The sequence below is a fragment of the Bradyrhizobium sp. 157 genome (assembly GCF_023073815.1).
In the GTDB taxonomy this organism is placed as follows: Bacteria; Pseudomonadota; Alphaproteobacteria; order Rhizobiales; family Xanthobacteraceae; genus Bradyrhizobium.
In genome coordinates, this window is record NZ_JADPKF010000074.1 from 1 (window position 1) to 55,188 (window position 55,188).

Here is a 55,188-nt window from a genome sequence, read left to right on the forward strand (position 1 = left end):
GCAAGGCAAGTCGCACGAACTCGCGTCGCTGATCCATTACTGACACCTCGTTCCACGGCATGGACGGCTCCCGAATCGGACCAATCCAGCCAATTTTGACGTGTCAGCTATGTCTCCGAACACCTGTCAGTGATCTGTCCGGGCTAAACACTTCGCGGGTGATGACGAGTGAGTGTGTGGACCCAACTACCTCCGCCCGAAAAGCTTCTCAATATCGCTCAGCTTCAATTCCACGTAGGTCGGCCGGCCGTGGTTGCACTGGCCGGAATTGGGCGTGTCTTCCATCTCGCGCAGAAGCGCGTTCATCTCTTCCGGCTTGAGGCGTCTCCCGGCGCGGACCGAGCCGTGGCAGGCCATGGTGGCGGCGACATGCATCAGGCGGCGCTCCAGCGGCAGTGCCTCGTCCCATTCGGCCATGTGCTCGGCGAGATCGCGCAACAGCGCCGCGGCGTTGGTCTTGCCGAGCAGCGACGGCGTCTCGCGCACCGCCACCGCGCCGGGACCGAAGGATTCGATCGCAAGGCCGAACGAGGCGAGTTCCTCGGCGCGCGCCAGCAGCTTCTCGACGGTGGCCTCATCGAGTTCGACGATCTCGGGGATCAGCAGAATCTGCCGCTGCACGCCGTTCTTCGCCAGCGACGCCTTCAGCTTCTCATAGACGATGCGCTCATGCGCGGCGTGCTGATCCACGACAATCAGCCCGTCGCGAGTTTGCGAGACGATATAGGTCTCGTGGATTTGCGTCCGCGCCGCGCCGAGCGGCCGGTCGAGCAGATCGGCAGAGGGCTGCGCCTCGAAGCGAACGTCGGCGGTTGGGGCGCCGACATCGAACGCGGCTTGCCCGGCTTCGGCGAGCGCCGTTGCCGCCGCGCCTTCGAACGAAGGCCTGACCGGATAGGCCGGCGAACTCCGCCAGTCCCAGTTGGTCGGGCGCGGCGCAAAGGACGGGCGGAATGCCGATAGCGCCGCGCCGTCGGTATTGGCAGCAGTGCGCCGGCCCTCGCGGGCCAGGCCGTCTTTGAGCGCATGCACGATCAGCGCGCGAACGAGCCCGGCGTTGCGGAAGCGTACCTCAGTCTTGGCCGGATGCACGTTGGCATCGACCTCCTGCGGCGCCAGCGTCACGAACAGCGCGACGACCGGATGGCGGTCACGTGGCAAATAGTCGGAATAGGCCGCGCGCACCGCGCCGAGGATAAGCTTGTCGCGGACCGGGCGGCCGTTGACGAACAGATATTGCCCGAGCGCATTGGCGCGGGTCAGCGAGGGAGCGCCGGCAAAGCCCTCGACCATGACGCCTTCGCGCTCGGAGCGCACCTCGATGGCGCAAGAGCGGAAATCATGACCTAAGATGTCGCCGAGCCGCGTGAGCCGGCCCGCAGCACCCGGCAGCGCTGCGGCCCAGATCACCGGCGCGCGTTCCTCGCCGGCCAAGGTGAAAGCGATGTCGGGCCGCGCCATCGCGAGGCGCCGCACCACTTCGCGGATCGCCTCGGCCTCGGTGCGGTCGGTCTTGAGGAATTTCAGCCGGGCGGGTGTTGCATAAAAGAGATCGCTGACCTCGACGCGGGTGCCTTGCGACAGCGCGGCCGGCATGATCTGCGATTTCAGACCGCCTTCGACTGACAACGACCAGGCATGCGGCTCACTCGTATGGCGCGTGGTGATACCGAGCTTCGCCACGGCGCCGATCGAGGGCAAAGCCTCGCCGCGAAAGCCCAGCGTGCGAATGCGTAACAGATCCTCATCGTCGAGCTTGGAGGTGGCGTGACGGTCGACGGCAAGCGCGAGATCGCCATGGGTCATCCCGCTGCCGTCATCGGTGATGCCGATCCGCCGCCTGCCGCCGCCATCGGTGAAAATGTCGACGCGGCTGGCGCCGGCATCGATGGCGTTTTCGACGAGCTCCTTGACCACGCTCGCGGGACGTTCGACCACTTCGCCGGCAGCGATGCGATTGACGACCTGTTCGGGGAGCTGGCGGACGGGCATGAGGTCTCAGATCGATTCGAGGCTGGTGCGTGATTTTAGGCGGCTAGCGCATCAAATGCATGCGTCAAAATATTTTTACGGAACTTTTCTGGAGCTGCCGAAGCGCCGCATATGCGGTCGGTCCGTGGCCAAGGATTCGCAAAATGACCTCGAAATCCCTGCACGATCACCACATCGCGCGGCTTGCATGGCGTACGCACCGTTCGCGGATAACGACTGATCCGGCGATGAACATGTTCGGTTGTGAACGGTGCCTGAAGAAGCCGAACTGTTCGTCGTCGACAAAACCTTGGAGAAATGGATGAAGCTAGTGAAAACCTCGGCGATCGCGGTTGCAATCTCGGCTCTGCTTGCCGGTCCGGTACTGGCGCAAGGCGCCTCATCCGACACGCAAATCCGCGGCGGAGCAAAGGGCACGACCCAGATGCAGGGCGGAGCTTCTGGTAGCGTCGACGAGGACACGCCGGCGGGCGCTGCTGGCCAGAAGACAGGCGCCAAGACGGGTATGAAAGGCACCGTCGGAGCGGGTGGTAGCGCAGCGCCCAAGGCCACGGGCGGGGCGGTGACCCCACCGGCGACTAGCCGCTAAGTGCCTGGAGGAAACCCGCCTCCTCCGTCGGGTTGCTCTCCAACAGAACTCCGGCCGTGCGGCGGCCGGAGTTTTTTTGTGCCTCGACCGGCGACCCGCGAACCGAAAGCTCAGCCCGGCGGCTCTATCTGACGAGAACGCGTGACGTTCTCTCGCGCAATCAAAGGGAGCTGTTATGTTCTATCGCAAGAATTTGCCGGGCTGGGAGCGGGCGGTGCGGACGATCGGGGGCGTTGTGATGGTCGCCGATGGGCTGTTGGGCGTGCCCGGCACGACGGCCGGCTACCTGATCGCGGCCACCGGCGCGGTCGCAATCGCGACCGGATTTTTCGGCTTTTGTCCGATGTGCGCCATGGTCGGCCGCAGGCTTCCCTCATCATGAGCGCATTGGTCCGAGCGGGGCGCTGCAACCCCTCGCTGATCGAGGCCGCCCGCGGCGGCGACACCGAGGCGCTGGTGTCGCTGATCGCAGCCGCTCAGCCGGATATTCGCCGCTATGCCGCACGTAATTGCCGCGCGGCCGATATCGACGACGCGGTTCAGGAAACGCTGTTGCTGCTGTACCGGCGGGTCGGCACGTTGCGCGCGGTGACGTCGTTTTCGGCGTGGCTCTTTGCGGTCGCGCGCCGCGCCTGCCTTCGTCTACTGCGCAGGGCGACGGGGACACCGGCGACGCCGGCCGACGATGCGGGGATACGCCTGGCGCATCTTGCGCCGGAAGACATTCGCATCGACCTTTCGCGCGCCATCCAGTCGCTGCCCAATCATTACCGCGAGGTGATCCTGCTGCGCGATATCGAGGAGTTGTCGATCGACGAGATCGCGGGTGTTCTTGGGCTGACACGCGAAAGCGTCAAGGCGCGCATCCACCGCGCGCGATTGATGATCCGGGAATATCTGATCCGCGATTGAGACGTCGTGATCAGCGGTTCAATCGTCAAAGCGCGCCGTGCGTTTCGCCTTGACGTCGCTGCGCCGCTTCTTGCCTTCGAGCCGCCGCTGCTTTGATCCGAAGGTCGGCTTGGTTGGCCGCCGGGGCGTCGGGCGGATCAAAGCCTCGCGCAACAATTCGAGCAGGCGGTCGATCGCGTCGGCCCGGTTACGCTCCTGGGTGCGGAAGCGCTGGGCGTGGATCACGATCACGCCCTCCTTGGTCATGCGCTGGCCGGCGAGCCGCACCAGCCGCGCGGCCGCATCCTCCGGCAGCGCGATCTTGCGTGTGTCGAAACGGAGCTGCGCTGCGGTCGCGAGCTTGTTGACATTCTGCCCGCCCGGGCCGGAGGCGCGGACGAAGCTGATCTCGATGTCGTTTTCGTCGATCGCGAGATCGCGGGAAACCCGCAGCATGGCGTTCACCGGGGGGCAAGTGAGAATCGGCAGCACCATAGCGGTTTTGAATAGAAGCTGCTCTCGCCGCGCGCTCGGTCGTTCCCTCCCCCGCAAGGGGGGAGGGAGCGCAGGGTGCCGTGTCGTGAGTGCGCAGTTAAACCGTGGAAGCTCAGTTCGCCTTCGGCGGCGCCACCACCGGCTGCGCGGCAGCCTGCGGGGCGCGGCCGACGATCACGGTGAGCAGGCCCTGGCCCCACAGCTTCTGCGCCGCCTTTTTGGCGTCGTCGAGCGTGACGGCGTCGACAAGGGCATTGCGCTTTTCGATGTAATCGATCGGCAGTTTGTCGATTTGGTATTGCAGCAGCGCCTGCGCCAGCTTCGAAGAGGTGTCGAGCGCCAGCATCTGCGAGCCTTTGAGGTACGACTTGGCCTCGTCCAGTTCCTTCTGGGTCGGGCCTTCCTCGGCAATGCGGCGGATTTCCTTTTCAATCGCGTCCACCGTCTCGCCGGCGCGGTCGGCACGGGTGCCGGTATTACCGATGAACAGCGCGGAGCGATCCATCCAGAGCAGGGATTCATAGACGGAATAGGCGAGGCCGCGCTTTTCACGCACCTCCTTGTAGAGCCGCGACGACGATCCGCCGCCGAGAATGTGGTTCACGACATAGGCAGCCATGAAATTCGGATCGTGGCGGCGAATGCCGGGGCCGCCGAACGTCACCACGGTCTGCGGCACGTCGAGCGGCACGAAGGCGCGTTGCGGCGGCTTGGTAGCCTCGACCTCGGCGATCGGCGCGAGGCTGGCCTTGGCCGGCAGTCCGCCGAACGTCTTGTCCAGGAGCTTGCCGAGCGTGTCGGCATCGACATCGCCGACCACGGCGATCCGCAAATTATCCTTCGCAATCACGCGGCGGACGTAATCCTTCATGTCGGCGACATCGATTTTCGACACGCTGTCCAGCGTGCCGTTGGCCTGTCGGCCATAGGGATGATCGCCAAAGGCCAGTTCCAGAAATTTGCGGCTCGCCAGCGAAGTCGGGTTAGTGGTGTCGCGGCGCAGCCCGGAGAGCACCTGCGCGCGAATGCGCTCGACATCGACAGCGTCGAAATGCGGCGAGGTCAGCGCCAGATGGAGCAGGCCGAAAGCCTCGTCCTTGTTGTCCTTGAGCATGCGGAGCGAGCCGCGGAAATAATCCCGGGTCGACGAGAAGCTCAGCTCGATGGCGCGGCGCTCGAGGCGCTCGTGGAAAGTTTTGGAATCGAGATCGCCGGAGCCTTCATCGAGCAGGCTGGCGACCATATTGCCGACGCCGGACTTGGCAGCCGGATCCTGGGCGGCGCCGCCGGCGAAGGCGTATTCCATCGCTATCAGCGGCACGGTGGCGTCCTGCACGAACCAGGCCTCGATGCCGCCAGGCGAGACCAGACGCTGGATCTTGGCTGCGGCATGCGACGGGCTCGCCGCCAGCAACAGCAGTACGGCGCCGGCGATCAGGCCGGATGCGAGGCGCTGCGCGGGAATCGAAAAACGGATCACGAGCGCTTCTCCTCGCGTTTTTGCGCGGTATCCTTGATCAGATAGCCGGTCACCGAGCGTTTCTTGTCGAGCCATTTCTGCGCGGCGTCACGGACCTGCTCGGCGGTGACGGCGCGAATCCGGTCCGGCCAGCTCCTGATATCGTCGATGGAAAGCCCCGTGGTCAGCGCGCCGCCATACCAGCGCGCCAGCGTGGCCTGGTTGTCCTGCGCGTAGATCGCTTCCGCAATCAACTGGGTCTTGACCCGCTCGAGATCCTCGGCGCGGGCCGGGTTTTGGATGACCTCCGCGATCACGCCGTCGATCACCTGCTCGATCTGCGAAAACTCCACGCCGGGTTTTGGCGAAACCGAGATCGAGAACTGCGAGGGATCCAGCGCGGTCCCCTGGTAACCGGCGCCGGCACTGATCGCGAGCTGACGGTCGATTACCAGTGCGCGATAGAGATAGGAGTTGGAGCCGCCGCCCATCAGTTGCGCGAGCACGTCGAGCGCCGGGCTTTCGCCGGCCGCAGCGGTCGCGGAAGAGGGGACGAGATAATAACGCCGCAGGCTGGTCTGCTCGACGCGCGGATCGGACAGCGTCACTGTGCGCGGCGCCGCCGGCACCGGCTCCTGTGGGCGGATTCGTTGCGCGGCAATGGCCGGCTGCGCCGGGATGCCGCCATAGGCTTTTTCCACCATCGGGCGGACTTCCTTGGCATCGACGTCGCCCGCGATCACCAGGATCGCGTTGTTCGGCGCGTAGAAGCGCTTGTAGAACGCCAGCGCATCCTCGCGGTCGAGCTTCTCGATTTCCTGGCGCCAGCCGATTACCGGCCGGCCATAGGGATGGTTGAGATACAGCGCCGCCATGATCTGTTCGGTGAGCCGGGCGTCCGGATTGTTGGCGACGCGCATGTTGAATTCCTCGAGCACGACATCGCGCTCGGGAAGTACGTTCTCATCCTTGAGGATGAGGCCGGTCATGCGGTCGGCCTCGAACTCCATCATTTTCGCCAACTGCTCGCGCGGCACGCGCTGGAAATAGCCGGTGTAGTCGAGCGAAGTGAAGGCGTTCTCGTTGCCGCCGATCCGCAGCACTGTCTGGGAGAATTCACCGGCGGGATGTTTGGCCGTCCCCTTGAACATCAGATGTTCGAGGAAGTGCGCCAGCCCCGATTTGCCCGGCGTCTCGTCGGCGGAGCCGACCTTGTACCAGATCATCTGCGTGACGACGGGCGTGCGGTGATCCGGGATCACGACGACTTGCAGGCCGTTGTCGAGGGTGAAGCTGGCCGGACGTTCCGACGTGACCGTGGTCTGGGCGAATGCGCTGCCGGCGGAGAAAGCAAACGTCGAGATGAGGGCTATCGCGAGAGAAACGGCAAGACGGTGTGAGGACATCATGACCTATCTGGCGCGCTCATTCCGCAAAACTGCTTACCGGTCCTGCGACAGGAATTCGCGCAAATGTTAGAAGTAATCCGACAAATCCGTTCGGGATCAAGATGCGGTATCGTACACCGCGCTCGCGCCGACAATCGTCACGAAGGCGAGAGATGAACTTAACTATTCGCCATACTTGCCGGCGGCTGGATTGTATTCCTTGTTGAGCGATTCCTTCGGTCCGGTGCCATAGGCATAGTTGGACGACGGCGTCTGGTAGCCGGGCGGAGGCTGGGTCAGCGAATCCCGCGTCGGCTCGCCCTTGAACGGGGCCGTCTCGGTCTTGCTGCCGCCGAACAGGCCACTGAAGCCGCCGCTATAGCCGAGCTGCGACGGGCTCAGGATCGGATTGGTGTTGGACGTACCCGGCTGCACCGGATCGTTATCCTTGCGCGCGGGCGCCGCGGTCTTGCCCGCCGCAAGTTCGGCCGGCGTCAGGATGCGAGCCGCTTCACGCGGGTCCTTGTTCTCTTTCTTTCGTGCGGCAATCGCCGCCTTGCGGCGCTGCTCGTCGGGATCCTTGGGCCAGTTCGGCGCCTTCGCATCGGCCGCGGTCGCGGCCGGCGGCGGCAAATCGAGTTTGGGTGGAACCACCAGCGGGGAGCGCTCGCGGTATTCGATGCCGCGATTTTCCATGTTGGTGCCGCCGAGGCCACGCATGATGCCTTCGATGATCTTTTCCTCGAAGGTCTTGTCGTCTTCGTCCTCGTCGTCAGCCGCGCGCACGGGGCCAGTGGCCATCACGAGGCCTATGCCAAGCGCGATGGCGGCGAACCGCAGCGCCCGGGTCAGCGAGCTGGTCTGCATCATCCAAAAGCGGGCTTCGGTCTCGCGCATCGCGCTGTTCCCATTCACATTTCTGCAACACGCGGGGGCCGGGCTTGAGGGGCCTAACGGCTCCAGACCGCAGGGGGTTCGTATCGGCCGGGATCAGGGCGCTTTTGCGGCGGGTACCCCGAAGAAGGAGTCATACAATAGGCCCGCTACCCCGGCAACAATGGCCACATCCGCAAGGTTAAACACGTACCAATTGAAGGTTTTTCCCCCGATCTCGATGTGGAACAGGGCAAAATCGACCACCGCGCCGTGCACGAATCGGTCGATGCCGTTGCCGGCCGCGCCACCGATGATAAGGCCGAGCGCCAGCGTCGCCAGAAGCGTGGTGGAGCGCGCCATCCAGATCCCCAGCACGATCACCGCAATCGCCTTGATCGCCATCAGCGCGAGCTGGGCGAACTGGTTATCGCTCTGGAACCAGCCAAAGCTGATCCCGAGATTCCAGGCCAGGACCAGGTCGAAGAACGGCGTGACCCTGACCGCGCCGCGATGGGCGAGGTCGAACACGTAGAGCAGCCAAAGCTTCGAGGCCTGATCAATCACCAGCGTCGCGACCGCCGCAATGGCGCCGGCGCGAAGGTGAGGGGTCACGAAGCGCTCCTTGCCGGACACTTATCTCGCCTTCTTTTTCTTCTTTTTCGGCCCGGTCGCAGACGACTTTCTTCCCGCCTTCTTTACCTTCTTCTTGGCTGCCTTCGTTGCCGAAGCAGCTTTCTTGGACCTGGCGGCTTTCCCGGCCTTGGCTTCGGTCTTCTTAGCCTTTGTTTTCTTGGTCTTTGCTTTGTTAGCCTTGGCTTTCTCGGCCTTGGTTTTCTTGGCGTTGGTCTGGTTGGCCTTGGCTTTCCTGGCTCTGGCCTTCTTGGGTTCGGGGACCGTCTTGGCTTTCGCCTCGCTCCTGGCTTGCTCAGCCTCCACAGCTTCCAACGTCTTCCTGGCTCCGACCTTCTTGGCCGTCGCGTCCGCCGTCACCTGTCCTGAATCGGCCGGCTCCGGCGCTTCCTCCGCTAGTCGCGGTTGTTCTACCTCGACCAACGCAAGAGGCTTGGCAGCCTGTTCAACTGCATCGGGCGGCTTATAGCCTTCGGCAAGCGCCTTCCATTCCCGCAAGGCCTGCGCGTCGCGCGGGGAGACGTCGGGATACTCGGCGTCTTCGCCGACGGTCGGGAGGATCTTCCATGACCGCGCGCATTTGGTGCCCACGGCCCTTTCGACCACGACAGCGACGCCGGGCACGTCGGCGAGCGTGAACGCGCTGGCCGGCGCATCGTCGTTGGTCACCATCGCGTTCGAGGTGATGCAGACCTCGGCGAGATCGATGTCGAGCAGCGTGTTGAAGATGTTCTTGTCCGACACATAGACCAGCGGCGAGGCTTCCAGTGACGAGCCGATACTCTTGGCCGCGCGTTCAACCTCGAGCGCGCCGGTGACGACACGGCGGACGTCGCGAATGGTTTCCCACTTCGCGGCGAGCGCGTCGTCGCGGAACTGGTCAAAACCTTCCGGGAACAGTGTCAGGTGCACCGAGGCTTCGGCGTCCGGCTTGTACATCCGCCACGCTTCTTCGGTCGTGAAGCTGAGCACCGGCGCCAGCCAGCGCAGGATCGCATCGCAGATGATGTCGATCGCGGTCAGCGCCGCCTTGCGCGCCACCGACGACGGCGGATCGCAATAGAGCGTGTCCTTGCGGATGTCGAAATAGAACGCCGACAATTCGCTGTTCATGAACGCCGCGAGCGTCGCGACCACCGTCTTGTAGTCGAACTCGGCATAGGCCTGGCGCACAATTGTCGCCCGTTTCGCCAGTTCGTGCAGCATCAAGCGTTCCAGCTCGGGCATGTCGCCATGGGCGACCGCGTCGGCCGGGTTGAAATGATGCAGCGTGCCGAGCATCCAGCGGATCGAGTTGCGCAGCTTGCGATAGGTTTCGATGGTGTTCTTCAGGATCTCCGGACCGATGCGCTGGTCGTCAGCATAGTCGGTGGCGCAGACCCACAGCCGCAGGATATCCGCGCCGGAATCCTTCATCACCTTTTGCGGCTCGACGGTGTTGCCGAGAGATTTCGACATCTTGCGGCCGTTCTCATCCAGCGTGAAGCCGTGGGTGAGCACGACGTCGTAGGGCGCGCGGCCACGGGTGCCCGCGCTTTCCAGCAGCGAGGAATGAAACCAGCCGCGATGCTGGTCGCTGCCTTCGAGATACATCACGGCATCCTCGCCGCCATCGACCTTGCGGACGATGTTGCCGAGATTGGGAAAATTCTGGCGGTCCTCCAGCACAAAGGCGTGCGTCGAGCCGGAGTCGAACCAGACGTCGAGGATGTCGTCGATCTTTTTCCAGTCTTCGCCGGCGCGTTCGCCCAAGAAGCGTTCACGTGCGCCGTCCATGTACCAGGCGTCGGCGCCTTCCTCCATGAAGGCTTCGACGATGCGCTGGTTGACGATTTCGTCCTGCAGGATTTCGGCCGAGCCGTCGCCCTTCTCGCGCACGAACACGGCGATCGGCACGCCCCAGGCGCGCTGGCGCGAGATCACCCAGTCGGGGCGGCTCTTTATCATGCCGTAGATGCGATTCTGTCCCGACGGCGGCACCCATTGCGTCTCGTCGATCGCAAGCAAGGCACGTCCGCGCAGCGTGTTGCCGCCATAGCGCTGCAAGGCCGCCAATCTGCCAATGTCGATGCCTGCTTCCGGCATCTCTTTGTCCATGGCGATAAACCATTGCGGCGTGTTGCGGAATATTACCGGCTTTTTGGAGCGCCACGAATGTGGGTACTGGTGCTTCAGTCGACCCCGCGCGAGCAGTCTGTCGGCCTCGATCAAAGCCTTGATGACAGCTTCGTTGGCGTCGCCCTTTTCGCCCTTGTCGTTGATCACGCGTTTGCCGGTGAAGCCAGGCGCCTGCACGGTAAATGCGCCGTTCTCATCAACGGTGTAAGGAATGGCGGTACTGATGCCGCGCGCGTTGAGTTCGCGCGCGTTCGCCATCCAGACATCAAAGTCCTCGCGGCCATGACCGGGAGCGGTATGGACAAAGCCAGTACCAGTATCGTCGGTTACGTGTTCGCCTGCCAGCATTGGCACGTCAAATCCGTAACCTCCCGCTAAGTGTTCCAGCGGATGACGGTAAACGTAAGCAGCTAGAGTTTCTGCAGAAACGTCGGCAACCCTTGAAAATGCTGTCACTCGAGCTTGGTTAAAGACGTCGGAAGCTAGCTTGTCGGCCAGAATCAATAAGTCATTAGTCTTGGCCCAATTGTCGGCAGGTGCGTCCGTGATGCGATAGAGGCCGTAGGCGATCTTGGGAGAAAAGCTGATCGCCCGGTTACCCGGAAGTGTCCACGGTGTCGTTGTCCAAATAACAACTGAAGTGTTAGGCGGCAGGAGCGGATGAAACGTTGGCTGCTTACCAGGATCGGCATCCTCCATTGGTACGTGGCTGACCGGAAACTTCACCCACACCATGTCCGAGGTGTAGTCCTCGTACTCGACCTCGGCTTCGGCGAGCGCGGTCTTCTCGACCACGCTCCACATCACGGGCTTGGAGCCGCGATAGAGCGTGCCGTTGGCGGCGAACTTCATCAATTCGCGCGCGATCTGCGCTTCGGCCGGATAGCTCATGGTGGCGTAGGGGTGGTCCCAATCGCCGATGATGCCGAGTCGCTTGAACTCCTCACGCTGTACGTTGAGCCAATGCGTCGCATAGGCGCGGCACTCCTTGCGGAACGCCACCATCGCGGTGGAGTCGCGGAAGTCCGGCTTCGGCTTGCCCTTGGAACGGTAGTTCTCTTCCTCGATCTTCCATTCGATCGGCAGGCCGTGACAATCCCAGCCCGGCACGTAGTTGGAATCGAAGCCGAGCATCTGCTGGCTCTTGGTGACGACGTCCTTGAGGATCTTATTCAGCGCGTGGCCGATATGGATGTTGCCGTTGGCGTAGGGCGGCCCGTCGTGCAGCACGAATTTAGCGCGGCCCGCCGCGCTCTCGCGCAGCTTTCCGTAGAGGTCGATCTCGTTCCAGTATTTGAGGATCTCCGGCTCGCGCTGCGGCAGGCCGGCGCGCATCGGGAATTCCGTCTGCGGCAGGAACAGGGTTTTCGAATAGTCTGGTACGTCGGACTTTTGCGGCTGTTGGGACATGAATGCTCTGGTTGGCTCGAAGACGGCGCTGAAAAGCGGATATCGCGGGGTGAACAGGGAAATCCCGGTCTTGCGCCGAGCCAAAGCTCAGGCGGAAGCCGGGCCGCTAATGCTGATGGTGCGCCGCGCAAACATGGGCTTTCCATAGCAGCCAACCGCGGAAACGCAAAGGGCGGCGGCATGCAGGACAGGTTTACCCCGGACGCGGCCGGGCAGGGTTGCCGGCCACGATCTGGCCCGCTGCGACATCCCGCGTGACTACGCTGCCGGCGCCGATCACCGCGCCGTCACCGATCGTGACACCGGGCAGGATGATGGCGCCGCCGCCGATCCACACGTCGCTGCCGATCCGCACCGGGCGGCCGAATTCGAGGCCGGTTCGCCGCGTCTCGGGGTCGCGCGGGTGATCGGCGGCGTAGATTTGTGTCGCGGGTCCGATCTGGGTGCGGTCACCGATCGTGACTTCGACCACGTCGAGGATGACGCAGTTGAAGTTGAGAAACACTTCGTCGCCGAGCCGGATATTGTAGCCATAGTCGCAAAAGAATGGTGGACGGATCACCGCACCAGTCCCGACGCGGCCGAAATGGGCCGATAACAGTGCATGCCGCTCGGACACTGGCGCAGCCAGCGCCGCATTGTAGCGTGCGAGCCAGGCCTTGTTGGCGGCGGCATCCGCCTGCAGTTCCGGATCGCCGGGGCGATAGAGCTCGCCGGCCAGCATTTTTTCTTTTTCGGTCTTGCTCAACTGATCACTCCGAGCCTCGGAAACGCATCGGGCGCGGCGGCCAGCCGCGCGCGGGCGCGCGCGCTGTCGTCGTCCATCTGCCGGATCAACGCGTCGATCGAGTCGAATTTAAGTTCGTCCCGGATGAAGCCGATGAAGGCGACATCAAGCACCGTGCCATAGAGGTCGCCCTTGAAGTCGAACAGGAACACTTCCAGCAGCGGTGCGCCGTTGTCGAAAGTCGGGCGGCGGCCGAAGCTTGCGACCGCGTCGAAGCGCTCATGATCCTTTCCTTGCCCGCGGCCGACCCGCACGGCGTAGATGCCATGCTTGAGGCTGCAATTCTTGTCGAGGCGGATGTTGGCGGTAGGGTATCCGAGGTCACGGCCGCGCTTCTCGCCATGGATCACCGCGCCGCTGACGAACCACGGCCCGCCCAGCATGGCGGTGGCTTCGTCGATCTGGCCCTCCGCCAGCGCCATGCGGATCGCGCTGGAGGACACTGGCCGCTCGTCGATATCGACATGGGCCTGGACGTCGACCTCTATGCCGAGCCGCGGCCCCTCGCTGACCAAAAGGCTCGGCGAGCCGGCCCGGCCCTTGCCGAAATGAAAGTCGTAGCCGACGGCAATGCCGCTGACGCCGAGCCGCCCGATCAGGTCATGGTGAATGAAATCTTGCGCCGAGGTTCCGGCGCGGGCCTTGTCGAAGGTCATCACGACCGCGCCGTCTAGCCCCGTTCCGGCCAAGAGCCGCAGCTTGTTGGTCTCGTCGGAGAGGCGGAACTGGGGGCTGTTTGGGCTAAAAAAGCTGCGCGGATGCGGCTCGAAGGTGACCGCAAGGGCCGGCTTGCCGTGGGCGCGACCCATCCGCAAGGCCGCGTCGATCACGGCCCGGTGGCCCAGATGGACGCCGTCGAAATTACCCATGGCGACCACCGCCCCGCGGGGGATGTCGGTGGCAGGGGTGGTGTCTCGGATAACGGTAAAACCAGTTGTCATTTCAGGAATTCGGTCTCGGTGAAGGCGGCCGGACGGTGACGCGGCGCTGGCGTCGAAGTCAAGCCGGGCGGGTCGGGTCAAAACGGATGCAATCCGGTGTCGTCCGGTTAACGGGCTGTTTAACGGCTGATGCTACAGGTGGGGGGAGGACTGCGGGTCGCGCAGGCCTGTCGGTATTTTGTGGCGTAATGCGTTGAGTGGGGGAAAAGATGGCGGTTGATTTGTCCATGCCGGTTCTGGTGGTTGATGACTACAGCACCATGATCCGCATCATCCGAAATCTTTTGAAGCAGCTCGGCTTCGACAACATCGACGATGCCAGCGACGGCTCGGCCGCGCTGAACAAGATGCGCGGCAAGAAGTACGGACTGGTGATCTCGGACTGGAACATGGAGCCGATGACCGGCTACGACCTGCTCAAGGAAGTCCGTGCCGACCCGAACCTCGCCACGACGCCCTTCATCATGATCACAGCGGAATCCAAGACCGAGAACGTGATCGCCGCCAAGAAGGCCGGCGTGAACAACTACATCGTCAAGCCGTTCAACGCGGCGACGCTGAAGACCAAGATCGAAGCGGTCTTTCCGGACATGGCGACGGCGTAAGGTCGTCCTTCACCATTCTGTAGATTTTTCGTCATGCCCGGGCTTGTCCCGGGCATCCACGTTTTTGAGGTCGCAGCATATGCTTTTCCTAACCTCGCCCCGCTCTTGCGGGGAGAGGTCGTCGCGCGTTTGCGCGGCGGGTGAGGGGACTCACCGCGTATTCTCGTCGTTCGAATTGGCGGAGGCTGCCCCTCACCCCAACCCTCTCCCCGCAAGAGCGGGGCGAGGGAGCGACAGAGTGCCGCCTGCTACCAGCGCAGCTCCCGCATCAAGGCGCGGGGCGGGTGACCGAACAGCTCTTTCACCGAGGCCGGGTCGAGCTGGTCGATGCCCTCGAATTCTTCGGAATGGATGCCGCGGGTCACGAACAGGCAGTCGATCCCGAAGCCGAGCGCGCCGGTGAGGTCGGTCCGAACCGAATCTCCTATCGCCAGCACGCGGTCGAGCGAGGTCGGCCGGCCGCGCCGCTCAGCGGCGAGCGCCATGGCGCGCTCGTAGATCGGCCGGTGCGGCTTGCCGTAGAAAACCACTTCGCCGCCGAGTTCGCGATAGAGTTCGGCAATGGCGCCCGCGCAATAGATCAGCCGGTCGCCGCGTTCGACCACGATGTCGGGGTTGGCGCAGACCAGCGGCAGCTTGCGCTCGCGCGCCTGCAGCAGCATCGCGCGATAGTCTTCCGCCGATTCGGTTTCGTCGTCGAACAGACCGGTGCAGATGATGTAGTCGGCCTGCTCCAGCGGTCCCAGCGCGGCATCGAGCCCGCGGTGAATCGAAGAATCACGTTCCGGACCGACCCAGAATATCTTCTTGCCGGGGTGATCGGCGACGAAGTGCCGGGTCAGGTCGCCGGAACTGACGATGGCGTCGTAGGTTTCGTCGGGGACGCCGAGCTTGCGTAATTGCCGCTGCACGGAATCGGCCGGCCGCGGCGCGTTGGTGATCAGGATGACGATGCCACCGCGCTTGCGATAGGTGTGCAGCGCCTCGCAGGCTTCGGGGAAGGACTCGAGCCCGTTATGCACCACGCCCCAGATATCGGAGAGGATGACCTCGACCCCGTCCACGAGGTCGCGTAGCCGCTCAACGAAGCGCAATGAGGTCATGATGTCGGAAGCCTGTTAGCCTGGTCCCGTGGCACGGCGCGCCAACGCGGCATTGCCGGTCGCGCGCATCGGGGGTTCTGCAGCCTGGCTGGCCATGGGGACGGAGTTGCTGGGGCCATTGGGGCTGCCGGATTCCTTGTTCGGTGTCGTCCCGCCGGTAGCAGATGCCCCCTCGGGCCGCAACGGCCGCGGCGGTGCAAACAGAAAACCCTGTCCAAACCGAACGTCGTAGTCGAGCAAGTCCACCACCGCGCGTTCGCCCTCGATCTTCTCGGCGATCAGGTCGATGCCGAAACGGCCGAGCAGGTCGGAAAGATCGGAAGGGTGGATGTCCGAGGTCGAGCTCTGCTTGGGGTCGAGCAACAATGCCGCGGGTACCTTGATAAAACGGACGCCGCGATCGGCGAGGTCGCGCGGCTCGATCCGCAAGTCGGTGACATGGTCGATCGAGAAGCGGTAACCACGCTGCGAGAGCGCGGCGAGATTTTCGATTTCGGTCGGGCGCAGGTGGCGGAACGTCGCCTGCTTGAATTCGAGCACGAAGGAGGGCGCCAGCGCCCGATTGGCCTCGAGGAAGTCGAGGCATTGCGCGAAATTGGCGGCATTGCCGAGCGTCGCCGCCGAGACGTTGCAGAACACGCCGACATCCTTGTTGCGCACCATCAGGCGGCGCAGCACCTGGACACAGCGCAGCATCACCATATGATCGATTTTGCCGATCAGCCCGCCGGCTTCGGCAGTGGCGATAAAATCATCAGCGGCGAGGATCTGATCCCTATCGTCGCGCAGCCGCGTCACCGCCTCGTAGAAGCGCACCTTGCGCTGCGGCAGCGTCACCATCGGCTGCAGGTAGATGTCGAGCCGGTTCTCCTCGACGGCGTTCTTCACCGCGGCAAGCAGTTGCGGCTGGTTGCGCGGGGGGGAAGCGGCTTCCGCGGCAATTGCCGGTTTTGCGGCGGCAGCCGGTAGGGGCCTGGCAATGGCGGGCGCCGCTTGCTCCGCTGCAATCGCCGGCTCATTCTGCGGTTCGGGATCCGGGCGTCCCGCCGGGACGGAGGCCGCGGCCGCCCCCGAAGCCAGCAAATCCTCATGGCCGGCCACCGAGACGGCAAGTTGTTTGACCAGGACACCGAGCTCGTTGATTTCGCCGACCACCGCCTGGATGCGATCGGAGCTTGCGGAGTTCGCCGAAACCACCCGGCTCTCGACGGCGGCGAGCCGGCGGCCGAATTCGGCGACTTGGCGAGCAAGGTCGGCGGTGCCGCGGGAAAGGTCGGCGATCTGGCCGCCGACGTCGGAGCGGTCGCGCAGCCGCATCGACATGGCGTTGTAGAGGATCAGGAAGGTCAGCGCGGTGAGCGCCACGAGCGCGGATTCGGTGCCGCTGAAGCCCGCCACCGCATGCAGGACGAGGCCGAGGGAGGCTGCAACCAGCACCATGCAGATGGCGATGAAAATCGTCGAAATGCGAATCATGTCGCGCGCTACGCCTTCAGGTCCGAACCGTCTTCACCCGGGAAAACACGGAAGTCTCAGGCACGTTCCAGTTTGCGCTCCCCCAAGCGCCACAACCTTAGCATCAATGTTGATTCGCAAAGCTAGTGTTCTTTGGACACGGCCGGAGCTGTGCGGATGCCGGCAATTGCGTGTCCCGGACGCGGCGCAGCGTGCAACGCTGCGTCGCAGAGCCGGGATCCATGTCGGGCATCCAAAGTGCGGCAAAATGGGTCCCGGCTCAAGGCCGGGACACGAGAGTGGCGACTGCGGCTACGCCGTCGCTCGGATCACCTTGGCGACCTTTTCGATAATCTCGCCGATCTGGTTTTCGGTGATGATCAAAGGCGGGGTCAGCGCCAGCGTATCGCCGGCCACCCGCAGCATCAGATCGTTGTCGTGAAAGGCGCTGTTGAGCCCGGCAAAGCCGCGCTTGCCCGGCGCATCCGCAACCGGTGCGAGATCGATGCCGGCTGTCAGGCCGATGGTGCGGATATCCACGACGCCCGGCTCGCTGCGCAGCGACATTACCGCGTCGGCGAATTTCGGCTCGAGCTCACGCGCGCGCTCGAACAGCTTCTCGTCACGGTAGATGTCGAGCGTCGCAAGAGCCGCGGCGCAGGCCAGCGGGTGCGCGGAATAGGTGTAGCCATGGGTCAGTTCCACGGCATATTCCGGGCCGCTCATGAAGGCATCATGGACGGTGTCGCGCACCAGCACGCCGCCCATCGGTGCCGCGCCATTGGTGACGCCCTTGGCGAAGGTCAGCATGTCGGGCGTGACGCCATAGCGTTCGGCGGCAAAGGCGAAGCCGAGCCGGCCATAGCCGGTGATGACCTCGTCGAAGATCAGCAAGATGCCGTGCTTCTGGGTGATCTCGCGCAGCCGCTTGAGATAGCCCTTCGGCGCCGGCAGCACGCCGGTCGATCCGGCCATCGGCTCGACGATCACCGCGGCGATGGTGTTGGCGCCATGCAGGTTGACGAGCCGCTCGAGTTCGTCGGCGAAATGCGCGCCGTATTCCGGCTCGCCTTTGCTGAAGGCCTGCTTCTCGCGGTCATAGGTCGCCGGCAGATGGTCGACGCCGGTCAGCAACGAGCCGAATAGCTTTCGGTTGCCGACGATGCCGCCGACGGAGGTGCCGCCGAAGCCGACGCCGTGATAGCCGCGCTCGCGGCCGATCAGGCGGATGCGGCTGCCCTGGCCGTTGATCTGGTGATAGGCGAGCGCAATCTTTAGCGCGGTGTCGGCCGCCTCCGAGCCGGAATTGCAGAAGAACACATGGTCGAGCCCGTCGGGTGCCAACTCGGCGATGCGGCTCGCAAGTTCGAAGGCCTGCGGGATACCGAACTGGAACGGCGGCGCGTAGTCCAGCGCCTCGGCCTGCTTGGCGATCGCCGATGAAATTTCGGTGCGGCCGTGTCCGGCATTGGTGCACCACATGCCCGAGGCACCGTCGATGATCTTGCGGCCATCGACGGTGAAATAGTGCATGTCCTTCGCGCCGGCGAGCAGCCGCGGGTTCTTCTTGAACGCCCGGTTCGCGGTGAACGGCATCCAGTGCGCGGCGAGATCGTTCGGAACGTTGACGGGGGTGGGGCGGGGGCTCTTGTCGAGCATGGAAGGCCTCTTCTGAGTTTGTGAGCGGCTGGCTGCAAACCTATCAGTTTCGTCGCGGCACGGGAACGCCAACACGACGCGATATTTTCGGACAGTTCAGAGGTCGGCCGCGGCGATCCAGAATACTTCGCCCTCGGAATCCTCGGTGTCGAGCCAGAGCAGCGGCAGTTGCGGATAGGCGGCTTCGAGTTGCGGACGGCAGCGGCCGATCTCGCATAATAGCCCGCCCTGCGGCGTCAAGTGCGCGGCCGCCTCGTCGAGGATGCGCCTGACAATGTCGAGACCGTCGAAGCCGCCATCGAAGGCGAGTTTCGGTTCGGCACGGCATTCGCGCGGCAGGCCGGCCATGCCTTTCGCATCGACATAGGGCGGATTGGAAATGATGAGGTCGTAGCGTTTATCCCCCAGCGGGTTGAACAGATCGCCGCGGTACAGCGTGAGCCTGTCCTGAAGCCCATAATCGCCGACATTGCGCGCGGCGACTTCGAGCGCATCCTTTGAGATATCGACCGCATCCACCGCGGCATTCGGAAAATTCCGGCTGGCCAGGATGGCAAGACAGCCCGAGCCGGTGCAGAGATCGAGCACGCTTTCCACCGTGTCAGGGTCCGAGATCAGCGAGCCGGCCTCGTCATCGCCGTCGCGGCCGAAGTGCTGGTCCAGCAATTCGCCGATGAAGGAGCGCGGCACGATGGTGCGCTCGTCGACGTAAAACGGCAGGCCGCGCATGTAGATTTTGTTGACGAGATAGGCGGCGGGCTTTCGCGTGGTGACGCGGCGCGCGATCAGATCGAGGATCTTCTTGCCTTCGGCGGCGGTGACGCGCGACGTCGCGAACGTCTCGAACTGATCGGGGTGCAGGTGCAGCGCTTCGCAGACCAGGAACGCGGCTTCGGCAAGCGGATCGGTGGTGCCGTGTGCAAATACCAGCTTGGCTTCGACGAAGCGGCTGACGGCATAGCGGGCGAAATCGAGCAGGGTCAGCAATTCTCCCGCGCCGACCCTGGGAAATATCGATGCGGTCTGGCCGCGCTTCGCCGCCGGCTTCGTGCGCTTGGCCATCAGGACTTGGTCCAGCGCGCGGCTGCGGCGTCGTCATGATCGCGCGCCTCGATCCAGCTTGCGCCTTTTTCGCTTTCCTCGCGCTTCCAGAACGGCGCGTTGGTCTTCAGATAATCCATCAGGAATTCCGCCGCTTCAAAGGCCGCCTGGCGATGCGGCGAGGCGGTTACCACGAGCACGATGTTTTCGCCAGGTGCGATGCGGCCGAACCGGTGAATGATGGTGAGGCCCTGCAAAGGCCAACGCGACAGCGCCTCGTCGGCGTGGCGCCCGATCTCCGCCTCGGCCATGCCGGGATAATGCTCGAGCGTCAGGGCTGCGATCGGTTCGCCGTTCTCGCTGCCGCGGCAGATGCCGCTGAACGTGACGACGGCGCCGATATCGGTACGGCCTTTGGTGAGCGCCGCGATCTCCTGCGCAGCGTCGAAATCCGCTTCCTGGATGCGAATGGTCGCGGTGATGGACATAGTAGGTCAGCCGCCGGTCATCGGCGGGAAGAAAGCAATCTCGCGTGCGCCAGCGATCACGGCATCCGGCTTGACATGGGCTTGGTCGATCGCGGCGCGGATCACCTTCGGTTTTTCGAAGGCATGGGCGTAAGTCTCGCCACGGCTGGAAAGCCAGCCGATCAGATCGCTCACCGTGCGCACGTCAGCCGGCGGCTCGACGGTTTCTTCCGCCACGCCGACCCGCTCACGCACCCAGGCGAAATACTTGACCCTCATCCCTCATCCTCCTTGATGAGGTGGTGGATTCCGGCGCGGAAATAATCCCAGCCGGTGTAGATCGTGAAGAGCGCCGACATCCACAACAGGACAATCCCGATCAGGGTGGTCGCAGCCAGGAGCTGCTCGCCCGCCTCGCCCGCGATCAGAAAGCCGATCGCGACCAACTGGATCGTGGTCTTCCATTTGGCCAGCTTGGTCACGGGTACGCTGACCCGCAACGCCGCGAGATATTCCCGCAAGCCCGAGACCAGGATCTCGCGGCACAGGATCACGATGGCGGCCCATAGCGTCCAGCCGTGGATGCTGCTATCGGCTGCCAGCATCAAGAGGCACGACGCTACCAGGAGCTTGTCGGCGATCGGGTCGAGCATCCGGCCAAAGGCGGACTGCTGGTCCCAAATTCGCGCATAGTAGCCATCGAGGTAATCCGTCACGGCGGCGGCGATGAAGACCGCCAGCGCTACCCAGCGCAGCCAGAGCGGGCCGTCCTGGATGGATTGGGCGAAAACGCAGCCAACCACCACCGGAATGGCGGCAATACGAGCGTAGGTTAGGATATTCGGCAGGGACAGGGTCTTGGCCTGCCCCCTGGTTGTCGCGATGTTCATCCGTCTTACCAATACCGCTGGAGCGTGAAGGTCAACCGTGCGGACTTAGATGATCTGTCGCAGGCGACGCCCAAATGACCAAATGACATACCATCCGGCTCGAAGTCCCCTTAACCCGGCTGGGCATGGAAAAATTCAAAAATCTTGCGAGCGCTTTCGGCGCTAACGCCCGGAACCTTGCCGAGATCCGCGAGCGATGCCCGCTCGATCTCCTTCAGCGTTCCGAAGTGATGCAGCAAGGCACGTTTGCGTGACGGGCCGATGCCCGGGATCTCCTGCAAGCCCGCTTCCCTGATGTCTTTTTTCCGCAGCTTGCGGTGCGAGCCGATCACGAAGCGATGCGCCTCGTCGCGCAGCCGCTGGATGAAATACAGCACGGGATCGCGTGGTTCGAGCTTGATGGCTTCGCGGTTCGGCATGAACAAGGTCTCGCGCCCGGCATCGCGGTCCGGGCCTTTTGCCACGGCCATGAGAGAGACCTGGGTTAGCCCCATACCGTCGAAAATCTCCCTGACGGCGTTGAGCTGCCCCCGGCCGCCGTCGATGATGACGAGGTCGGGCCATTGCGGAAACGAGTCATCGTCAGGCTTGGCTTTGGCCGCGTCGCCCTCCGGCGGCTTCAACAGCCGCTTGAAGCGCCGCTCCAGCACTTCGCGCATCATCGCGTAGTCGTCGCCGGGCGTCAGTCCCTCGGACTTGATGTTGAACTTGCGATACTGGTTCTTGATGAAACCATCCGGCCCCGCCACGATCATCGCGCCGACCGCGTTGGTGCCCTGAATGTGGCTATTGTCGTAAACCTCGACACGCTTCGGCACCTGCGGCAGTCCTAGCGTGCTCGCCATCGCTTCCAAGAGCCGGCTCTGCGTCGCGGTATCGGCGAGCTTGCGGCCGAGCGCCTCGCGCGCATTGGTCAGCGCATGCGTCACCAGTTCCTTTTTCTCGCCGCGCTTCGGCACCGAGATTTCGACCTTGTAGCCGGCCTTGACGCACAGGGCGTCGGCCAGCAGCGCGCATTCCTCGATGTCATGCGACAGCAGGATGAGTTTCGGCGGCGGCTTGTCGTCATAGAATTGCGCGAGGAACGAGGCCAGGACTTCCTCAGGCGTGAACGACTTCTCCGCGCGCGGGAAATAGGCGCGGTTGCCCCAGTTCTGGCCGGTGCGGAAGAAGAACACTTCGACGCAGTAATAGCCGCCTTCCTGATGGATGGCGAACACGTCGGCCTCTTCCACGGTGCGCGGGTTAATGCCCTGCTGCGACTGGATCGCCGACAGCGCGGCGAGACGATCGCGATAAAGCGCCGCCGTCTCGAATTCGAGCTCGTTCGATGCTTTCTCCATCTCGGCGGCGAGCAGTTCCTTCACGGCGTGGCTGCGGCCGGACAGGAAGTCGGTCGCCTCGCGCACCAACTCGCTGTAGCCGGGAAAGTCGATCTCACGCGTGCAGGGGCCCGAGCAGCGACGGATCTGGTACAGCAGGCACGGCCGCGTGCGGCTTTCGAAAAAACCGTCGGTGCAGGAGCGGATCAGGAACGCGCGCTGCAGCGCCGTGATGGTGCGGTTGACCGCGCCGGCGGATGCGAACGGCCCGAAATACCGCCCGGGCCTGGTTTGGGCACCGCGATGCTTGAGGATCTGCGGCGCCCAATGATCGCCGGTGATCAGGATATAGGGAAACGACTTGTCGTCGCGTAGCTGCACGTTGAAGCGCGGCCGTAGCTGCTTGATCAGGTTGGCTTCCAGCAGCAGCGCTTCGGTCTCGGTCGTGGTGGAGACGATCTCGACCGTGACGGTCGCGGCGATCATGCGCAGGATGCGCGCCGGCAGCGGCGCGTTGGCGCGGGCGTAGGAAGCAAGCCGCTTGCGAACATTTTTCGCCTTGCCGACGTAGAGCACGTCGCTGGCGGCATTGAGCATGCGGTAGACGCCGGGCGAGGTCGGCGCCAGGCGGACCGCATTTTCGATGGCCGTGTGGCCGATCGCCAGCGGGCCTTCGGCAATCGCCTCCGCAGGTTCCTCAGGGGCTTCCGGCAGGCGAGCCTCGTCATCCTCCTCGGCGGCGGATGTCGCGGGATCGACGTCGGCGGCGGTCAGGTCCTGTGGCGGCAAATCCGGCTGGGAACCCTGCCGCGCCTTGCGCGGAGGCTTCGGATGGTCGGTAGAATCGTGATCCATGGGCCTAAATTAAGCGCTGCAGCACGGCATCGCCAGCGCTCGCGGCGCGCTCTCCCCCAGGAGGCGCCGGTAACGCTTCCTTAAGACTGATGGGCGGGCGGGTAACCCGGCTTAACAAGCCTTTAACTTAAAACTCTCGATAAATCTGAGCGAAAAGATGGGGTTCCGTAACCAGGCCGGTCTCTCGCCGGGATTGGCTACGGCAGTTGCGTGGAGTTGCGTGATGAGCAGGGGTGTATCGGGCGCGCTGGCGCTGATCGCTGCAGGCTGGACCTTGTCGGCGCAGGCAGCAGACCTCTACGGATCGCGCGCACCCAATACCGTCAACCAGTCGCTGCTCCGTCCCGATAGCTGGGCCGGTCCCTATCTCGGCGCCAACCTCGGCTACGCCTGGGGATCGGTTGCAAACAACCCGACCAAGCCGTCCGGTTTCGTCGGCGGCGTTCAGGCCGGCTACAATTGGCAGAACGGACCGTGGGTGTTCGGTCTCGAAGGCGACATCCAGGCGACCGGCGCCGAAGAAACCTTCGCCCCATGGAAATTTTCCAATCCCTGGTTCGGCACGGTTCGCGGCCGCGCCGGCTACGCGCTCAACAACGTCCTGTTCTTCGGCACGGGTGGTCTTGCCTTCGGCGAGCTGCGCGCCACCACCTTTGGCCTGACGGAATCCCATACCAATGCAGGCTGGACGCTCGGCGCCGGCGCCGAGGTGGGCCTGGCACCGAACTGGAGCGCCAAGATCGAATATCTCTATGTCGATCTGGCCAACAGCAACTTCGTTATTACGGGCGCGTCGAACGGTTACCGGTTCGGCCTGATACGGGCCGGCGTGAACTGGCGCTTCTAAGAAAAAAGAAACTATCGGCTACCACCTCCCGGCGGCAGTAAGTCGCCGGGATTTTTTTGTCTTCAACTGGGCGCCCGGTTCGAACTGCGATACGATTGTATCATGCAGACGGGACGGCCGAGTCTGACTGCGTTGGGTGCTGCCCGCCTGCGTGCGGCGCATCAGGTACTGGACAACGCCTCGATCCTGGTCGATCCGCTCGCATTGCGCATTCTCGGAGACGATATTGAAATATCGCTCGACCATGCGCGGGCCCACACGTCCGGGCCGCGACTGCGGTGGTTCATTGCCGCGCGGTCGCGGATCGCCGAGGACGCCCTGAATACTGCGGTGGAGGCCGGAACGGCGCAGCTCGTAGTGCTCGGCGCCGGTCTCGAGACGCTGGCTTATCGGACGACGGTAGCGCATCGTTTGCGGATTTTTGAGGTCGATCATCCGGCGATGCAGGCGAGCAAGCGCCAGATGCTGGCCACTGCAGCGATTGCCGTGCCGGATTCCCTGGCCTACGTCGCGGCGGATTTCGAGCGTGATAGGCTGTCGGAAAAGCTCGAAGCTGCAGGCTTCGATGCCGGCAAGCGCAGCTTTTTCAGTTGGCTCGGCGTCGTGCCGTATCTGACCGAACCGGCAATTTTCTCGACGCTCGGCTATATTGCGCAACTGCGAGGCGGCGCCGAGGTGGTGTTCGACTATGTCAACCCGTTGGCTTCGATCGCACCCGCCGGACGCGCGGCGCATCAGGCGCTGACTGAGCGCGTGGCAGCGATGGGGGAGCGAATCCAGAGCTATTTCGATACCGCGCTGCTGGGCGAAAAAATGCGCGCGGCAGGGTTTCGGCAGACGCGAGATATCGGCCCAGCCGAACTCGCAAACCTTTTCTTTCCGGATGCCGAACGATCGGCGCCGGCGCGCGGCGGCCATATCATGCATGCGTCAACGTTGAGCGGCAAAGCCGCTCCAGTCGAGCATCGCAGGCAATAAAGTCCGTTTTCAAACGCGAGCGTCAGCTCACGAAGAAATCACCAGGTTGACCGCCTTGGGGCCTTTGCCCTTCTTGTCGGGTTCAACCTCGAACGTAATGCGCTGCCCTTCAGTCAAATCCTTCAATCCGGCCCGCTCGACAGCGGTGATGTGCACGAACACATCGCGGCCGCCATCATCGGGCTTGATGAAGCCGTAGCCGCGTTCTCCATTGAAGAACTTGACTGTTCCAGTCATGGCCATCGGGAAACTCCTCCCCCGTATTGCTCCGCCGCCACGCGCACCTCGCGTATCGGCCGACCGGACATTCGCTGCCGGAAGCTTGGCCACCTGAGCCGATCGGGTTCACGCCGCCGACCGACCCGGATCTTATTTGGCCTTGATCACTCCGCCGCAACCATTCGCGGAAGCGGAACGTAAAGCCAGTCCCAACGGACTGAGCATAATACGGTTTCGCGTAAACTGACTACGGCGATTCGCACTTTTCACCGGCCCGCGCCGCCCCTTAGGGCTTGGGCGTCTCCAGTTTGAAGCGGCCGGCCCCGCCCTGGCCCAGCGGTTTTTCGAGCTCGGGCAGAATTGCCTTCAACTCACCCGCCAGCGTCCACGGCGGATTGACGATCAGAAGCCCGGTGGAGGTGAGGGGGCCGCCCGGCGCCTGCGGCGCAACGCTGAATTCGAGCCTTAAGCATTTCCCGGCTGGCTTACTGGCAGCGGCTGCCTCAGCGACCAGGCGCGCCAGGGTGTCGGCAGCGCGCCGGCTCTTCACCGGATACCAGATCAGGTAGCTGCCGGTCGGCCATTTGGCGTAGGCCTCGGCAAATCCGCTGGCCAGCCGCTCGAATTCGTCCTTTTGCTCGAACGCGGGATCGATCAGCACCAGACCGCGCCGCTCGTTGGGCGGCACGAAGGCCGGCAACGCCGTCCAGCCGTCGAGATCGACCACTCGCGCCTGACTGTCGCGGCGCAGCGCGTCGATCAGTTGCCTGCGGGCATTGGGCTCGATTTCACAGGCTGTGAGGCGGTCCTGCGGCCGCAGCAGCGAGCGGGCGATCAGGGGCGATCCGGGATAGGCCTCCAGCTTGCCGGGGGCGTTGAATGCCCTGACGATATCGAGATAGGGGCTCACCAGCGGCAGCGCGGTTTCCGAGAACCGTGCCTGCATCACCCGCGCAATGCCGGTCAGCCATTCGCCGCCGCGGCGCGCCTCCTCAGCCGTAAGATCATAGCGCCCGGCGCCGGCATGGGTGTCGATGACGCGAAACGGGGCCTGCTTTTCCTGCAGATAGGTCAGCATCCGCACCAGCACGATGTGCTTGATGACATCAGCAAAGCCGCCGGCGTGAAAGGCGTGTCGGTAGTTCATGGCAGTCGGCCGATCAATTGGAGCAGACGAAAGTGTCTTCTACTCGTCAGGGCCGGCCTTGTCGTCCTTCGCGAAACGCTTCGGAGGACCATGGCTGAAAACCCGGCGAAGCCTTTGGCGAAGACGGGTCCTGCTCGCAAACGCCTCACGATCAGGGCCGAAACGGCCAAAGACGCCTTGGTGCAGATAGGTCCCGGCCATCCACGCGTCTTGCAGATGACGATAAAGCCGTGGATGACCGGGAACGCAGACAACTTCGAGCAGTCTGCGCAAAGCGGACCGCCATGTCCTGGCATGACGGTGAGCGGATCTTAGCTGCCCCGTACCGGCGGCATCACCACCTCGTCACGCCGGCAGGCGCGGCGGTCGATTTCCTCGCAGGCGCGGAATTGCATGTCCTTGCTCAGGCAGATCCGCACCTCGCTCAGGCGCCGGCTGGAGCAGGTCACCGACATCGCCGAACTGCTCAAGCCCGGGTTGATCTTGATGAAGGCCTGTTCGAGATCGCTGGGGGCGATGGTCTTCTCTTCGGACAATTGCAGGAATTCCTCCGGGATCTTCACCGCCGCGCGCGCTTTCCGGATGCTCTCGAAATAGGCTCGCGCGCCAAGACCCGAACAGGTGCCGTGCTTGTCCCATTCGTTGAAGATCAGGCCGGGCGCCGGCATCAGGTCCAGCATCGAGGTCATGATGTTGCGATCGAGCCGCGGCGAGGGCCGTTGGCAGTATTCGGGAAATCCGCGCTCATATTGAGGCCACAGGCCGTGAACCACGAAGGAATAGGGGCGGCTGCACTGGGCCTGTGAACGCCCGCTATTGCCGCGCTCAGCCGCTGCCTCGCAGAAGGAGGGCGACCAGGAAAGAGCCAGGACATAAAAATCGAATTCGCCCGGCGCGTTCTGGCGGCGGTCCTGTGCGGCCGCCGTCCCGGCCAAGGCGGCAACAAGCGCCAGTGAAATCAAAACCCGCGAAATAATGATGGACCGGTGCATCGAACGCCCCCTCTACTAGACTACCGGGAGCGTAGCAGGGAGCCGGAACATTTCAAGAACAAAATTAGCTGATTCCGCAAACTAGCCGGAAGCGGGTCTGTTTAACCGTCGGAAATGGGGAATCAGGGCCGCGCGGCTCGGCAGCCCGGGCTATAGGCCCAGTTGCGGTCAAGCCCGGTCACGCACCATTCGACGCCTTGGCCGAATCCTGCAAAGCCGCCATCCTCGATAATCGAGTAGTGCACGGTGCGCATCTTCCCGTCGCTCAGCATCACGTCACCGCTGCAGTAGCGGCGCGGAATGTTGTCGGACTGCCAGGGCCGAAATGCGGTTTCATGGATCCGACCAAAGCCGGTGATCACCAGCGCCGAATTCCAGAACTTGCCCTCCTTCTCCCGGAATTGATAGGCGATGGTCGACAGCGCCCGCTCGCACTCGGCGACGCGGCCGTCATACTTCGGGCCTGACAGCCAGAAATTCAATTCCAGGGGATTCGCGGCCTGGGCGGCATGGCTGGAGACCAGCAGAGCGAGCGCCGCCGCCATAGGGCCAAGTGCTCTGGGGCCAAGTGTTCTGGGGCCAAGTGCTCTGGGGCCGAGAGCTCTCAAGGATGTGAACAAATTGCGCATGGGAATCCGCCGGTAAGTCAACGCATGGGACGGTGCCGCGAAGCCCTGACAAGGTCAAGTGCAACGCGGCAACACCTGACAGCCAAGTCCGCCTCGTGCCGCAACCATTCTTTTCACGGCCACCGGCGCACACTATGGTGAGCTTCGAGCGAAATGGAGCCTGCGATGCGAAGAATTGTGGCCACGTGCCTGATTGCCATGGGCGGATTGCTGGCGGGGGCGCCGGCCCAGGCGCAGTGGTGGGATATCGACACCGTGCCACCGTTCAAGGGCAATGACACCGGTGGCATCATCGCCTATCCGCTCGCTAGGCAGGCCGACGCCCGCCAGCTCGCCGTCGATCACTGCGCCCGCTACGGCAAGGTGGTGAAATTCCTCGGTGTGCAGCCCAATTACGGCGGCTACGTTTCGTTTGCCTGCCGCTGGGTGCCCTATGGCGCCGCTGAGCGGCCGCTGCGGACGCTTTACTGAGCGCTGCCGCTACCTGTTTTCCGGCTGGACATGTTTTCGCCACGCGGAGCGTGTGTTCACTTCGCACGAAGACGAATGCCATGGAAGAATTCAGCGGGGGCCTGCTTATGAGACGACTGCTTCTTGTGTCTTGCTCGGCCGTTGGTGTGCTTGCTCTGTTGTCGGCAAGCAGCGCCGTCGCCGTGGAGTTGCCGGTGCGCAAGGCCGGCCTGTGGGAGATGAAGGTGCTGAGTACAGGCGCGCCGGTGCCTGAGATGACTATGCAGCAATGCACCGACGAGACCACCGACAAGGACATGAGCACTGCAATGTCGCCGATGGCCAAAGAGATGTGCTCGAAGCAGGACATCCAGAAGACGGCGGCGGGGTATGTCACCGATTCCGTCTGCGGCATCGCCGGCATGACGATCAAGTCGCATGCCGAGATCACCGGCGACTTCAATTCCGCCTATACCGTGAAGTCGACCTCGCGCAGCGAGGGGGGCCCGGCCGGCGGGGGGCGCGACAACACCACGACGATCGAGGCCAAATGGCTTGGCGCTTGCAAGAGCGATCAGAAGCCCGGTGACACCATAATGCCCGGCGGCATGAAAATGAACATCAAGGACATGGAAAAGCTGAAGTCCATCATGCCGAAGAAGTAAGCGAGCTACTTCGCCCAACTACACCGGCACCCTTACCGCCGCGCGCAGGCCGCCCATCGGGCTGTCGCCGAGCGTGATGTCGCCGCCGTGCGAGCGGGCGATGTCGCGGGCGATGGCGAGGCCGAGGCCCGTGCCGCCTTCGTCCTGGTTACGGGCATCGTCGAGCCGCAGGAACGGCTTGAATACTTCCTCGCGCATGTTGACCGGAATGCCCGGCCCGTCGTCGTCGACCGTCACCGTCAGATAGCGATGATCGCGGTGGCCTGTGATGGCGACCGTCTTGGCGTACCGCGCCGCATTGGAGACGAGGTTGGCGATGCAGCGCTTGAACGAGGCCGGCTTCACCGTCACGACCGGCAGGCCGTGGAACGTCACGGTTGCGGTATGGCCGTGGCGTTCGGCGTCGCTGCGCAATTCCTCCAGCGCCATCGCCATGTCGGTCGGCTGCGCGATCTCGCCGCTGTCGCCGCGCGCAAAGGAGAGATAGGCTTCCAGCATGCCGGCCATTTCGTCGACGTCCTTGCGCATGCCGTCGACTTCGGGGCTGTCGCCGATCAGTGCAAGTTCGAGCTTGAAGCGGGTCAGGATGGTGCGCAGGTCGTGGCTGACGCCGGCCAGCATCGCGGTGCGCTGCTCGATCGAGCGTTCGACGCGGGCCTTCATCTCCAGAAATGCCTGTGCCGCTTGCCGCACCTCCCGCGCGCCGCGCGGACGGAAATTCGGCACCTCGCGGCCCTTGCCGAAACTTTCGGCGGCGTCCGCCAGCCGCAGGATCGGCCTGATCTGGTTGCGCAGGAACAGCACCGCGACGATCAGCAGGATGGAGGAGGTGCCGAGCATCCAGAAGATAAAAATCTCCGAATTGGAGGCATAGGCGGCGCTGCGCTGTGCGAACACGCGCATCACGGCATCGTCGAGCTGGATTCGGATTTCAACCAGATTGGACTTGCCGACGGTGTCGATCCAGAACGGGCGGCGGATCTGGCGCCCGATCTGCGCCGACAGGGTCTGGTCGAGCAGTGAGAAGAACGGTTTCGGCCCGGGCTGCGGCATATCGCCGACGGGAAGAAAATCGACGACCAATTGCAGCCGCTGTCCGATGTGGCGCAATTGCGCGCGGTCCTTGTCCTGCGGAAAAGCCTTGTAGACATCGATCAGGCTGGCGATGTCCTGCACAACGGCTGCCGACAGGCGTCGCGTCACCGTGTTCCAGTGCCGCTCCATGAACACGAACGCCACGACCGTTTGCAGGATCACCATCGGAACGATCATGATCAGGAGCGCGCGGGCGTAGAGGCCGGTCGGCATCCAGCTCTTGAACGCGTTGCCCATCCAGCCATTGGCCCTGGAGACGCGTTGCGACGCGTTACGGATGAACGTCAGGCCGGTGTCGAGCGTGCTCATGAGCTGGCTCAGGGCGACGCAACCAGGCGATAGCCGATGCCGCGCGCCGCCTGCAGGAACAGCGGATTGGCGGGATCGCGCTCGATCTTGCGCCGCAGGCGGTTGATCTGCACGTCGACCGCGCGCTCGTTCACCGTGCCGCCGCCGGTCAGCGCCGCGCGCGGCACCGTTTCGCCGGGACTGGCGGCCAGAATGCGCAGCATTTCGCGTTCGCGGTCGGTCAGGTGAATGATGTCCTCGCCCTGGCGCAGTTCGCCACGATCGAGATGGAAAACGTAAGGGCCGAACGCGATCTGCTCCAGCGCCTCCACCGGCGGCGGCGCGGAGCGCTTGAGGATATTGCCGATCCTCAAGATCAGTTCGCGCGGCTCGAACGGCTTAGCAACGTAATCATCGGCGCCGATCTGCAGGCCCTCGATCCGCGCCTCGGCCTCGTGGCGCGCCGTCAGCATGATGATCGGCACCGAGGAGGAGGTGCGAATGAACCGCGCCAGGTCGAACCCGGTTTCGCCGGGCATCATGACGTCGAGGATCAGGAGGTCGAAATGCAGGCCGAGCAGTTTGGCGCGCGCGTCGTCCGCGCTCGAGGCGGTCGTGACGCGATAACCCTCGCCGGTCAGAAACCGCGACAACAGATCGCGGATACGGCGGTCGTCGTCGACCAAGAGCAGATGCGGGGCGTCATCAGCCAGTTGCCGCGGCGCGCGCGTGGTGGCTGCAGCGATAGTTGCTCCTTGCGGCACGATCACTCCCTTGGCTTCTTGCTGCCGATCCCGAAGATCGCCTCTAACACCTTGTCGGGGTCGTCGCGATCGATCATCGCGCGCAGGAACGCGCTGATCGCGGCGACGCCTTCGGGATTGATGTCCCGGAGCGCGCGGGTGATGCGATCGGTCTGCAGCCCTGCGAGCTTTGCCACCAACGCTTCGCCCTTCGGGGTGGCGTAAAGAAGGCGCTGCCGGCGGTCGTTATTGCCGGTCTTCTGGATGATGTAGCCCTCGTCGAGCAGCTGCTTGAGCACCCGGCCAAGCGACTGCTTGGTGATCCGCAACACGTCCAGGAGGTCGGCGACCTTGAGGCCGGGGTAGCGGTAGACGAAATGCATCACGCGGTGATGGGCGCGGCCGAACCCGAAGGCCTCAAGCTCTTGGTCGGCGTCGCCGACGAAGTCGCGGTAGGCGAAGAACAGCAGTTCGATAATGTCCCAGCGCATCTCACCGGTCCGCGGGGCAGGGCTGGCGGTCCCCTGCGAATCGGGAGCCGTGGTACTCTTTGAGAAATTTACGTCAGTCATGTTGACATATCTTGGGTTCAATGTTACAAAACTGCCGGCCACAACGAAACTTTAGGTCGTTTCGAACCTGGTGACGTGTCAGGCAGCCGGAAAAAGCCAGCGATGGCGGCAACGGCCGCAAATGGATTACCGTGCGATTGTCGAGCGGCATTTCGGCAAACATACTGGACTTCGGCATCCCGCAAAAGCATGTCCTCGACCGACATGACGGCGACGGAAGCCGGCCGCCAGGCCGGTAATGGTGAAGTCCAGACCTATCGAGCCGGCCAATAGCGGGAAGCAAGGGAATGAGTTTGAAATTCGAAATCCGGCCTACGGCGAATCCAACTCCCGAAAAGGAGCGCGCGGCCAAGCTCGTGGACCCGGGCTTCGGCCGGATTTTTACCGATCACATGGCCATCGTCCGCTACAATCAGGCGAACGGCTGGCATGACGCGCGGGTCGAATCCCGAGCGAATTTTCCGCTCGATCCGGCCACGGCCGTCCTGCACTACGCGCAGGAGATTTTCGAAGGCCTCAAGGCCTATAAGCGCGACAACGGCGTGAACCTGTTCCGCCCCGACGCCAACGCGAGGCGCTTTAACAGTTCGGCGGAGCGCATGGCCATGACGCCGCTACCCGAGGCGATCTTCATCGAAGCGGTCGAGCAGCTCGTGCGTATCGACAGCGCCTGGATACCTGGCGGCGAGGGCAGTCTCTATTTGCGGCCCTTCATGATCGCGAGCGAGATATTCCTCGGCGTGAAGCCATCGGCGGAATACATCTTCGCGGTCATTGCCTCGCCGGTTGGCTCGTATTTCAAGGGGGGACCTGCGCCGGTGTCGATCTGGGTGTCGGAGAACTACACGCGCGCCGCGATCGGCGGCACCGGCGCCGTCAAATGCGGCGGCAATTACGCCGCGAGCCTGCGCGCGCAGGCCGAGGCCATCGAGCACGGCTGCGATCAGGTGGTTTTCCTCGACGCGATCGAGCGCCGCTACATCGAGGAACTCGGCGGCATGAACGTCTTCTTCGTGTTTGACGACGGCTCGCTGCTGACACCGCCGCTCGGCACGATCCTCCCGGGCATCACCCGCGATTCAATCATCGCGCTCGCGAAGGATTCCGGCACGCCCGTGCGCGAGGAACTCTACACGATCGACCAGTGGCGCGCCGATGCTGCCAGCGGCAAGCTGAAAGAGGCGTTCGCCTGCGGCACCGCGGCCGTCATCTCGCCGATCGGCAAGGTGTGTTCGGCGAGCGGCGATTTTCAGATCAGCGGCGGCGTCGCCGGGCCTGTTGCCATGGGGCTGCGCAAGAAGCTGGTCGACATTCAGTATGGTCGCGCGGCCGACCCGCACGACTGGATCAGAAAGATCCTGTGACCGGCGGCGGAATTACGCCGCCGCTTAAGCGATAGATCACTTTAAGCGCTCGGTAGCGCGCGTCTCGCTGAGTTGCGCCAGGCTGACGCTTGGCTCATTAAAACAGCGCCAATCCGGGAGGAGACCATGGGAGTTTCGTTCGACAAGATCGACGGTGTCATCTGGTACGATGGCAGGCTGGTGCCATGGGCTGACGCGAATGTTCACATCCTGACCCATGGCCTGCACTATGCGAGCTGCGTGTTCGAGGGGGAGCGCGCCTATGGCGGCAAGGTTTTCAAGAGCACCGAGCATTCCGAGCGGCTGAAGAATTCGGCCAATATTCTCGACTTCGAGATTCCGTACTCAGTCGCCGAAATCGACGCGGCCAAGCAACTGGTCATCGACAAGAACAACCTGCCCGACGCCTATCTGCGCCCGATCGCCTGGCGCGGTTCGGAGATGATGGGCGTGTCAGCCCCGACCAACACCATCCATCTCGCCATCGCCGCCTGGGACTGGCCGAGCTATTTCGATCCGGCCGAGAAGCTAAAGGGCATCCGGATGTGCATGGCCGAATACCGGCGGCCCGATCCGGCGACGATCCCGGCGATGGCCAAGGCGTCCGGTCTGTACATGATCTGCACCATCAGTAAGCACAAGGCGGAGCGCGCCGGCTATGCGGACGCCATGATGCTGGACTGGCAGGGCCGGGTGGCCGAATGCACCGGCGCCAACGTCTTCTTCGTCAAGGACGGCAAGATCCACACGCCGATCGCTGACTGCTTCCTCGCCGGCATCACCCGCGCCACCGCGATCGACCTGGCGAGTCGCCGCGGCCTTGAGGTGATCGAGCGCCGCATCATGCCGGAGGAGCTCGACGGCTTCACCGAGTGCTTCATCACCGGCACCGCTGCCGAAGTGACGCCGGTTTCCGAGATCGGCCAATGGAAGTTCACGCCCGGCAAGATCTCCGAGCAGTTGATGGCAGATTACTCCGCCGAAGTGCAGCCGAAGGGCACCGCCGCGGCGGCGGCGTGAGGTAGGCGCTCCCGTGCAATTGAAAAGCGTCATCGCGCATTAGTCTGGCAGCGGAGCAAGTGGCACCCCTCTCCCTAACCCGCGAGCGAGCTTCGCTCGTCTCGGACCCCGCAAGGGGGGAGGGAACCCCTCCGCCGGTGCGTCCCTAACCAGTGTTAAGCAGTAGCCGTCATGCAATGTGAAGTGAGCACAGTGGTAAGGCTCCCTCCCCCTTGCGGGGGAGGGCTGGGGAGAGGGGTAAGCCGCGCACTCGAATGAAGAGACCAAACCACTGCGTTCCGCGGTGTGCAATTGCAGGAGCCGTGAACGCGCTGGCGGCTCAGCGCGACCAACTCCCCGGATTGCGGATAGCCCTTGCCTGGTGAAGTGATGACGATGACCTCGGCCCACTCAAAATTTTCCAAAAGCGTCGTTCTGGTCCTCGCCCTGGCGGTCTTCGCATTTCTCGGTATCCCCAAAACGGACGTCAGCGCCCAGGATCGCTCCCCGGTGATCGACCTTAGCTCCGGCAACGCGGAGATGAATGCCGCGATCGCAAAGGGGCGGGCCACGCTGCCGACGTTCTGGGCCTCTTACGACGCGCCGAAGTCGTCGGAGGCCGGTCATTCTCTCAAGGTGCGCTTTCCGACAACGAAGAACAATGGCGAGCACATCTGGATGGCCGATGTGAAGAAGATCGGGGACGGACGCTATTCGGGGAGGTTCGGTAATGCGCCGCGCGATTTGCCGGGCAAGCGGGCAGGGGACGTGGCCGAGTTCAAGGAAGCCGACATCTCGGACTGGATGTTCATGCGCAACGGCAAGATCGTCGGCGGCGAGACCATCCGGCCGCTATTGAAATCATTGCCGAAGGCCGACGCCGATGCGCTTCGCGCGAGGCTGGAAACTCCCTAAGGGAAGCTCATGCAGCCCGGGTTGCCCTGCCGCGGCTCGGCTGGTACCTAGCCGCCATGGCTGAAAAATCCAAAAAACCCCAGAAACTGAAGGCGCGGCTGCCGCGCGGGCTGGAAGATCGTGGCCCGGCTGCGATTGCCGCCACGCGCCAGATGGTCGAGAAAATCCGCGAGGTCTACGAGCGCTACGGTTTTGAGCCGGTGGAAACGCCGGCAATGGAGTTCACCGACGCGCTCGGCAAATTCCTGCCCGACCAGGACCGGCCGAACGAGGGCGTGTTCTCGTTCCAGGACGACGACGAGCAGTGGATCTCGCTGCGCTATGATCTGACCGCGCCGCTGGCACGCTATGTCGCGGAGAATTTCGACGCGCTGCCGAAGCCGTATCGCAGCTATCGCGCGGGCTACGTCTATCGCAACGAGAAGCCCGGTCCCGGCCGCTTCCGCCAGTTCATGCAGTTCGATGCAGATACCGTCGGCTCCGCCTCGCCGGCGGCGGACGCCGAGATGTGCATGATGGCTGCGGACACAATGGAAGCGCTGGGCATTCCGCGCGGCTCCTATGTGGTGAAGGTGAATAATCGCAAGGTGCTCGATGGTGTGAGAGACGCGCTTGGCATCGCCGATGACGGACAATGGCTGACGGTGATGCGCGCGATCGACAAGCTTGATCGGCTCGGCATTTCCGGCGTGCAGCAATTGTTGGGCGAGGGTCGCAAGGACGAGTCGGGTGACTTTACCAAAGGCGCCGGGCTGAAGCCTGATGACATCGCATTAGTCGTAGGTGCGATCGAACAAGGCGCACAAATCGATGCGAGGCTGCGCGATAGCAAGATCGGACAGGAAGGCCGCGACGAGCTCGATGCGATCAGCAAATTGGTGACGGCGTCGGGCTATGGGGCGGATCGTATCGTGATCGATCCTTCTGTTGTGCGCGGCCTCGAATATTACACGGGCCCGGTCTACGAGGCCGAACTCCTGCTCGACACGAAGGACGAAAAGGGCCGCCCCGTACGCTTCGGCTCGGTTGGCGGCGGTGGCCGCTACGATGGTCTCGTCTCGCGTTTCCGCGGAGAGCCGGTGCCGGCGACGGGTTTCTCCATAGGCGTGTCGCGGTTGCAGGCGGCGCTGACGATGCTGGGCAAGCTCGACACAAGGCCCGAGTTTGGCCCGGTTGTGGTCACGGTGTTTGATCGCGATCGTGTCGCCGACTACCAGAAGATGGTCGCCGAGCTTCGCAATGCGAACATCCGCGCCGAGCTCTATCTCGGCAATCCAAAAAACATGGGTAACCAGCTCAAATATGCCGACCGTCGCAACTCGCCTTGCGTGATCATCCAGGGGTCGGACGAAAAGGAGCGCGGCGAAATCCAGATCAAAGATCTGATCGAGGGCGCGAAGGCCGCCGCCGCCATCGCTTCCAATCAGGAATGGCGCGAGACCCGCCCGGCGCAGTTTTCCTGCGCTGAGAGCGAGATCGTTGCAAAAGTGCGCGAAGTGCTGTCGCGCCATGACGTGAAGTGGGGATAGCTGATTTCGTCATACGCGGGCTTGACCCGCGTATCCATGTTTAAAATGATGGATTGCCGGGAGCAGACAAAGTTACGTAGTCTGCGTGGGCAGACTACTATGCCCGGCAATAATGGATTCGCGAGTAAGCAAAAACAAAGGGAGCACTACCAATGCCTGAGATTACTGTGAGCATGGCTGCCGGTCGCACCGACGAGCAGAAGGCCGGCATGATGCGCGACATCACCCAGGCGCTGGTCAAAAACCTCGGCGTCGATGCCGATGCGGTCGTGATCCAGATCAACGAAGCGCCATTGGCCCACAAAATGAAGGGCGGCAAGACGTTTGTGGAGCGCGCCGCGGCGGCTGCTGCAGCAAAGAAGTAACTCTCCATCACCGTCATTCCGGGCGATGCGAAGCATCGACCCGGAATCTCGAGATTCCTCTATGTGCAATTGCGCATCTGAGGTCTGGTGCTAACGCACCATCCCGGAATGACAGCAATTATCGACAGCCAATATGGACGCACGCGACTTCATCAAGGTCGGCATGATCGCCGAGCGGACCCTCGTGGTGCCGCCCGAGCGCACCGTCGGGCATTTCGTGCCCGATATGCCGATGGTCTATGCGACGCCGATGATGATCCTGGAAATGGAGATGGCGGCGAGCGATGCCATCAGGGGCTATCTTCAGCCGGGCTGGATCACGGTCGGCACCGAAGTCGACATCCGCCATCTCGGCGCATCGCTGGTCGGCGCGACGGTGCGCGTCACGGGCAAGGTCGTGGCCGTCGAGCGCCGCGTGATCCGCTTCGAAGTCGAAGCTTTCGAGGGCGAGCGCAAGATCGGCGACGGTCGCCATGCCCGCGGGCTCGTCAATGTCGAGACGTTTACAAAACGGCTTGCGGGGAAGTAGCGGCTTGTTCGGAGCCGTAGGGTGGGCAAAGCGTAGCGTGCCCACCATTTGGCATTGTGCTCGCGGTGGTGGGCACGCTTCCGCCTTCGCTCGTTGAGCTACGGCGGACAAGTCGCTTTGCCCACCCTACGCTTCTACTATTTCACTATTTCGCCAATTCCTTCGAGCGCTTCGTTGCCGCGGCGATCGCGCGGATCATCAGCGGCTGCAGGCCGTCCTTGGCCATCAGCACCTCCAGCGCCGCCGCCGTGGTCCCGCCGGGCGAGGTGACGTTCTGGCGCAGCGTGGCCGCAGCAACGCCCGAGCGGTGCAGCAATTCGCCGGAGCCCGCGACGGTTTCGCGCGCGAGCTTTGTCGCAAGCTCCGCCGGCAGGCCTGCCTCGACGCCGGCGCGCGCGAGTTCTTCGGCGAGCAGGAACACGTAGGCCGGGCCGGAGCCGGATACGGCGGTCACCGCATCCATCAGGCTTTCGTCCTCGACCCATTCGACCGAGCCGGTGGCGCGCAGCAGCGCATCGGCCGTGGCGCGTTGCGCGGCGCTGACATTCTTTGCAGGCACTGCAACGGTGATGCCGCGGCCGATCGCGGCCGGCGTGTTCGGCATTGCGCGAACCACCATGCCGCCGCAGACTTCTTCAAGTGCCGCAATCGTCGTGCCCGCCATGATCGAGGCGACGAGCGTGTTCGCTCCGACCAAGGACTTCAGCGCCGGCCCCGCTTCGCGGAACGTCTGCGGCTTCACCGCCATCACCAGCGTATCGACCGTGCCGGCGTCCTTCGGATTGAGGCGGATGCCTTTGGCGACGAGCGCCTTGATCTCGTCGGACGGGTGAGGCTCGATGACAATCACGCGGTTCGCATCGAGGCCGCCGGCCAACCAGCCGGTCAGCATCGCGCCACCCATTTTTCCGGCGCCGGCGAGCGCGATGGTGCCGCGCAGGTTTTGAAGTGCGTTGGTGGTACTCATAGGCGTCACCACAAGTGCAAGGGTCGTCCCCGCGAACGCGGGGGCTCATAACCACAGGCGGTTTTAGTGAAGCGCGAGAAGTGTCACAAGCACAAAGCCGTCATTGCCGGGCTTGACCCGGCAATCCATCGGACTTGAGAGAGGCGCCTTCGTTGATGGATGCCCGGGTGAAGCCCGGGCATGACGGCGGGAGAACCTTACGCCTCGCCCTCGGTGTCGAACATCGCCGCGCTCATGGCTTCCGCGGCGCTCTTTCCCGCCCAGACCACGAACTGGAACGCGGGGTAATAGCGCTCGCAGGCGTGGATGGCGCCGGCCAGCATGACCTCGCATTGCGCGGTCGAGGCGCTCAGCCCGCCCGGCAGCACCAGCGCTTGCCGGTACATGATCATGCCGGTGTGGGTCCAGATGTCGAAATGGCCGACCCATAATTGTTCATTGATCGCCGCGATCAGCCGCTGCACTTCCGCGCGGCGTGCGGGGGGAATCTTCATATCGAAGGCGGAGGCCAGGTGCAGTGCCTCGATCTCCGCCATCCAGGTGAAGGAGAGCTGGTAGTCGGTCCAGTTCCCCTTGGAGGCGATCGTGACTTCGTCTTCGCCGGAGCGCTCGAACGCCCAGTTGTTATCTGCGGCAATATCCTCGACCACCGCGAGCGGGTTGTTCCGGGAATCAAAATTGCTTTCGAGGAGGGACATGCCGTCTCGACCCTGTTTCTTGAATTCTTCTGATACGCACGCGGAGCACGGCGCGCGTTGAACTGATGCGCCGCCGCCGGCTGCAATCCCCCGATCGCGGATCATCCCGGGGCCTGCCGAGCTCAAGTGATGTGATTTGCGGAATCCGCGCAACTGACCCCTGAGTCCGTCCACAGGCCAAAGCGGCGTCGTCCACAGTTGAACGCGGTCAAAAGGATTAATTTGAGAACAAACCGGAATCGGATTCGAACGCCGCGGAGTCCGGTGCGCCGGAGGAAATTGGGCAGATCTGCCACAATGGTTAATTTGTGGTTAATTTCTCGGGAAGACATCATGCCGTGTCGCTACTGGCACCCACGGGCCGGGAAAGGGCCGGCGGGGGACGCTTTGGTGCTATCGCTCGCGCGGAGCCAGCGGACACGCCTCGATCGCTGTTCCGAGCTGCGCGCCTTCGATCTCGACGCACGGTCGCGAAGCATCCACCCGCAGACCATACCGTTCCAGCAATGTCTCGCGGATCGGCTTGCCGCGCGTATGCAATTCCCATGTGCCGCCCGGCAGTGGATTGTTCAGCGCGGTGCGAATGCGGCGGTCGAACTCGCCGTCAGGTATGATGGGCATGGCAATGTCGGCGATCTGATAGAACCGCGACTGCGGCGGCAGCAGCGGTGCGACATAGGCCAGCGGTTTGTCGAGAAGAAAATAGAGCGCCGGCTGCTCAAGCGGCTTCGAGATCGCCGGGTTGTACGGATTGGACCAGGGGCGGCGGAACCAGTCCCCCGGTTGCGACCACAACGCCACGCACAACGCCGTCGCGACCATCGCTGAGTTCGCAGCCACCGCGGAGGTCCGGCCCGACTGTGCTCCCGGCATTGCGGCCATGCAGCGCGCTATCAGCAGGACGATCAGCGGCGCGCATAACAGCTCCAGCACGATGGCGTAACGCTGAATCGCGAACAGCGCGAGCCATGTCGCATAGGAGACGGCGAAGAACAGCAGGAATTGGACATCGCGTCGGCTGAAAATCGTAGCGCGGGCGATGAGTGAGCGGCCGATGCCGAGCACGATCAACACCATCGCCACCGCAAATCGCGCATCGCGGAACGGATATTCCGAGCTCCTGTTGTCGCCGACCAGCCAGTAGAAGGGATAGGCCAGGGCATCGAGGAGGCCCCGGGGCATGAACTGCCAGTCCATGATGTTCATCGGGACCAGTTCTTTTGACTGGAACACGGCATTGAAGAGCGGGAAAATCGGATTGCCCATCTCGCGCCAGAGCATCAGCCCCCAGGCGCCGCCGGTCGCGAGTGCGCCGATCAGCCCGCCAACTCCGAGACAGAGCGTTGCCAGCAGCGGCCGGGCCGCAACCAGCACGGCGGCAGCCGCGCCGAGCGCATAGACGACGTTGGTCAACTTCAAGCCGACGGCCGCGCCGATCAGCAGCCCGGCGAGGACGTAGCGCCCGTGATGCGATCCATTTGCCGACAGTATCAGGATGCAGCCTGCAATAATCGGAAGCGCGGTGAGAATATCGGAGAAGCTCGTGCCCACTTCCGAAAGTGTCATCGGCCCGACGGCGGCAATCAGGATCGCTGCGCCGATCGCGCTGGCTGTTGCCGCTTCCCGCAGCAGAACACGGACGAGAAAATAGATCAGCAGCAGATTGAGGCCGTGCACCGCGCCGATGATCATCAGGCCGTAGGGTGGCGGCAGCAGATGGCGCAGATAGTAAACCGGGAAATAGACGGTCGGGTTGAAGTAGGCCTGAAAGCCGGCCGGCAAGGCATCGGTGCCGTAGCGGCCGTTGATGACGGCCCAGACGTTGTACTCGTGGTAATTTTGCCAATCCCAGTTGACGTCCTCGCCGGCAAACCAGGTGTAGATCGCGCCGGCCAGCAATGAGCCGAGCGCGATGGCCATCGGCACCAGAACATTGATCTGAAGGATTGGCGTTTGCCAGTGCCAGGCCCGATCTGCGGGCCTTGCAGCATCCGTGCCGGCAACGTCAGCGGCGTGTGTCACGCTTGTTCCATTTGCGTCGCCCGGGCGATCTGGAGTTGGGCACGTGAGATACCTCTAGGAGGCCGGCTTTAAGGATTCGTGAATGTTTCGCCATCATCGGTACCTCCCGAATCGTTCGCAAATCGCGCGTTAACGCCCATTCGCTAGCGTCGCGGGGTCTTTCTCGTAGGATGAGTTCATGACCTCGCCGTTCGATGCCGCTTCGCTCCGCTCGCCATCGGGTTCGGCCGCGCGGGCAGAATTAGCGCCGATGCCGCTAATTCTGATCGGCGTTGTCTTTGCGATCGCCGTCGGGCTCAGGCAGATCATTCCCCTGAACACCGATGTGAGCTGGCTGCTCGTTATCGGCGAACGCATGCTGGACGGGCAGCAGCTCTACCGCGACATCATCGAGATCAACCCGCCGATGGCGCCCTTCGCCTATCTGCCCGGCGTGGCGCTGGCGCGTATTGTCGGCGTCGATGCGCGGCATGTGGTCGATGCCCAGCTTCTCTTGCTTGCGGCTGCATCGCTGTTTGCCGTGTGGCGCCTCCTGCGGCTCTCGCCAGCGATGGCTCCATGCATGTCGGGAGCGTTTGCAGTGTGGGCGGCAGCCGTCGTGACGATCCTGCCGATGCACGTCTTTGCTCAGCGCGAGCACATCGCACTGCTGACCTTTCTTCCGGCGCTCGCCGTCTACGCGCTGCGCAGCAACCGCGAGCAGCTGCCGCTGTGGGCGATCCTGATCGCGGGCGTGGGTGCCGGCATTACGCTGGCGTTCAAGCCGTTCTTCACCGTGCCGGCGTTCCTGTGCATCCTGTTTGCCGCTATCCGTTCGCGCTCCTGGCGCGTGCTGTTTGCGCCGGAAAACATCATCGCCGGTGTCATCGTGACGACGGTCAGTCTCGGAACCTACATCTTCTATTCGGAATACTTCACCGTCACCTATCCGCTGGTTCGCGACACCTATTTGTCGTGGTCGATGCCGGCTTCGGTGATTTTCCTGAACGACGCAACCCTGGTCTTTGCGGTCGCGATGGTGTCAGTGTTGCTGGCACGGCAGAAGACGAAGCCCGATCCGGCCTTGCTGGTGGCGATGCTCGCCTCAATCGGATTTGCCGCTTCGTTCTTCCTGCAGCGGCGCGGCTGGGCCTACCATTCCTATCCAATGGTCGCGGCTGCTTTACTCGCGATGGGGTACGCGCTGACGGGTGCGGCCGATGCCGCATCGCGCTCGCGCCTTCGTGACGTGATTTCAGCGTCCGTGCTGGCGGCGACCTTCATCGTCGGCATGCTCTGGTTCTATGCCAACGTGTATGTCGGGCCGGTCAAGCAAGCGGTCGAGGGTCTCAAGCCGCGTCCGCGGATACTGGTGCTGAGTGGAGAGGCCGCCATCGGCCATCCGCTGGTGCGCGATATCAATGGCGTCTGGGTTTCCCGTCAGGAGAATCTCTGGATCCGCGAGTTCGTGCGGCTGACGCGCGAAAGGACAACCGTCGATGCGGCCGCCGATGCCAAGCTCAACGATTATCTAGCGCTGGAACGCAAATGGTTGATCGAGGATTTCAAAAAACTACCGCCCGACATCGTCCTGGTCGACAATCTGCGCAATGAGTGGGGCGCCTGGGCGCGCGCCGACGTCGAAGTGTCGCAGTTACTCAAGCCGTACTCGCTGGTGCGGACGGTCGAGGGCATCGACATCCTGCGCCGAAACGATTGACCGTTCTGGCGCCGGTTACTTCTGCGATACGCCGATGATGAAGGTGTATGGCACGCGCGAGTAATCGTCGCGAATCGCGAGGTTCACTTTTCCAAACGCGCGGCGAAGCACCCGGTCGTAACCATCGCGGTCGCGGACGAATTCGCCGCGGTCCTTGTCGAGCAGCCATTTGGCGACGCGAGACTGCCCTTCGCGATAGCAGCCGTCCAGCGTGAACAGGACGCCGTCTTCCTTGAGGACGTCGCGGATGTCGGCAAGCGTGGCCTGCAGACCATCGTCGCCGATGTGATGCAGCACGCCGTTCATCATAACGACATCGGCGCCGGCGAATTTGCGGGCGGCTGCGGCGTCGAAATGGCGGCAATGAAACGTGCCGAGATGGCCGAACGACCGCCTCGCATAGGCGATATAGGCCTCGTCGATATCGAAGCCGGTATATTCAATATCTTCGGGCAGATGGCGCAGGATATGGCCGGGCCCACATCCGATGTCGATGATCCGCATTCCCGGCCGCAACGTCAGGTAATCGGCGATCGCCTTGATGCGGGCGCCAAAGAATCCGCCAGCGTTCTGGTAGGCCTGGTAAAGCGCGGGATGGTTCAGAATGGCCTTCATCAGGATGCCTCGTCGTAGGCGTGGCTGCGCGGCTTCGGCCCCGATTGGGCCAGCAAGGTCTTGAACGTCGCTTTTTCGACGTGATCCTCGCCGTCGCTCGCATGGTGCGGCAGCCGCCCACGACGGTGGATATGCGAGATCACGAACAGCGGGCGGTTCTTGGACTGGATATAGATGCGTCCGACATATTCCCCGATCAGCCCGAGCACGAGGAGCTGGACTGACGAAATCATCACGACCAGTAGCGTCAAACTGGTCCAGCCAGGCACGGTGCCCGACAGGATCCAGCTGATGACGGCGCCGATGCCGACAAAGGTGAGAACGGTTGTCAGGAGTGCACCGACATAGGTCGCGATCCGCAACGGCACCATCGAAAAGCTGATCAGCGCGTCGGCGGCAAAGCCGATCATTTTCGCCAGCGGGTATTTGGTTGAGCCGGCGAAGCGGGGATTGCGGTCGTACTCGTAGGCGACCTGCTTGTAGCCGAGCCATGCCACCATCCCTCGGATGAAGCGGTCATGCTCCGGCATCTGCACGAGCTGGTCGGAGATGCGGCGGGTCATCAGCCGGAAGTCGCCGGTATCCACGGGGATGTGGACACGGGTGATCCTGGCGAGCAGGCGATAGAAGGCTTCTGCCGATTTCTTCTTGAAACGGGTTTCGCCGGCGCGGCTGCGCCGCAGGCCGTAGACGACATCGGCGCCTTCGCGCGCCATCATCTCGTACATCGGCGTCAGCAATTCCGGCGGATCCTGCAGGTCGGCATCGATCACCAGCACCAGATCGCCGCGCACGGTGGAAAGCCCGGCCGTCAGCGCCAGTTGGTGTCCGTGATTACGGGAAAGCCGGACCGCGACGACATTGCGGTCTTCCGCCGAGAGCTGGTTGATCAGCTTCCAGGTGTGGTCGGTCGAGCCGTCATCGACCAGGATCAGCTCGAACCGCTGGCCGCACAGCGCGCGCGCGGCTGAAGTCATCTGGTGGTGAAATTCGCGCAAGCCGTCTTCTTCGTTGTAGCAAGGTACAACGATGGACAGAAACATCTTGCCGGGGCGCGGCGTCCCGTCCTGAATTTCCATGGGTTTGGCAGCCTGTCCGGCAATGATATCGGTTCGAAGTGCTGCCTGCGATAATCGATGAAGCCCGGTTAATTGTTCATCAATTTTTAGACCTGCCGGGCTACGATTCGTCGAAGCCGGCTGCGGCTAAATTAATCAAATGTTTAGGCGCTATCTAAACGTTGCGTCACGATGAGTGCCGGCCCCGCGCGCCGCCGCTCGACCGCCGCCTTTTTCGGAAACCAGGATCGCCTACATGGACAAGGCTGAATTTGATCGCTTTGCCGACGCCTATTACGAGCAGCATCGCGAGAATGTGGCGGTCACCGGCGAGGGCCCGGAATACTTCGCCGAATACAAGATCAGGCAGCTCCGGCAGATCGTCGATCGTGAGCAGATCGGCGTCTCACAGATCTGCGATTTCGGCTCAGGGATCGGCAATTCGATTCCGTTCTTTCGAAAGTATTTTCCGGACGCTGCCCTGACATCGTCCGACGTCTCGGAGCGCAGCCTCACGCTGGGCAAGGAGCGTTACCCCGGCAATGGCAACTATGTTCTGATCGAGGACAGCCGCATTCCCTGCGAAGCCGGCGCGTTCGATGTTGCCTTCTCCGCTTGCGTGTTCCATCACATCCCCCACGAGGAGCATGTGACCTGGCTGAAGGAGCTGCGCCGGATCACGCGGCCGGGCGGCCTGATCGCGATCTTCGAGCACAATCCGCTGAACCCGCTGACGGTTCATGCGGTGAACACCTGCCCGTTCGACGAGAACGCCAGGCTGATTTTTGCGCGTAGCCTGGCGAAGCGATTGAGTGCCGCGGGATGGGCGTCGCCTCGCGTTCAATACAATCTGTTTTTCCCGCGCGGCCTCGCGCGGTTGCGCCCGCTCGAGGCCGGCCTTGCCTGGCTCCCGTTCGGTGCGCAATATGTAGCCTTCGCACGAAAGACGTAGCCACGGGGCGGCGGACCCTTACTCCGGCTTGCGGACGCCAACCGCGGCAAGGCGGGCGCAGCGATGAGTGCGCCGGCGAGCTTGAGGAAATTCCGACGAAGAATTTTCATGTCGAGCGTTCCCCTGTTCTTAGCAAACCTATCTCAATTGCCACGACTTGAGTAAGGACAGCGATCCGGCAGGCCACATGCCCTGTTTCGGCGGCATAGGGACATGCCGTTTGCCCATGCCAAAGACGCTTGCTGACGCCCCGGCCTTGGTCATATTCTGAAGGCAGGTCGTCCATTCCGGGCGGCCGATGTTCTCAGGGCGGGGTGAAAGTCCCCACCGGCGGTAAGGGTGACGTAGCCCAAGCCCGCGAGCGCCTTCTTTTCTCTCGAGAAGAAGGGTCAGCAGATTCGGTGTGATTCCGAAGCCGACGGTTATAGTCCGGATGAAAGAGAACGGTTTGCGGCGGCCTCGCACCTTTGCGCGTGGGTCGGCGTCGTTCCGTATGCCCTGATTCTGGTCCTGAAAGAGGAAAGCCATGAATCAGATGTTGCAAGAGCCTGAAGTCCAATCCCAAGCAGCCGAAGCCCATCACGTTCCTGACGTGCCCGAGCGTCCGCCGGCGCCGGTGCATCCGCGTTTCGTCAAGCCGCAGCGCATCGCCTTCGTGCAGTCGTCATGGCACCGCGACGTGGTCGAGGAATGCCGCATTGCCTTCCTCGAAGAGATCGAGGCGCGCCATATCACGCGCGCGCAGGTCGATCTGTTCGAGGTGCCGGGCTCGTTCGAGATTCCCTTGCACGCGCAACTGCTCGCCAAGACGCGGCGCTACACCGCGATCGTGGCCGCCGGCCTCGTGGTCGACGGCGGCATCTATCGCCACGAATTCGTCGCCGACACCGTGATCAAGGCGCTGATGGACGTGCAGCTCAGGACCGAGGTGCCGGTATTCTCGGCGGTGCTGACGCCGCAGCAATTCCATGAAAGCGCCGTGCACCACGAATTCTTCCGCAAACATTTCGTCATCAAGGGCATCGAGGTCGCGGAGGCCTGCGCCAACACGCTGCACAGCCTGGAGCGGCTGCGCGGCCAGGTGGCAGCGGGGATTGGGGGGTAGCTAGTCCCGTCATTGTAGGAACGAAGTGACGAAGCAATCTATCTACTTGCGGTTCGATGGATTGCTTCGCGGAGCCTGTCATCGGGCGCGCATTTGCGCGACCCGTTGGCTCGCAATGGCGAATGCATTCTCAATTGGAGGCATCGATGGTCAACGCCGAAAGAGAACCTTCCGATTGGCTCGGCCTATCCGGCCGCGTTTGCGTGGTGACGGGCGGGGGAGGCGGGATCGGCCGCGCTGTTACCCTCAGTTTTGCCCAGACCGGCGCCCGCGTGGCCGCGATCGATCTCGATGAACGCGGGCTTGAGGTAACGCGCGCCGAGCTCGCCAAGCTCGGCGCTGACCATGTCATCGCGCGTTGCGATACGACGGATGTCGAGAGCGTCACCGCTGCGGCCGCGATGATCGAGAAATCGCTGGCGCCGTGCGACGTGCTGGTCAACACCGCGGCGGTGCTGCGTCCCGGTGCGCTCGACACCTTGTCGCTTGCCGAATGGAATGCCGTTCTCACCGTCAACCTGACCGGCTACTTCCTCTGCGCGCAGGTGTTCGGCCGGCAGATGCGCGCGCATGGCCGCGGCAGCCTGGTTCACGTCGCCTCGATCGCCGGCAGCAATGCGCAGGGGAAGAGCGGCGCCTACAGCGTCAGCAAGGCCGGCGTAATCATGCTCTCGCAGCAACTCGCCAACGAGTGGGGACCGCATGGCATCCGCAGCAATGTCGTCAGTCCCGGCATGGTGATCACGCCGATGAGTCAGGCGTTCTACGATACACCCGGCGTCACCGAACGCCGCGCCGCCGTCGTGCCGTTGCGGCGGGTCGGCATGCCGCAGGATATGGCCGATGCGATATTGTTTCTCGCCAGCGATCGCGCGTCTTATGTCAACGGCGAGGAGATCATGGTCGATGGCGGCTACGCCAATATGCTGATGAATTTGGTGCCGCGACCAGGGTTTGAATAGCAAGGCGCCTGCTAAACCCTCATGGTGAGGAGGCGCTTTAGCGCCGTCTCGAACCATGCGGCCCCGCTAGTGCCATTCATCCTTCGAGACGCCGCGGAGCCTGTCATCGGGCGCGCATTCGCGCGACCCGTTGGCTTTGCCCACCCTACAAGGGCAACCTAGTCGAACAGGCTCGACACCGATTCTTCCGACGCGGTGCGGCTGATCGCTTCGGCGATCAGGGGCGCGATCGACAGCGTGCGGATGTTGGCGGCCTTGTTGACCGCTTCCGTCGGAAGGATCGAGTCGGTGATGACGAGCTCTTTCAGCTTCGACGAGGCGATGCGCGCGGCAGCGCCGCCCGAGAGCACGCCGTGGCTGATATAGGCGTAGACTTCCTTGGCGCCGTTGGCGATCAGGGCGTCGGCCGCGTTCACCAGCGTGCCGCCGGAATCGACGATGTCGTCGATCAGGATGCAGGTGTAGCCGGCGCAGTCGCCGATCACGTTCATGACTTCGGATTCACCGGCACGCTCGCGGCGCTTGTCGATGATGGCGAGCGGCGTGTTGATGCGCTTGGCCAGTCCGCGGGCGCGCACGACGCCGCCGACGTCGGGCGATACCACCATTACATTGCCGAGGTCGAAGCGCTCCTTGATGTCGCGCACCATGACCGGCGAGGCGTAGAGATTGTCGGTCGGGATATCGAAGAAGCCCTGGATCTGCCCGGCGTGCAAATCGAGCGTCATCACGCGATCGACGCCGGCATGGGTGATCAGGTTGGCAACGAGCTTGGCCGAAATCGGCGAGCGCGACCCGACCTTTCGGTCCTGCCGCGCATAGCCGAAATAGGGGACCACGGCCGTGATGCGGCGGGCGGAGGCCCGGCGCAGCGCGTCGGTGATGATCAGAAGTTCCATCAGGTGGTCGTTGGCCGGAAACGACGTCGACTGGATGATGTAGACGTCCGAACCGCGGACGTTTTCCTGGATTTCGACGAAGATTTCCATGTCGGCGAAGCGCCGGACCACCGCCTTGGTCAGCGGCAGATGCAGCCAGTTGGCGATTTCCTGGGCCAGCGCGGGATTGGAATTACCGGCGACCAGCTTGATTGAGCCGTTTTTGGCCGCCATCAACGCTTCTCCTCGCGCCTTGCTGGATACGACGTTCAGCATATCGAGAAGTCCTCGGGAACCGGCGCGTTTTGGTGAGCGAGGAGATATCAGGCGGGCGGCTCGGCTGGCAACCCGTTGATGCCGTTTTCCCGGTCAAAAATCGGCCGATATGGGACTTTATGCGGCTGTTTATTGGACGCTGAAACTGAGCGCTGTGACGTCGGCTGCACCTTGGGCGGGTACTGTTTCTTCCGCACTCGCGACCGCGGGACCGCGACGCTCCGGAGCCGGCGCAGGCCCTGCATCCGGGCTTCCGTTGATCATGCCGGACAGACCGCTGAGGCCGGCCTGCGCTATTTTCCGCAACACGAGGTCGTCGGCCGCCGCCCAGGCGTCGCGGCCAGCCTTGCCGGCCGGCTCTTCGCCGGAAAGTCGCAGCGCACGCTGCTGGTTGTTGTCATAGACGTCCCAGACCCAGGCAATCACGGTCTTGCCGCGAACCACCTGCGCCGAGAGATAGCTGCGCACGCGGTAGGATGCTCCGCCCTCGCGCGAGACGATCGACAGATTTCGGAGCTTCGATTCGCTATCGAGCACGTTGACCATTCGGTCGAACACCTGCGGCGGCGGACCATCGATCGATTCAAATGCCACGGTAGGACCGCCGCCCGCGCTCGGGGCCATCGCATACGAGCCGCTGGCCGCGCCGCCGCCGCCGGCACAGCCACCGAGCGCACAAGAAATGACAAGCAGCGCCGCGGCCATCAAGGCGCGCGGAGCTCGTAGATACGAAGCAATCAAGGTGTTCCTCATTGCTCCCTGCGATATCGTTAAAATGTGTTAAGGTCTAGGGCAGCGCGTGGATAAGCTCGCCAAAAAAGATGGCGGCCAGCTCGTCCGGTCTCTCCTTGTTGTTGCCAGAATTCTTCAACCGCGCGGGATGATCCATGCGAGCCTTTGGCCTCGACGCGAATTTCCTTTCGAGCAGTTGCCTGCGGCGCTCACCTACCTGAAAGCCGGCCGAGCGCGAGGCAAGGTGGTGCTGCGGTTGAAGTAGGAAATCACTCGCTCGCCAGCGCGATTGCGTGAACGTGGCGGCCGTAGTCCGGCTCTTTCCGGTGCACCGAACGACGGTAGCTGTAGAAGCGCTCGTCGGAATAGGTGTCGACACCAAGGTCGTCGATCATCAGGATGCCGGCGTTCTCCAGCCGCATGCGGATGAAGCCGGCGAGGTTGAACATCGAATGTCCTGATCGAACCGAGGGAATGAAGAACATTGCATTCTCGGCGTCGGCATCCATGAAGCGCTCCACGAATTCGCTGCCGACTTCGTAGGAGTGCTGGCGGATCAGGGGGCCGATGGCGGCGACGATGCCGGAGCGGTCGGCGCCGAGTTTTTCCATCGCCTCGATGGTGGATTCCAGCACGCCGGTCAGCGCGCCCTTCCAGCCGGCGTGCGCCGCGCCGATCACGCGGGCGCTGGCGTCGGCGAACAGGATCGGGCCGCAATCCGCGGCGGTAACGCTGATGGCGATACCTTCTGTGCGCGTGACGAGCGCGTCGGCGCGCGGCTTGTCGCCCTGCCATGGTCCGGTCGCGACCACGGCGTCGGGTGAATGGATCTGGTGCACACTGAGAAGATGTTCGGGCGCAACGCCCATCCGCTCGGCCATCCGGCGGCGGTTTTCCGCGACATTGGCCGGATCGTCATTGGAGCCCAATCCGCCATTGAGTCCTTCGTAAATTCCACCTGATACCCCGCCCTCGCGGGTGAAGAACGCGTGGCGCAGCCCGGGAATGGCTGCGAGCAGCGACGATCCGAACGTCATGCTTTTTCGTCTCCCGGCGCCGGCGGTTCGTCGCTGAGACCTGCGACCGCGGTGAGATTGGGTTGGGTAACCGCAAGCACCTTGAACATCGATCCCATGCCGCCGCGGCCGCTGTCGGTCAGGCGCTTGAGCGCGGCGGAAATGTCAGCGGAAACTTCCGGGGTGGTCTTTCCCATCAATGTAACGGCCCGGGTCTCGATGCCGAGCCGTTTGAGGAACTCGCCCTGCGTCACCGGGCCATGAACGCGCGCGCCGACGTCCTCCGCCGCGCGCGCCAGCGCCTGGAAATCGACATGGGCGGTGACGTCGGCCTGGCCTGGATTCTTCAAGGGATCGGCAAAGCTGTGGCGGGCGATCGCCTGGAAGGTGTCGCCGGCATCACTGCGCAGATGGCCGTAATCGATGATCAGTGCAGCACCGTCCTGGTCGCGCACCCGCGCCGCGATCTTCATCATCTCGGTATCCGGCCGCCATTCGAACACGGCGCCGATCGGGGCCGCGCGCACCAGTGGCGGCAGCAGCACTTCGAAGCGCGGTATCGGGTCATCCGCGGCGGCGAATACCAGCTTGCCATTGGCGTCGAGGTTGACAACGCGCTCGTGCCAGCCGGTTTCGCGCTTGACCACCTGATGGATCGGCAGCACGTCGAAATATTCGTTGGCGAGAATGACCGCGGGGCCCTCGGGCACGTCGTCGATACTGTCATGCCAGGTGATGTTGCGCGCGCCGGATAGCGTTGCCTGCTGCTTCTCGCGCAGCACCGGATTGATTTCGACGAGATGGATCTGGACCGATTGATAGAGCGGCGGCAGCACCCTGACAGCGCGGAGCGCGTCCGCCATCATGGTGCCGCGGCCCGGGCCGAGTTCGACCAGCCGCAGCATCGGCGGTGAACCGATCGTCTTCCAGACCGAGGCCGTCCATAGACCGAGCAGTTCGCCGAACATCTGGCTGACCTCGGGCGCGGTGGTGAAATCGCCCTCACGGCCCAATGGATCGCGCGACACGTAATAGCCGTGCTCAGGATGCATCAGGCACAGTTCCATGTACCGCCAGACCGGCATCGGTCCTGACGATCTGATCAGCTTATGGATCTCCGACTGTAACGGCGAAAATTCGGTCACGGCCTGCCTTAAATCGACTTCTCTATATGCTGCGGCGTCTCGCGGCGCCATGCCACCATGACAAGGATGACGCCGGCAATGAGCATCGGTACCGACAACAGCATACCCATGGTCAGCCCGCCCCACAAAAATCCGAGTTGCGGGTCCGGTTCACGGAAGAATTCGCTGGTAATGCGCGCCAGCGCGTAGATCGCGATGAAGCTGCCGAGGATCAGGCCCGGCCGTTTCAACGCGCCCATCCGGACCATGACAGCCAGGATTGCAAACAGCAGGATGCCCTCGAGCGCCGCTTCGTAGAGCTGGCTAGGGTGGCGGAAAAGTTGAGACGGGTCATCGGGAAAGACCATTCTCCAGGGCACGCTGGCATCCGCCTCACGGCCCCACAATTCGCCTTTGATGAAGTTGGCGAGCCGCCCAAGGAATATTCCGATCGGAGCGACCGCGGTCGTGATGTCGCCAAGCGACAGGATGGAGATATTGTTCTTGACCGCAAACAGCATCACCGCGGCGACGCAGCCGAGAAAGCCGCCATGAAAGGACATGCCGCCTTCCCATAGTTTGAGAATGGCGATGGGGTTCTGCATGAAGAAGGCCGGGTTGTAGAACAGCACATAGCCGGTGCGGCCGCCGACGATGATGCCGATCGTGACCCAGAGAATGAAGTCGTCGAGCTGCACGGGTGCGATCGGCGCCGGCCCGCCCCATAATTTTTCTTTCCTGATTAGCGCGCGCGCATAGATCCATCCGAGCACGATGCCGCAGATATAGGCCAGCGCATACCATCGGATCGCGAACGGTCCGATCGAGATGGCGACCGGATCGATTTCCGGAAAGGTTATGGTGAGAAGGGGCATCGGGCGGGAGGTCTACTGCGCGAGGTTGCGGCGATAGAGCGCCAGCAGCCGCTCCCAGTGCCGCTCAGCAGCGTCGCGGTGATAGACCGGCCGCTTCGGGAAGGCGAAGCCGTGATGGGTGCCGGGATAGATCTCGACCTCGTTCTTCGTGCCTTCCATTGCCTGCTTCACCTTATCGATGATCTCCTGCAGCGCGTAGATGTCGGTCTCGGCGCAGGCGAAATAGAGTTCGGCCTTGGTCTTGCTTGCGGCGAGATGCGGGCTGTCGGGCTGGTCGGTCGCGAGATGCGTTCCGTAGATCGAAGCCGCCGCCTTCACTCGATCCGGAAAATGCGTTGCCGCGTTGACCGCGTAGCGGCCGCTCATGCAGTAGCCGATGGTGCCGACGATCTTCGTATTTGCGGCAGGTTGAGTCTCTGCATAAGCGAGCAGGGCCTTGGTGTCCTCCATCACCATGGGAATATTGATGGAGTTCATGAAGCCGAACATCCGCTTGCGCTCGGGCGCTTCCGGATCAGGCGGGATTGGCCCCAACTCCATGACGCCGGAGCGGTAGTACAGGTTGGGCAGCATCACGTAATAGCCCGACGTGCCGAGCCGCCGCGCCATATCGCGCAGTTCCTCGCGGATCGCCGGTGCGTCCATGTAAAAGATGATGACCGGGAAGGGGCCGCCGCGCTCGGGATGGGTGATGAAGGTCGTGATCTTGCCGTCCTTGGTCGCAATATCGATCTGCTGGTCGAACATGGGCGCTTCTTTTTGCTTTGTGATTCTGGTGTCCGGCTGGGTATTCGATACGATTGCAAGGAAACTGCAGCATGACAAGGCGAGCGGCCGTCACGTTGGCGTTGAACCGCGCTCTTGAACGTTTCCCTTGGGATTGCCATTGTCTTGTCGTGACGAGCAATTTGCAGCGACCGGAGCGTTCCAGATGACCCAGACCAGCAATCGGTTTTTCGACGAGATCGGCCGTTTGATGAACGATGCTGCCGGCGCCGCCCAGGGCGTCAAGCGCGAGGTCGATACCGTCATGCGAAGCCAGGCCGAACGCATCCTGCGCGATCTCGATGTCGTCAAGCGCGAGGAGTTCGACGTGGTCAAGGATATGGCCCGCCTGGCGCGCGAGGAGAACGAGGCGCTGAAGAGCCGGATCGCGGCCTTGGAAGCCAAGCTCGGCATTTCGCCGGCCGCGCCGGATGCCGGCAGCATGGCGGACGGGTAGGGGATTTCACCCTCCCCTGGAGGGGGAGGGTCGGCACGGATCGAGCGAAGCGAGATGCGTGGCGGGGTGGGGTGATCTCTCCATTCGGGCACCGATCGAGAGGATAGACCGTCACCCCGCCACGCGCTTCGCGCGCGTCGACCCTCCCCCTCCAGGGGAGGGTGCAAACCCAATAAAAATCCCTTCATTTCCTTGTCATTCCGCCCCTTTGGGGCTAAAAGCCCGCCACGTCCGCAGCCCCCGCACCCCTGGAGGCTTGCTGTGGGACGCCAACGGGCCGCGATGCGGCCTTTAACTTTTTAGAAAACAAGGACTTAGCACGATGGCGACCGTCAAGGAATTGAAGGCGACAGCGCGTCCGCAGAGCGGCAAGGGGGCCGCCCGGGCAGAGCGTCGCGCCGGGAGAGTGCCCGGAGTGATCTACGGCAACAATCAGCCCCCCGTGACCATCTCGGTCGACGACAAGGAATTGCGCCAGCGCATCCTGGCCGGCCGTTTCCTGACCACGATTTACGACATCGATCTCGAGGGCAAGAAGCACCGCGTGATTCCGCGCGACTTCCACCTCGATCCGGTGAAGGACTTCCCGCTGCATGTCGACTTCCTGCGGCTCGGCGAAGGCGCCACCATCCGCGTCAGCGTTCCGCTGCACGTCGTGAACGGCGAAACCTCGCCCGGTGTCAAGCGCGGCGGCACCGTCAACATCGTCACCCACACCATCGACCTCGAATGTTCGGTCGACAACATCCCGCAGTACCTCGAAGCCGATGTCGGCGCGCTGGAAATCAGCTACTCGCTGCATCTCTCCGACATCAAGCTCCCGACGGGCGTGAAGGCGCTCTCGCGCGAAGACGCGACGCTGGTGACCATCGTGCCGCCGTCCGGCTACGCCGAAGAACAGAAGGCTGCGGCGGCTGCCGCGGCTGCAGGCACGGCCGCTCCGGCGGCGGGTGCCGCTCCGGCTGCTGCTGCCGCGCCTGCAGCGGGAGCTGCCGCCCCGGCGGCTGGCGCTAAGGCGCCGGCTGGTGGCGACAAGAAGAAGTAAGCAGCGGCAGGATGCCGCGTCATGCGCCTGTTTGTTGGCCTAGGTAACCCCGGTTCGAAATACGCGAACAACCGGCACAACATCGGGTTCATGGCCGTCGATGAAATTGCGCGGCGTCACGGTTTCGCACCGTGGCGCCGCCGTTTTCAGGGCGAGACATCCGAAGGCACGCTCGATCGCGAGAAGGTCGTTCTGCTTCGGCCGACCACCTACATGAACGAGTCCGGGCGCGCGGTTCAGGAAGCTGTCAACTTCTTCAAGCTCGGCGCTTCCGACGTCACCGTGTTTCAGGACGAGCTCGAACTGCCGCGGGCGAAAGTCCGCGTCAAGGTCGGCGGTGGTATCGCCGGCCACAACGGGCTGCGCTCGATCACCTCGCATATCGGCAACGAATATCGCCGCGTGCGGCTCGGGATTGGCCATCCCGGCGTCAAGGAACTGGTGCACGGCCACGTGCTCTCGGATTTCGCAAAGAGCGACCGCGCCTGGGTGGAAGCCCTGTGCGCCGCGGTGGCCGAGAATGCGGGCTTGCTGGCGGCAGGGCACGACTCCTCGTTCCAGAACAAGGTGCATCTGGCGCTGCAGGCCAAGGGAATTTTCGACAAGGAAGACGGCGGAAAGCAGGACTGACTTCTCGTACTAG

At 63.2% G+C, this 55,188-nt stretch carries 57 protein-coding genes and 1 riboswitch; of the genes, 22 read left to right on the forward strand and 35 right to left on the reverse strand.

The window, feature by feature from the left end; genetic code table 11:
* Positions 1 to 186 precede the first annotated feature (186 nt).
* Positions 187 to 1,992, reverse strand: a complete 1,806-nt coding sequence (gene mutL, locus IVA95_RS18285) for a DNA mismatch repair endonuclease MutL (protein WP_247511746.1) — start codon at positions 1,990 to 1,992, stop codon at positions 187 to 189.
* A 301-nt stretch (positions 1,993 to 2,293) separates the two neighbouring features.
* On the opposite strand from mutL, the gene IVA95_RS18290 reads away from it, so the two are divergent.
* The 3 genes from IVA95_RS18290 (at position 2,294) to IVA95_RS18300 (ending at position 3,493) form a co-directional block, all read left to right on the forward strand.
* Complete coding sequence (locus tag IVA95_RS18290) at positions 2,294 to 2,581, forward strand: hypothetical protein (protein WP_247511747.1); 288 nt, start codon at positions 2,294 to 2,296, stop codon at positions 2,579 to 2,581.
* A 175-nt stretch (positions 2,582 to 2,756) separates the two neighbouring features.
* Positions 2,757 to 2,963: a DUF2892 domain-containing protein gene (locus IVA95_RS18295; RefSeq protein ID WP_247511748.1), complete on the forward strand. Its 207-nt coding sequence runs from the start codon at positions 2,757 to 2,759 to the stop codon at positions 2,961 to 2,963.
* Positions 2,960 to 3,493, forward strand: coding sequence for an RNA polymerase sigma factor (locus IVA95_RS18300; RefSeq protein WP_247511749.1), 534 nt, complete (start codon positions 2,960 to 2,962; stop codon positions 3,491 to 3,493). Before IVA95_RS18295 ends, IVA95_RS18300 begins: the two co-directional genes overlap by 4 nt.
* An 18-nt stretch (positions 3,494 to 3,511) precedes the next feature.
* Here IVA95_RS18300 and arfB read toward each other — a convergent pair whose 3' ends face one another.
* The 8 genes from arfB to IVA95_RS18340 all read right to left on the reverse strand — a co-directional run bounded on the left by arfB (position 3,512) and on the right by IVA95_RS18340 (position 13,576).
* Positions 3,512 to 3,928, reverse strand: coding sequence for an alternative ribosome rescue aminoacyl-tRNA hydrolase ArfB (gene arfB / locus IVA95_RS18305; protein ID WP_057842322.1), 417 nt, complete (start codon positions 3,926 to 3,928; stop codon positions 3,512 to 3,514).
* A 151-nt stretch (positions 3,929 to 4,079) separates the two neighbouring features.
* Positions 4,080 to 5,522 (reverse strand): pitrilysin family protein, encoded by a 1,443-nt coding sequence (locus IVA95_RS18310; RefSeq protein ID WP_247511750.1) that lies wholly within the window; start codon positions 5,520 to 5,522, stop codon positions 4,080 to 4,082.
* On the reverse strand, positions 5,444 to 6,832 hold the full coding sequence (locus IVA95_RS18315) for a pitrilysin family protein (protein ID WP_213248347.1): 1,389 nt from the start codon (positions 6,830 to 6,832) through the stop codon (positions 5,444 to 5,446). Before IVA95_RS18315 ends, IVA95_RS18310 begins: the two co-directional genes overlap by 79 nt.
* A gap of 165 nt (positions 6,833 to 6,997) precedes the next feature.
* Positions 6,998 to 7,711, reverse strand: a complete 714-nt coding sequence (locus IVA95_RS18320; protein ID WP_247511751.1) for a hypothetical protein — start codon at positions 7,709 to 7,711, stop codon at positions 6,998 to 7,000.
* 93 nt (positions 7,712 to 7,804) lie between these two features.
* Positions 7,805 to 8,302: a signal peptidase II gene (gene lspA / locus IVA95_RS18325; protein WP_247511810.1), complete on the reverse strand. Its 498-nt coding sequence runs from the start codon at positions 8,300 to 8,302 to the stop codon at positions 7,805 to 7,807.
* A 21-nt stretch (positions 8,303 to 8,323) separates the two neighbouring features.
* A complete protein-coding gene (ileS, locus tag IVA95_RS18330; protein ID WP_247511752.1) occupies positions 8,324 to 11,848 on the reverse strand; it encodes an isoleucine--tRNA ligase in 3,525 nt (1,174 codons plus the stop codon).
* 193 nt (positions 11,849 to 12,041) lie between these two features.
* On the reverse strand, positions 12,042 to 12,596 hold the full coding sequence (locus IVA95_RS18335; RefSeq protein ID WP_247511753.1) for a sugar O-acetyltransferase: 555 nt from the start codon (positions 12,594 to 12,596) through the stop codon (positions 12,042 to 12,044).
* A complete protein-coding gene (locus IVA95_RS18340) occupies positions 12,593 to 13,576 on the reverse strand; it encodes a bifunctional riboflavin kinase/FAD synthetase (protein WP_247511754.1) in 984 nt (327 codons plus the stop codon). The genes IVA95_RS18335 and IVA95_RS18340 overlap by 4 nt, the downstream gene beginning before the upstream one ends.
* Positions 13,577 to 13,785: 209 nt before the next feature.
* Here IVA95_RS18340 and IVA95_RS18345 point away from each other — a divergent pair, with 209 nt between their 5' ends.
* Positions 13,786 to 14,181, forward strand: coding sequence for a response regulator (locus tag IVA95_RS18345; protein WP_057835874.1), 396 nt, complete (start codon positions 13,786 to 13,788; stop codon positions 14,179 to 14,181).
* A 248-nt stretch (positions 14,182 to 14,429) separates the two neighbouring features.
* On the opposite strand, the gene IVA95_RS18350 is transcribed toward IVA95_RS18345, so the two are convergent.
* The 8 genes from IVA95_RS18350 to uvrC all read right to left on the reverse strand — a co-directional run bounded on the left by IVA95_RS18350 (position 14,430) and on the right by uvrC (position 22,973).
* Entirely contained in the window at positions 14,430 to 15,284 is an 855-nt protein-coding gene (locus IVA95_RS18350; protein ID WP_247511755.1) for a TIGR01459 family HAD-type hydrolase, read from the reverse strand.
* 15 nt (positions 15,285 to 15,299) lie between these two features.
* Entirely contained in the window at positions 15,300 to 16,760 is a 1,461-nt protein-coding gene (locus tag IVA95_RS18355; RefSeq protein ID WP_247511756.1) for an EAL domain-containing protein, read from the reverse strand.
* Positions 16,761 to 17,051: 291 nt separating this feature from the next.
* On the reverse strand, positions 17,052 to 18,398 hold the full coding sequence (locus tag IVA95_RS18360) for an aspartate aminotransferase family protein (RefSeq protein WP_247511757.1): 1,347 nt from the start codon (positions 18,396 to 18,398) through the stop codon (positions 17,052 to 17,054).
* A gap of 96 nt (positions 18,399 to 18,494) precedes the next feature.
* Positions 18,495 to 19,460: a 50S ribosomal protein L3 N(5)-glutamine methyltransferase gene (gene prmB / locus IVA95_RS18365; protein WP_247511758.1), complete on the reverse strand. Its 966-nt coding sequence runs from the start codon at positions 19,458 to 19,460 to the stop codon at positions 18,495 to 18,497.
* Positions 19,460 to 19,927, reverse strand: coding sequence for a molybdenum cofactor biosynthesis protein MoaE (locus IVA95_RS18370; protein WP_247511759.1), 468 nt, complete (start codon positions 19,925 to 19,927; stop codon positions 19,460 to 19,462). The genes prmB and IVA95_RS18370 overlap by 1 nt, the downstream gene beginning before the upstream one ends.
* A 6-nt stretch (positions 19,928 to 19,933) precedes the next feature.
* Positions 19,934 to 20,185: a molybdopterin converting factor subunit 1 gene (moaD, locus tag IVA95_RS18375; protein WP_065731425.1), complete on the reverse strand. Its 252-nt coding sequence runs from the start codon at positions 20,183 to 20,185 to the stop codon at positions 19,934 to 19,936.
* Entirely contained in the window at positions 20,182 to 20,796 is a 615-nt protein-coding gene (pgsA, locus tag IVA95_RS18380) for a CDP-diacylglycerol--glycerol-3-phosphate 3-phosphatidyltransferase (protein ID WP_213248090.1), read from the reverse strand. The genes moaD and pgsA overlap by 4 nt, the downstream gene beginning before the upstream one ends.
* Before the next feature lie 110 nt (positions 20,797 to 20,906).
* Positions 20,907 to 22,973 carry an excinuclease ABC subunit UvrC gene (gene uvrC / locus IVA95_RS18385; protein WP_247511760.1) on the reverse strand — a complete coding sequence of 689 codons (2,067 nt, stop codon included), beginning with the start codon at positions 22,971 to 22,973 and terminating at the stop codon, positions 20,907 to 20,909.
* 223 nt (positions 22,974 to 23,196) lie between these two features.
* Here uvrC and IVA95_RS18390 point away from each other — a divergent pair, with 223 nt between their 5' ends.
* Positions 23,197 to 23,820 (forward strand): outer membrane protein, encoded by a 624-nt coding sequence (locus IVA95_RS18390; RefSeq protein ID WP_247511761.1) that lies wholly within the window; start codon positions 23,197 to 23,199, stop codon positions 23,818 to 23,820.
* A 102-nt stretch (positions 23,821 to 23,922) separates the two neighbouring features.
* Positions 23,923 to 24,798, forward strand: coding sequence for an SAM-dependent methyltransferase (locus tag IVA95_RS18395; RefSeq protein WP_247511762.1), 876 nt, complete (start codon positions 23,923 to 23,925; stop codon positions 24,796 to 24,798).
* A 27-nt stretch (positions 24,799 to 24,825) separates the two neighbouring features.
* On the opposite strand, the gene IVA95_RS18400 is transcribed toward IVA95_RS18395, so the two are convergent.
* The 4 genes from IVA95_RS18400 to IVA95_RS18415 form a co-directional block, all read right to left on the reverse strand.
* Entirely contained in the window at positions 24,826 to 25,041 is a 216-nt protein-coding gene (locus IVA95_RS18400; RefSeq protein ID WP_028350729.1) for a cold-shock protein, read from the reverse strand.
* A gap of 262 nt (positions 25,042 to 25,303) precedes the next feature.
* Positions 25,304 to 26,164, reverse strand: coding sequence for a 23S rRNA (adenine(2030)-N(6))-methyltransferase RlmJ (rlmJ, locus tag IVA95_RS18405; protein ID WP_247511763.1), 861 nt, complete (start codon positions 26,162 to 26,164; stop codon positions 25,304 to 25,306).
* 311 nt (positions 26,165 to 26,475) lie between these two features.
* Positions 26,476 to 27,156: a ribonuclease T2 gene (locus IVA95_RS18410; RefSeq protein WP_247511764.1), complete on the reverse strand. Its 681-nt coding sequence runs from the start codon at positions 27,154 to 27,156 to the stop codon at positions 26,476 to 26,478.
* A gap of 122 nt (positions 27,157 to 27,278) precedes the next feature.
* Positions 27,279 to 27,701 (reverse strand): hypothetical protein, encoded by a 423-nt coding sequence (locus tag IVA95_RS18415; protein ID WP_247511765.1) that lies wholly within the window; start codon positions 27,699 to 27,701, stop codon positions 27,279 to 27,281.
* Positions 27,702 to 27,950: 249 nt separating this feature from the next.
* Here IVA95_RS18415 and IVA95_RS18420 point away from each other — a divergent pair, with 249 nt between their 5' ends.
* Together IVA95_RS18420 and IVA95_RS18425 are read left to right on the forward strand one after the other, a co-directional pair.
* Entirely contained in the window at positions 27,951 to 28,256 is a 306-nt protein-coding gene (locus tag IVA95_RS18420; RefSeq protein WP_247511766.1) for a hypothetical protein, read from the forward strand.
* Between the two features lie 107 nt (positions 28,257 to 28,363).
* Entirely contained in the window at positions 28,364 to 28,900 is a 537-nt protein-coding gene (locus tag IVA95_RS18425) for a DUF3617 family protein (RefSeq protein ID WP_247511767.1), read from the forward strand.
* A gap of 18 nt (positions 28,901 to 28,918) precedes the next feature.
* Here the strand turns inward: IVA95_RS18425 and IVA95_RS18430 are convergent, their stop codons facing one another.
* From IVA95_RS18430 to IVA95_RS18440, 3 genes are read right to left on the reverse strand one after another with little or no spacing between them, the layout of a single operon-like run.
* Entirely contained in the window at positions 28,919 to 30,304 is a 1,386-nt protein-coding gene (locus IVA95_RS18430; RefSeq protein ID WP_247511768.1) for an ATP-binding protein, read from the reverse strand.
* An 8-nt stretch (positions 30,305 to 30,312) separates the two neighbouring features.
* The gene (locus IVA95_RS18435; protein ID WP_247511771.1) at positions 30,313 to 31,053 is read right to left on the reverse strand and encodes a response regulator transcription factor; all 741 of its coding nucleotides are present in this window, start codon (positions 31,051 to 31,053) and stop codon (positions 30,313 to 30,315) included.
* Positions 31,050 to 31,517 (reverse strand): MarR family transcriptional regulator, encoded by a 468-nt coding sequence (locus tag IVA95_RS18440; protein WP_247511772.1) that lies wholly within the window; start codon positions 31,515 to 31,517, stop codon positions 31,050 to 31,052. The genes IVA95_RS18435 and IVA95_RS18440 overlap by 4 nt, the downstream gene beginning before the upstream one ends.
* Before the next feature lie 368 nt (positions 31,518 to 31,885).
* On the opposite strand from IVA95_RS18440, the gene IVA95_RS18445 reads away from it, so the two are divergent.
* The 6 genes from IVA95_RS18445 to IVA95_RS18470 all read left to right on the forward strand — a co-directional run bounded on the left by IVA95_RS18445 (position 31,886) and on the right by IVA95_RS18470 (position 37,299).
* The gene (locus tag IVA95_RS18445) at positions 31,886 to 32,962 is read left to right on the forward strand and encodes a branched-chain amino acid aminotransferase (protein WP_247511773.1); all 1,077 of its coding nucleotides are present in this window, start codon (positions 31,886 to 31,888) and stop codon (positions 32,960 to 32,962) included.
* Positions 32,963 to 33,088: 126 nt separating this feature from the next.
* Entirely contained in the window at positions 33,089 to 33,982 is an 894-nt protein-coding gene (locus IVA95_RS18450) for a branched-chain amino acid aminotransferase (RefSeq protein WP_247511774.1), read from the forward strand.
* A gap of 375 nt (positions 33,983 to 34,357) precedes the next feature.
* Positions 34,358 to 34,876 (forward strand): DUF2314 domain-containing protein, encoded by a 519-nt coding sequence (locus IVA95_RS18455; RefSeq protein ID WP_247511811.1) that lies wholly within the window; start codon positions 34,358 to 34,360, stop codon positions 34,874 to 34,876.
* Between the two features lie 56 nt (positions 34,877 to 34,932).
* Positions 34,933 to 36,405: a histidine--tRNA ligase gene (gene hisS, locus IVA95_RS18460; RefSeq protein ID WP_247511775.1), complete on the forward strand. Its 1,473-nt coding sequence runs from the start codon at positions 34,933 to 34,935 to the stop codon at positions 36,403 to 36,405.
* Between the two features lie 152 nt (positions 36,406 to 36,557).
* A complete protein-coding gene (locus tag IVA95_RS18465; RefSeq protein WP_028350741.1) occupies positions 36,558 to 36,770 on the forward strand; it encodes a tautomerase family protein in 213 nt (70 codons plus the stop codon).
* Between the two features lie 133 nt (positions 36,771 to 36,903).
* Positions 36,904 to 37,299, forward strand: coding sequence for a thioesterase family protein (locus IVA95_RS18470; protein WP_247511776.1), 396 nt, complete (start codon positions 36,904 to 36,906; stop codon positions 37,297 to 37,299).
* A 145-nt stretch (positions 37,300 to 37,444) separates the two neighbouring features.
* On the opposite strand, the gene proC is transcribed toward IVA95_RS18470, so the two are convergent.
* From proC to IVA95_RS18485, 3 genes are all read right to left on the reverse strand, one after another.
* Positions 37,445 to 38,266, reverse strand: coding sequence for a pyrroline-5-carboxylate reductase (proC, locus tag IVA95_RS18475; protein ID WP_247511777.1), 822 nt, complete (start codon positions 38,264 to 38,266; stop codon positions 37,445 to 37,447).
* A 197-nt stretch (positions 38,267 to 38,463) separates the two neighbouring features.
* Entirely contained in the window at positions 38,464 to 38,964 is a 501-nt protein-coding gene (locus tag IVA95_RS18480; RefSeq protein WP_247511778.1) for a YbjN domain-containing protein, read from the reverse strand.
* A gap of 393 nt (positions 38,965 to 39,357) precedes the next feature.
* A complete protein-coding gene (locus IVA95_RS18485) occupies positions 39,358 to 40,986 on the reverse strand; it encodes a glycosyltransferase 87 family protein (RefSeq protein ID WP_247511779.1) in 1,629 nt (542 codons plus the stop codon).
* A 178-nt stretch (positions 40,987 to 41,164) separates the two neighbouring features.
* Between IVA95_RS18485 and IVA95_RS18490 the strand changes: the two genes are divergently transcribed.
* Complete coding sequence (locus tag IVA95_RS18490) at positions 41,165 to 42,685, forward strand: hypothetical protein (RefSeq protein WP_247511780.1); 1,521 nt, start codon at positions 41,165 to 41,167, stop codon at positions 42,683 to 42,685.
* Between the two features lie 15 nt (positions 42,686 to 42,700).
* Here IVA95_RS18490 and IVA95_RS18495 read toward each other — a convergent pair whose 3' ends face one another.
* Both IVA95_RS18495 and IVA95_RS18500 read right to left on the reverse strand, forming a co-directional pair.
* Positions 42,701 to 43,300 carry a class I SAM-dependent methyltransferase gene (locus tag IVA95_RS18495; RefSeq protein ID WP_247511781.1) on the reverse strand — a complete coding sequence of 200 codons (600 nt, stop codon included), beginning with the start codon at positions 43,298 to 43,300 and terminating at the stop codon, positions 42,701 to 42,703.
* Entirely contained in the window at positions 43,300 to 44,379 is a 1,080-nt protein-coding gene (locus tag IVA95_RS18500; RefSeq protein ID WP_247511782.1) for a glycosyltransferase family 2 protein, read from the reverse strand. The genes IVA95_RS18495 and IVA95_RS18500 overlap by 1 nt, the downstream gene beginning before the upstream one ends.
* Before the next feature lie 235 nt (positions 44,380 to 44,614).
* On the opposite strand from IVA95_RS18500, the gene IVA95_RS18505 reads away from it, so the two are divergent.
* The 3 genes from IVA95_RS18505 to IVA95_RS18515 all read left to right on the forward strand — a co-directional run bounded on the left by IVA95_RS18505 (position 44,615) and on the right by IVA95_RS18515 (position 47,377).
* Complete coding sequence (locus tag IVA95_RS18505; RefSeq protein WP_213248132.1) at positions 44,615 to 45,310, forward strand: class I SAM-dependent methyltransferase; 696 nt, start codon at positions 44,615 to 44,617, stop codon at positions 45,308 to 45,310.
* Between the two features lie 296 nt (positions 45,311 to 45,606).
* Positions 45,607 to 45,759, forward strand: a riboswitch (FMN riboswitch).
* 77 nt (positions 45,760 to 45,836) lie between these two features.
* Entirely contained in the window at positions 45,837 to 46,415 is a 579-nt protein-coding gene (locus tag IVA95_RS18510; RefSeq protein WP_247511783.1) for a 6,7-dimethyl-8-ribityllumazine synthase, read from the forward strand.
* A gap of 146 nt (positions 46,416 to 46,561) precedes the next feature.
* Positions 46,562 to 47,377 (forward strand): SDR family oxidoreductase, encoded by an 816-nt coding sequence (locus IVA95_RS18515; RefSeq protein ID WP_247511784.1) that lies wholly within the window; start codon positions 46,562 to 46,564, stop codon positions 47,375 to 47,377.
* A 158-nt stretch (positions 47,378 to 47,535) separates the two neighbouring features.
* Here IVA95_RS18515 and IVA95_RS18520 read toward each other — a convergent pair whose 3' ends face one another.
* Complete coding sequence (locus IVA95_RS18520; protein WP_213248136.1) at positions 47,536 to 48,489, reverse strand: ribose-phosphate pyrophosphokinase; 954 nt, start codon at positions 48,487 to 48,489, stop codon at positions 47,536 to 47,538.
* A gap of 171 nt (positions 48,490 to 48,660) precedes the next feature.
* Entirely contained in the window at positions 48,661 to 49,284 is a 624-nt protein-coding gene (locus tag IVA95_RS18525; RefSeq protein WP_247511785.1) for a hypothetical protein, read from the reverse strand.
* A gap of 46 nt (positions 49,285 to 49,330) precedes the next feature.
* On the opposite strand from IVA95_RS18525, the gene IVA95_RS39030 reads away from it, so the two are divergent.
* Positions 49,331 to 49,528, forward strand: coding sequence for a zinc-binding dehydrogenase (locus tag IVA95_RS39030; RefSeq protein ID WP_247511786.1), 198 nt, complete (start codon positions 49,331 to 49,333; stop codon positions 49,526 to 49,528).
* A gap of 4 nt (positions 49,529 to 49,532) precedes the next feature.
* Here the strand turns inward: IVA95_RS39030 and pgeF are convergent, their stop codons facing one another.
* The 4 genes from pgeF to IVA95_RS18550 are packed head-to-tail and all read right to left on the reverse strand — an operon-like array spanning position 49,533 to position 53,025.
* A complete protein-coding gene (pgeF, locus tag IVA95_RS18535) occupies positions 49,533 to 50,300 on the reverse strand; it encodes a peptidoglycan editing factor PgeF (protein WP_247511787.1) in 768 nt (255 codons plus the stop codon).
* Positions 50,297 to 51,424: a class I SAM-dependent methyltransferase gene (locus IVA95_RS18540; RefSeq protein ID WP_247511788.1), complete on the reverse strand. Its 1,128-nt coding sequence runs from the start codon at positions 51,422 to 51,424 to the stop codon at positions 50,297 to 50,299. The genes pgeF and IVA95_RS18540 overlap by 4 nt, the downstream gene beginning before the upstream one ends.
* 8 nt (positions 51,425 to 51,432) lie before the next feature.
* Complete coding sequence (gene lgt, locus IVA95_RS18545; RefSeq protein ID WP_247511789.1) at positions 51,433 to 52,278, reverse strand: prolipoprotein diacylglyceryl transferase; 846 nt, start codon at positions 52,276 to 52,278, stop codon at positions 51,433 to 51,435.
* Between the two features lie 12 nt (positions 52,279 to 52,290).
* On the reverse strand, positions 52,291 to 53,025 hold the full coding sequence (locus IVA95_RS18550; protein ID WP_247511790.1) for a dienelactone hydrolase family protein: 735 nt from the start codon (positions 53,023 to 53,025) through the stop codon (positions 52,291 to 52,293).
* Positions 53,026 to 53,209: 184 nt separating this feature from the next.
* Here IVA95_RS18550 and IVA95_RS18555 point away from each other — a divergent pair, with 184 nt between their 5' ends.
* The 3 genes from IVA95_RS18555 (at position 53,210) to pth (ending at position 55,175) form a co-directional block, all read left to right on the forward strand.
* Positions 53,210 to 53,500: an accessory factor UbiK family protein gene (locus tag IVA95_RS18555; RefSeq protein WP_213248151.1), complete on the forward strand. Its 291-nt coding sequence runs from the start codon at positions 53,210 to 53,212 to the stop codon at positions 53,498 to 53,500.
* Between the two features lie 322 nt (positions 53,501 to 53,822).
* On the forward strand, positions 53,823 to 54,545 hold the full coding sequence (locus IVA95_RS18560) for a 50S ribosomal protein L25/general stress protein Ctc (protein WP_213248154.1): 723 nt from the start codon (positions 53,823 to 53,825) through the stop codon (positions 54,543 to 54,545).
* Positions 54,546 to 54,566: 21 nt separating this feature from the next.
* Positions 54,567 to 55,175: an aminoacyl-tRNA hydrolase gene (pth, locus tag IVA95_RS18565; protein WP_247511791.1), complete on the forward strand. Its 609-nt coding sequence runs from the start codon at positions 54,567 to 54,569 to the stop codon at positions 55,173 to 55,175.
* Positions 55,176 to 55,188: the final 13 nt, after the last annotated feature.

Coding starts and splice junctions, on each gene's coding strand:
- hisS (WP_247511775.1), top strand. CDS start 34,933: ATGGCTGAAAAATCCAAAAAACCCCAGAAACTGAAGGCGCGGCTGCCG.
- IVA95_RS18490 (WP_247511780.1), top strand. CDS start 41,165: ATGACCTCGCCGTTCGATGCCGCTTCGCTCCGCTCGCCATCGGGTTCG.
- IVA95_RS18410 (WP_247511764.1), bottom strand. CDS start 27,156: ATGCACCGGTCCATCATTATTTCGCGGGTTTTGATTTCACTGGCGCTT.
- IVA95_RS18425 (WP_247511767.1), top strand. CDS start 28,364: ATGAGACGACTGCTTCTTGTGTCTTGCTCGGCCGTTGGTGTGCTTGCT.
- prmB (WP_247511758.1), bottom strand. CDS start 19,460: ATGGCCAAGCGCACGAAGCCGGCGGCGAAGCGCGGCCAGACCGCATCG.
- IVA95_RS18445 (WP_247511773.1), top strand. CDS start 31,886: ATGAGTTTGAAATTCGAAATCCGGCCTACGGCGAATCCAACTCCCGAA.
- IVA95_RS18450 (WP_247511774.1), top strand. CDS start 33,089: ATGGGAGTTTCGTTCGACAAGATCGACGGTGTCATCTGGTACGATGGC.
- IVA95_RS18310 (WP_247511750.1), bottom strand. CDS start 5,522: ATGGCTCGACAAGAAACGCTCGGTGACCGGCTATCTGATCAAGGATAC.
- IVA95_RS18390 (WP_247511761.1), top strand. CDS start 23,197: ATGAGCAGGGGTGTATCGGGCGCGCTGGCGCTGATCGCTGCAGGCTGG.
- proC (WP_247511777.1), bottom strand. CDS start 38,266: ATGAGTACCACCAACGCACTTCAAAACCTGCGCGGCACCATCGCGCTC.
- rlmJ (WP_247511763.1), bottom strand. CDS start 26,164: ATGAACTACCGACACGCCTTTCACGCCGGCGGCTTTGCTGATGTCATC.
- IVA95_RS18430 (WP_247511768.1), bottom strand. CDS start 30,304: ATGAGCACGCTCGACACCGGCCTGACGTTCATCCGTAACGCGTCGCAA.
- mutL (WP_247511746.1), bottom strand. CDS start 1,992: ATGCCCGTCCGCCAGCTCCCCGAACAGGTCGTCAATCGCATCGCTGCC.
- lgt (WP_247511789.1), bottom strand. CDS start 52,278: ATGCCCCTTCTCACCATAACCTTTCCGGAAATCGATCCGGTCGCCATC.
- ileS (WP_247511752.1), bottom strand. CDS start 11,848: ATGTCCCAACAGCCGCAAAAGTCCGACGTACCAGACTATTCGAAAACC.
- IVA95_RS18520 (WP_213248136.1), bottom strand. CDS start 48,489: ATGGCGGCCAAAAACGGCTCAATCAAGCTGGTCGCCGGTAATTCCAAT.
- IVA95_RS18295 (WP_247511748.1), top strand. CDS start 2,757: ATGTTCTATCGCAAGAATTTGCCGGGCTGGGAGCGGGCGGTGCGGACG.
- IVA95_RS18480 (WP_247511778.1), bottom strand. CDS start 38,964: ATGTCCCTCCTCGAAAGCAATTTTGATTCCCGGAACAACCCGCTCGCG.
- IVA95_RS18350 (WP_247511755.1), bottom strand. CDS start 15,284: ATGACCTCATTGCGCTTCGTTGAGCGGCTACGCGACCTCGTGGACGGG.
- IVA95_RS18420 (WP_247511766.1), top strand. CDS start 27,951: ATGCGAAGAATTGTGGCCACGTGCCTGATTGCCATGGGCGGATTGCTG.
- IVA95_RS18500 (WP_247511782.1), bottom strand. CDS start 44,379: ATGGAAATTCAGGACGGGACGCCGCGCCCCGGCAAGATGTTTCTGTCC.
- IVA95_RS18320 (WP_247511751.1), bottom strand. CDS start 7,711: ATGCGCGAGACCGAAGCCCGCTTTTGGATGATGCAGACCAGCTCGCTG.
- IVA95_RS18560 (WP_213248154.1), top strand. CDS start 53,823: ATGGCGACCGTCAAGGAATTGAAGGCGACAGCGCGTCCGCAGAGCGGC.
- IVA95_RS18495 (WP_247511781.1), bottom strand. CDS start 43,300: ATGAAGGCCATTCTGAACCATCCCGCGCTTTACCAGGCCTACCAGAAC.
- IVA95_RS18415 (WP_247511765.1), bottom strand. CDS start 27,701: ATGGCGGCGGCGCTCGCTCTGCTGGTCTCCAGCCATGCCGCCCAGGCC.
- pgeF (WP_247511787.1), bottom strand. CDS start 50,300: ATGACGTTCGGATCGTCGCTGCTCGCAGCCATTCCCGGGCTGCGCCAC.
- IVA95_RS18555 (WP_213248151.1), top strand. CDS start 53,210: ATGACCCAGACCAGCAATCGGTTTTTCGACGAGATCGGCCGTTTGATG.
- IVA95_RS18550 (WP_247511790.1), bottom strand. CDS start 53,025: ATGTTCGACCAGCAGATCGATATTGCGACCAAGGACGGCAAGATCACG.
- pth (WP_247511791.1), top strand. CDS start 54,567: ATGCGCCTGTTTGTTGGCCTAGGTAACCCCGGTTCGAAATACGCGAAC.
- IVA95_RS18465 (WP_028350741.1), top strand. CDS start 36,558: ATGCCTGAGATTACTGTGAGCATGGCTGCCGGTCGCACCGACGAGCAG.
- arfB (WP_057842322.1), bottom strand. CDS start 3,928: ATGCTGCGGGTTTCCCGCGATCTCGCGATCGACGAAAACGACATCGAG.
- pgsA (WP_213248090.1), bottom strand. CDS start 20,796: ATGAACATCGCGACAACCAGGGGGCAGGCCAAGACCCTGTCCCTGCCG.
- IVA95_RS18355 (WP_247511756.1), bottom strand. CDS start 16,760: ATGATTCGCATTTCGACGATTTTCATCGCCATCTGCATGGTGCTGGTT.
- IVA95_RS18340 (WP_247511754.1), bottom strand. CDS start 13,576: ATGACAACTGGTTTTACCGTTATCCGAGACACCACCCCTGCCACCGAC.
- IVA95_RS18470 (WP_247511776.1), top strand. CDS start 36,904: ATGGACGCACGCGACTTCATCAAGGTCGGCATGATCGCCGAGCGGACC.
- IVA95_RS18440 (WP_247511772.1), bottom strand. CDS start 31,517: ATGCGCTGGGACATTATCGAACTGCTGTTCTTCGCCTACCGCGACTTC.
- moaD (WP_065731425.1), bottom strand. CDS start 20,185: ATGAGGGTCAAGTATTTCGCCTGGGTGCGTGAGCGGGTCGGCGTGGCG.
- IVA95_RS18345 (WP_057835874.1), top strand. CDS start 13,786: ATGGCGGTTGATTTGTCCATGCCGGTTCTGGTGGTTGATGACTACAGC.
- IVA95_RS18525 (WP_247511785.1), bottom strand. CDS start 49,284: ATGAGGAACACCTTGATTGCTTCGTATCTACGAGCTCCGCGCGCCTTG.
- IVA95_RS18395 (WP_247511762.1), top strand. CDS start 23,923: ATGCAGACGGGACGGCCGAGTCTGACTGCGTTGGGTGCTGCCCGCCTG.
- uvrC (WP_247511760.1), bottom strand. CDS start 22,973: ATGGATCACGATTCTACCGACCATCCGAAGCCTCCGCGCAAGGCGCGG.
- IVA95_RS18300 (WP_247511749.1), top strand. CDS start 2,960: ATGAGCGCATTGGTCCGAGCGGGGCGCTGCAACCCCTCGCTGATCGAG.
- IVA95_RS18515 (WP_247511784.1), top strand. CDS start 46,562: ATGGTCAACGCCGAAAGAGAACCTTCCGATTGGCTCGGCCTATCCGGC.
- IVA95_RS18400 (WP_028350729.1), bottom strand. CDS start 25,041: ATGGCCATGACTGGAACAGTCAAGTTCTTCAATGGAGAACGCGGCTAC.
- IVA95_RS18315 (WP_213248347.1), bottom strand. CDS start 6,832: ATGTCCTCACACCGTCTTGCCGTTTCTCTCGCGATAGCCCTCATCTCG.
- IVA95_RS18290 (WP_247511747.1), top strand. CDS start 2,294: ATGAAGCTAGTGAAAACCTCGGCGATCGCGGTTGCAATCTCGGCTCTG.
- IVA95_RS18505 (WP_213248132.1), top strand. CDS start 44,615: ATGGACAAGGCTGAATTTGATCGCTTTGCCGACGCCTATTACGAGCAG.
- IVA95_RS18370 (WP_247511759.1), bottom strand. CDS start 19,927: ATGTCCATCACCGCGACCATTCGCATCCAGGAAGCGGATTTCGACGCT.
- IVA95_RS18455 (WP_247511811.1), top strand. CDS start 34,358: ATGACCTCGGCCCACTCAAAATTTTCCAAAAGCGTCGTTCTGGTCCTC.
- IVA95_RS18510 (WP_247511783.1), top strand. CDS start 45,837: ATGAATCAGATGTTGCAAGAGCCTGAAGTCCAATCCCAAGCAGCCGAA.
- IVA95_RS18360 (WP_247511757.1), bottom strand. CDS start 18,398: ATGCTCGACAAGAGCCCCCGCCCCACCCCCGTCAACGTTCCGAACGAT.